Consider the following 55,515-nt stretch of genomic DNA (forward strand, 5'->3'; position numbering starts at 1 on the left):
TCAACGAGGCCTTCGCCGCCGTCGTGCTGTCCTGGGCCACGGTGCTCGGACCCGACATGGACAAGGTCAACGTCAACGGCGGTGCCATCGCGCTCGGCCACCCGGTCGGGGCCACCGGCTGCCGGTTGATCACCACCGCCCTGCACGAGCTGGAGCGGCGGGACGCGTCCACGGCGCTGCTCACCGCCTGCGCCGGCGGTGCGATGGCCACGGGGACCATCATCGAGCGGATCTGAGCCGCTCACCTCGGCGGAGGCGACGTTGAGTTCCGGGTTCCGGTCCGTTGAGTTCCGGGTTCCGGTCCGTCGAGATCGTCGTTCTGACCGCCGCGGTGCTCAGGTCCCGTAGACAGGCTCGGGAGCAGCGCCCTCCGCGATGAGCGCGTCGACGACCTCGCCGAGCTCGAAGGCCTCCCAGCGCCGACCCGCATCGCGCGTCGCACCGTGTCGCCAGGAGTCCTCGAGGGTCAGCTTGCCGCCGTCGATCTCGAACACCCGACCGGTGACGTGGCCGGCCGCCTCCGACGCGAGCCAGGCCACGATCGGGGAGTTGTCCTCCGGCACGGCCATGTCGGAGGTGTCGAAGGCGCCCTCGGTCATCCGGGTCCGGGCGACTGGCGCGATCGCGTTCACAGTCACGCCGACGCGGCCGAGCTCGGCGGCCGCGACCAGGGTCATGGTCGCGATACCGCCCTTTGCTGCCGAATAGGCCACCTGGCCGATCGAGCCCTGCAGCCCGGCGCCCGAGGACGTGTTGATGACGCGGCCTGCACGCGGCCGACCGGCCTTGGACTCGGCACGCCAGTACGCCGCCGCGTGGCGGAGCGGCGCGAAGTGACCCTTCAGGTGCACCCGGATGACCGAGTCCCACTCGTCCTCAGTCGCGTTGACGAGCATCCGATCGCGGACGAACCCAGCGTTGTTGACCAGCACGTCGAGCGCGCCGTACGTCTCGATCGCCTGCCGCACCATCGCCTCGGCCTGTGCGAAGTCGGCCACGTCCGCGCCGTTGGCGACCGCCCGTCCGCCCGCCGCCTCGATCTCCGCGACGACCTCGTCGGCCGGCGAATCGCCCCTCTCCCCCGCAAGGGACACCCCATAGTCGTTGACGACGACCGCGGCGCCCTGCCGAGCCAGCTCCAACGCATGGGCACGGCCGATGCCGCGACCGGCGCCCGTCACGATCGCGACCCGGCCCTGCAACAGGCCGCGATCGGGGGGCCGATGTGCGGACGAACGAGGCATTTTCACTCCTGGTGATCGGGAAGGTACAACTCAACGGACGACAGGCCCCAAACCAACGGGCGCTAACACGGAACTCAACGGGCGTCCAGCGCGGTCAGGAAGGCGGGGCGCTCGCCGCCGCCGTGGCACTCGATACAGGCACCGGAGACGTAGGAGGCCAGGGAGGAGGCGAGGAACACCGCGACCCCGCCGACCTCCTCGGGCTCCGCCAGCCTCCCGAGCGGGATCGTCCGGTCGATGGCGGCGATGCCTTCCTCGCCGCCGTAGTGCAGGTCGGTCTGCTCGGTGCGGACCAGACCGACGTCGATCGCGTTCACCCGGACCCGCGGCGCCCACTCCACCGCGAGGGTGCGGGTGAGCGAGTCGAGGCCGGCCTTTGCCGCCCCGTAGGACGCCGTTCCCGGCGACGGCCGCAGCGCCGACACCGAGGACACGTTCACGATGGCTCCGCCGCCGTCCTGGCGCTGCATCACCGCGTTGGCTGCCTGCATCAGCGTCAGCGGTGCGAGCAGGTTGAGGCCGGTGACCTTGCTGTGGAAGTTGGCCGAGGCATCGGCGGCCAGGGCGTACGGCGCGCCGCCGGCGTTGTTGACCAGCACGTCGAGAGCACCGTGGTCAGCCACGATCCGTGCGACCAGGTCCGAGACGGCAACAGGGTCACGGACGTCGCACTCGTGGTGCGCGACGCCGACCGGATCGGCCGCCGAGCGCGCGCAGGTCACCACGGTGGCGCCGGCGTCGACGAACCGCCGGCTGATGCCCAGGCCGACACCGCGGGTGCCGCCGGTCACCAGCACCACCCGGTTGCCGAGGTCGAGGTCGAGAGTCACCCTGCTACCCTACCAAGCACTTGCTTGGTCGCATCACAGGCTCGACCCGGACATCGAGGAGCACCATGGGCATCACCTCCGAGCTGCACAGCGACGGCGTCTGCGTCGTCACCTGCGACTACCCACCGGTCAATGCGCTGCCGGTGCAGGGCTGGTTCGACCTCGCCGCGGCGCTGGACGATGCCGGCGCGGACCGGTCCACACACGTCGTGGTGCTGCGTGCCGAGGGCAAGGGCTTCAACGCCGGGGTCGACATCAAGGAGATGCAGACGACCGACGGCTTCGACGCGCTCGTCGGCGCCAACAAGGGCTGCTTCGCCGCTTTCAGGGCGGTCTACGAGTGCCCGGTGCCGGTCATCGCCGCGGTGCATGGGTTCTGCCTCGGCGGCGGGGTCGGCCTGGTCGGCAACGCCGACGTCGTCGTGGCCAGTGAGGACGCGTACTTCGGCGTGCCCGAGGTCAAGCAGGGCGCGCTGGGCGCCGCGACGCACCTGGCACGGCTGGTGCCGCAGCACCTCATGCGCACCTTGTACTTCACCGCACGCACCATCAGCGCCGCCGACCTGGTCGCGCATGGCTCGGTCTACGAGGTGGTTCCCCGCGACGATCTCGACGCCGCTGCGTTGCGGCTCGCCGGAGAGATCGCCGAGAAGGACACCCGAGTGATCCGCGCCGCCAAGGAGGCCCTGAACGGCATCGACCCGGTCGACGTCAACAAGAGCTACCGGTTCGAGCAGGGCTTCACCATGGAGCTCAACCTTCTCGGGGTCAGCGACGAGCTGCGGGACACCTTCGCAGGCACCAAGAAGGCAGAACAGCACGACGCGGGGACGGAGAAGAGCAAGCGATGAGCATGCCCAGCAAGGTGATGGCGTGCGAGGACGTCGTCGCCCGGATCGAGAGCGGAATGACCGTCGGCATCGGGGGCTGGGGCTCGCGACGCAAGCCGATGGCGCTGGTACGCGCGATTCTGCGCAGCGACCTGACCGACCTCACTCTCGTCTCCTACGCCGGCCCCGACGCTGGCCTGCTCCTCCAGGCAGGGAAGGTGCGCGAGCTCGTCTACGCGTTCGCCACCCTCGACTCGGTGCCGCTCGAGCCGCTGTTCTCACGGGCCCGCCAGGAGGCGACCGCGCGGTTCCGCGAGTGGGACGAGGGCATGTTCGCCACCGGCCTGCGGGCCGCGGCGCAGCGAGTGCCGTTCCTGCCGATGCGGGCGGGACTCGGCTCCGCCGTACCGGAGAACGACCCCACCCTGCGCACCGTCACCAGCCCGTACGCCGGCCCCGACGGCGGCGCCGAGGAGCTGCTCGCGGTGCCCGCACTCGAGCTCGATGTCGCCCTGGTCCACATGAACCGGGCCGACCAGTTCGGCAACGCCCAGTACCTCGGGCCGGACCCTTACTTCGACGATCTCTTCTGCATGGCCGCGCGCGAGGCGTACGTCTCGGCCGAGCAGGTCGTCGACACCGCCGGGCTGACGGTCGACGCGCCGCTGCAGAGCGTGATCCTCAACCGGACGATGGTGAGCGGCGTCGTCGAGACGCCGAATGGGGCGCACTTCACCACGTGCACGCCGACCTACGAGCGTGACGAGGTGTTCCAGCGCGCCTACGCCGCGGCGGCGAAGGACGCCTCGGCATGGACGGAGTTCGAGGAGCGGTTCCTGTCTGGCAGCGAGGACGACTACCAAGCCGCGGTGAAGGCGTTCCACGAGGAGGAGGACCAGTGAGCGAGGTCACCCGGGCGGAGTACTGCGCCATCGCGATCGCCGACTGCTTCGCCGATGACGGCGAGATCATGGGCAGTCCGATGGGCCTGCTGCCCACCTTGGGTGCTCGGCTGGCGAAGAACACCTCCAATCCGTTGCTGCTGCTGACCGACGGCGAGGCCCGGATCATCAGGGGCACTCCCCCGCTCGGCCAGAGCAACGACGTGGTCGAGGGCTGGATGCCGTTCCGGCTGGTGCTCGAGGCCGTGGTGCCCCACGGCAAGCGGCACGTGATGATGGGCGCCACCCAGGTCGACCGCGAAGGCAACCAGAACATCTCCGCGATCGGTCCCTGGGCGCAGCCGAAGCGGCAGCTGCTCGGTGTCCGCGGCGCGCCGGGCAACACGGTAAACAACAGGACCTCCTACTGGGTGCCCCGGCACTCCGCTCGGGTCTTCGTCGAGCAGGTCGACATCGTCTCCGGAGTCGGGCGGCGCCGGGCCGAGGCGGCAGGGCCCGCGGCGACCAGGTTCCACGACGTCCATCGCGTGGTCAGCAATCTCGGAGTCTTCGACTTCGACACCCCTGACCACACCATGCAGATCCTCAGCGTGCACCCGGGCGTCACCATCGAGGACGTGCAGGCGGCCAGCGGCTTCGAGATCGGCGTGCCCGCCGCCGGCGTACCGGAGACGAGGACGCCGAGTGAGACCGAGCTGATGCTGATCCGCGAGGTGCTCGATCCGCGGGGGCTCCGCGACAAGGAGGTGCCGGCACCATGATCGATCAGCTGCTGCGCACCGCCTTGACCGAGCTGACCGGCGTCCGCCACCCCGTCGTACAGACCGGGATGGGATGGGTCGCCGGTCCGCGGCTCGTCTCGGGGACCGCCAACGCGGGCGGCCTCGGCATCCTGGCCAGCGCGACGATGACCTACGACGAGCTCGAGCGCGCGATCGCCGAGGTCAAGAGCCGCACCGATCAGCCCTTCGGGGTGAACCTGCGCGCGGACGCGGGTGATGCCGCGTCCCGCTGCGATCTGCTGATCGAGTACGGCGTGAAGGTGGCGAGCTTCGCGCTCGCGCCGAAGCCCGAGCTGATCGCCCGGCTCAAGGAGCACGGCATCGTGGTGATCCCCAGCATCGGCGCCGCCAAGCACGCGACGAAGGTGGCGGCGTGGGGAGCCGACGCGGTGATGATCCAGGGAGGCGAGGGCGGCGGCCACACCGGGAACGTCCCGACCACGCTGCTGCTGCCGACGGTGCTGGACGCCCTCGACGCCAGCGGGCACGGTGACGTCCCGGTGATCGCTGCGGGTGGCTTCTTCGACGGCCGCGGCCTCGCCGCCGCCCTGGCGTACGGCGCTGCCGGCGTCGGGATGGGCACCCGCTTCCTGCTCACCCGCGACTCGACCGTGCCGGACGCCGTCAAGCAGCGCTACCTCGCCGCCGGGCTCAACGACACCGTGGTCACCTCGAAGGTCGACGGGATGCCGCACCGGATGCTGCGCACCGAGCTGGTCGAGTCGGTCGAGGAGACCAGCGCCGTCAAGCGCTGGGCGCCGACCGCGCGACGGACCCTGGCCTTCAAGCGGATGAGTGGAATAGGCTGGCGCCAGCTCGTCGCAGACGGACGGGCCATGAAGCACGGATCAGACCGGTCCTGGGCGCAGATGGTGCTCGCCGCGAACACGCCGATGATGCTCCGGGCCGGTCTCGTCGAGGGCGACACCGGTGCCGGCGTCCTCGCCAGCGGGCAGGTCGTCGGGGTGATCGACGACCTGCCCAGCTGCGAGGAGCTGATCGACCGCGTGGTCACCCGGGCGGCCGGAGAGCTGCGCAGGCTGCGGGGCCACCTGGTCTGACGGGGCCGCCAGCGTCCGCGTCCGCTACTTCTGCGCGGCGGTGGCGCACTTCTCCAACTGCGGGAGGACGGCGGTGGCAGCCTTCTGGTCGGCGCTGCTCGCCTTGTAGTCCTTGTTGCCCTTGACGATCGCGCGCAGCGCGGTGTCGGAGATCTTGGAGTCGTGCAGCGCCTTGGCGATGCAGTCGGCAGCGGCCTTGGTCAGCTGGCTGGCCTGGGATCCGAGCACGCTGTTGTCACCGGTGCTGCGGATCGACTTGCTCAGGTCGGCGGTCGACGGCCGGCTGCTGCCGCTGCCGCCACCGCATGCCGCGGTGGTGAGAAGTGCCGCTGCGGCCACTGCTGCGCCGAGTCGGGCTCGCGTCGTGCCCATGGTGTCCCCTGTCCAGTCGTGGTTCGCCCGAGTCAGCCCCCGGACGGGTCCGGCTGGCAAACCTACCCTGCCTCACCGAGGGTCGGCGAGCAGGGACGTGAACGCCAGCTCCGCGGCGCCGAGCAGCGCGGAGTCGTGCCCGAGTCCAGGGGTGACCAGGTCCACCTCACGATGGGCAGTGCCGAAGGTGTAGCGGTCGACGTGCGCACGGACCTCCTCGCCGGCGAGGTCGAGCAATTCGCCCACCGAGCCGCCCAGCACCACGCATGACGGGTTCAGGGTGTTGAGCAGGTTCGCGAGCGTGCGGCCCAACGGCTCCGCCGCCGCCTGTACGACGTCCGCCGCGGGCATGAGACCGGCCCTCGCGTCGGCGAAGAGGCTCGCGATCGCTCCCTCCGCCGGTAGGTCCTCGCGACCCGCCCTGGCCAGCAACGCGGCGTCGCCGATGAACGTCTCGACGCACCCACGCTGGCCGCAGTGGCAGGGCGGACCGGCCGGGTCCAGCACGTTGTGCCCGATCTCACCGGCGTGACCGTCGCGTCCGCGCAGCGGCACCCCTCCGGCGATGATGCCCGCGCCGACGCCGATCCGGCCCAGCAGGAACACCACGTCGTCGCAGCCACGGGCACTGCCCCGCTGGTGCTCGGCGTACACCGACAGATCGGCGTCGTTGCCGACCGCAACCGGCACCTCTGGCACCGACGCGGCGAGCAGGTCGCCCAGGGCGACCTCCCGCCAGCCGAGGTTCGGTGCCACACCGATGCGGCCGGTCCGCTGGTCGACCGTGCCCGGCACGCTCACGCCGATGCCGCACGGACGGTCCTCGGTGTGGGCCATCTGGCGCAGCCGTCGCATCGCGGCGCTCACGTGGTTGACCAGCGCGGCCGGCGTCAGTCGACCGCGCTCGGTGTCGAACTCCTCGCGGGCCAGGATGTCACCACCCAGACCGACCGCGGCGACGGTCACCCGAGCGACCTCGATGTCCACGCCGACGGCGTACGGGCCGCCGCGACGGGGGCCCACCACGTGCGAGGGCCTGCCCACGCCCGCTCCACCCGTCGGGACGAGCTCCTCCACCAGGCCCAGCCGGGTCAGGTCGGAGACGAGAGCCCCGACCGTGGACCGGCTCAACCCCAGCCTCTGGGTCAGCTCGGCACGGGTCAGCGCGCCGTCGCGATGGATGTGGGTGAGCACCAGCGACAGGTTGTGCCGCCTGATCTCGTCCGGGCGGGCCGCGCCCGCCGCGCTCCGCACCATGGAACGTCAGCCACGGGCTGCTCGGCGTCGCGACAGCGCGTCGACGGCCGCAGCGATCAGAAGCACGGCGCCGGTGATCACCTGCTGCCACTGTGCGCCGAGGTTCGGCTTGAGGAGGAGCCCGTTCGGGATGATCACGATGACCAGAGCGCCGATGATCGCGTCCCTCGGACGGCCCCGACCACCGAAGAGGGAAGTGCCGCCGATGACGGCTGCGGCGACGGCGAACAGCAAGATGTTGCCCGAGCCAAGGTCGAGCGACGCCGAGGACTGCGAGGAGGCCAGGAAGATCCCGCCGAGCGCGCCGAAGGACGAGCAGAGCACAAACGCGGTCACCCGGGTGTGGTCGACATCGATGCCCGCGCGACGCGCGGCCTCCCTGTTGCCACCAGTGGCATAGAGATGGCGACCCCATTGGGTCTTGGTCAGCCCGATCGTGCAGGCGATCATCAGCACGATGCTGATCGACGCGGCCCAGGGGATCCCCTCGATCACCTTGTAGGCGTTGGTGTTCCGGTTCTCGTTGGCGAGCGCCGTGAGGACGACGCCAAGCGCGATGACGATCCCCCCACGGACGAGCACCAGACCGAGGGTCTCCGAGGCGAGCCCCGCTCGCTGCGCGCGGATCGACCGCATCAGCGTGTAGGCGAGATAGCCGAGCGTGATCACAAGGGTGAAGACCCACCCCGCCGCCGGGCTCATGTTGCTGTTGGCCAAGCCGTACCAGAGGTCGTAACGCGTGACGCCGATCGGCTGAGAGTTGAGCGCGAACAGGATCACTCCCTGCCAGGCGAGGAAGAGGGCGAGGGTGACGACGAAACTGGGGATGCCGACCTTCGCGACCATGTAGCCGGTGAAGACGCCGACAGCGGCGCCCATCGCCACCGCAGCGACCAGTGCGAGGAGCACGTGCTGGTCGAGGTTCGTCAGGACGATGATCAGTCCGATGACCACCACTGCTGCACCGCTCCAGGCCCGCATCCACAGCGCGAGGGCAACTGCCGCGGCCATGCCGGCCACCAGCGCCCAGAACAGCACCCCCGGCAGGGCGCCGTGCAGGTCACCGCTGAAGACCGCGCGAGCCGCGAAGGCGGCGCACATGCCGCCCGCCGTGCCTGCCGACAGGTCGATCTCACCGAGCAGCAGCACGAAGACCAGGCCGAGGGCGATGATCGCGATGTAGGCACCCTGGCCGGGCAGGTTGCCGATGTTGAATCGGGTCAGGAACTGGCCGCTCACCTGGTCGAAGATGACGACGAGGACGATCAGCCCGAGGATGGCGGGCAGCGCTCCGGGCTCGCCTGAGCGCAACCGCCCGATGTAGGACATCACCGCGCCGCGGAGCCCGAGCCGCTCGATGTCGAGCGAGAAGCTGCTCGGCCGATCCCCGGTCGGCTTGGTCGGGGCGGTGGGCTCAGGGGTGACCGTGTTCTCCGGCATCGCAGGCTCCCTCAGATGTTCGCGTTGGTGGTGGCCGGCGCAAGGCCGATGCTGCCGCTGCGCCCGGAGGTGATCAGCTCGACCACCTGCGTCGTCGTCGTGTCCTTCGCCCTTACTTCTGCCGCGACCCGACCGAGATAGAGCACGGCGATTCGGTCGGCGACCTCGATGACGTCGTTCATGTTGTGCGAAATGAGCACCACGCCGCGCCCCTGGTCAGCGAGCCGCCGCACCAGGTCGAGGACCTGTCGGGTCTGCGCGACACCGAGCGCCGCGGTCGGCTCGTCGAGGAAGACCACCTTGCTGTCCCAGAGGACTGCCTTGGCGATCGCCACGGTCTGGCGCTGCCCGCCTGAGAGGCTGGAGACCCGTTGGCGTACCGACGAGACGGTGCGCACGGACAGTCCGGCCAGCGTCTGTCGCGCCTTCCTCTCCATCTCGCCGTCCGCGAGGAAGCCCAGTCGCCGGATCTCACGGCCGAGGAACATGTTCTGGGTGATGTCCAAGTTGTCGGCCAGCGCGAGGTCCTGGTAGACGAACTCGATGCCGAGCGCGGTCGCGACCCGCGGGTCATCGATGTGAACGGGCTGGCCCTCGAATCGGACCTCGCCGCTATCGATGCCGTTGATGCCGGCGATGCACTTCACCAGCGTCGACTTGCCGGCACCGTTGTCACCGACCAGGGCGGTGACCTCGCCGGGGTAGACCCGGAAGTCGACGTCGTGCAGGACGTGCACAGGTCCGAAGCTCTTGTTGAGGCCGGTGATCTCGAGGATCGGATCGGTCACGGGTTCACCTCTGGAGAGTGTCAGGTGCCTTCGTCCTGCCGGCCGGCGCTGTGAGCGCCGGCCGGCAGGACGATCGACGGATCAGGACAGGCCGAGCTTGCTGCAGGCGGACGTGATCCCCTTGCAGATCTCGGCGGTGGTGAGCGCGCCCGCCTTGACGACGTCGTTGACGTTCGCCTGGGTGATCACCTGGGCCGGAAGAAGCAGTGCCTGGATCTTGTGGCTCGGCTTCTGCGGGTCGTTGAAGTTGGTCAGCGTCATGCCCGCCTTCGACGGGTCCTTGCCCTGGATCAGCGCGATCGCGAGCTGAGCGGCCGCCTGAGCCTCGAGCTTGACGTTCTTGAACACCGTCATCGACTGCTGGCCGGTGACGATGTTCTGCAGGCCCTCGACGCCGGAGTCCTGTCCGGTCACCGCGACGTGCCCAGCGAGCCCGTTCTTCTTCAGGACGCCGATCACCGCGTTGGCGATGTCGTCGTTGGCGGCGAGTACCCCGTCGACCTTCCCACCCGCGGCGGTGAGCGCTTGGTTGAACGCAGGGGCCGCGTTGCTGACGTTCCAGCCCTTGACCACGGACTCGGAGACGATCTTGAGCTTGCCCTGCTGCTGCAGCGGGTCGAGCACCTCGTGGGCGCCCTTCTTGAACAGCACGGCGTTGTTGTCCACGTCGGTGCCACCGTCCATCATGATGATGTTCGGGTCCTTGACCCCCTGCGCGTCGAGGCAGTCCACGAGGGTCTGCGCCTGCAGCTTGCCGACATCCTCGTTGTCGAACGAGACGTAATAGCCGGCGCTGCCGCCGAGGTTCACCCGGTCGTAGTCGATGACCTTCACACCGGCAGCAGCGGCCTTCTGCTCGACACCGGCACCGGACGGAGCGTCGATCGAGTCGATCATCAGGACCTTGACGCCCTCGCCGATCATGTTCTGCGCGATCGATGCGAACTTGTTCTTGTCGCCCTGGGCATTCTGAATGTCAGCGGTGATCCCGGCCCCGGTGAGAGCCTTCTGCAGCAGGGGCTTGTCGTAGAGGGTGTACCGCGTCGATGACGTGGTGTCGGGAAGGATCACCCCGACCTTCCCCTTGGCCTTGCCGAGGTTGGTCGCGGCGGGCAGCTTCGCTCCGCTCGTCGGCGGGTTGGAGAGGCTGCACGCAGCACTCACCGACTTCGCGGGTCCCGAGCTGCTGCTGTTGCTGCTGTTGGAATTGGTGTTGCTGGACCCACACGCGGTGAGCGTGAACGTCGCGGCGACCGCGACCGAGGCCAGCGTTGCTGTGGTCTTGCGCATGCCCTTTGCGCCTTCCGGTTCCGGTGCGCCCGCGTGACCGGGCTCACGTGTATGTTCTGGGCGCGAACATATACACCCGAGGCACCTCGGCGCCAGAGCCGCAATGAATTCGTTACCGGATCAGAGCCGTTCGATGATGGTCACGTTCGCCTGCCCGCCGCCCTCGCACATGGTCTGCAGGCCGAACCGCCCGCCGGTCCGCTCGAGCTCGTGCAGCAGGGTGGTCATCAGCCGGGCTCCGGTCGCACCGATCGGGTGACCGAGCGCGATCGCTCCCCCGTTCACGTTCACCCGCTCCATGTCCACGCCGGTCTCCTTCGCCCAGGCGAGTACGACCGATGCGAACGCCTCGTTGCACTCGAAGAGGTCGATGTCGTCGATCGACAGGCCGGTCCGCTCCAGGGCGTGCCGCGTCGCGCGGATCGGCCCGGTCAGCATCCACACCGGGTCGTCGCCCCGCACGCTCAGGTGATGGATCCGGGCCCGGGGCGTGAGCCCGTGATCCTTCACCGCCTGCCCGCCGGCGATCAGCAGCGCGCTGGCCCCGTCACAGATCTGCGATGCCACCGCTGCGGTGATCCGGCCGCCCGGCACCAGCGGCTCCAGGGCGGCCATCTTCGCGAGCGAGGTGTCGCGAGGACACTGGTCGGTCGTGAAGGTCCCGTCAGCCACGGGTACGGCGGCGATCTCGCGCTCGAACCGCCCCTCGGCGATCGCCTGCCTGGCCCGCTCGTGCGAGCGCAGCGCGAGCTCCTCCATCTCCTCGCGGCTGATCTCCCACTTCTCGGCGATCATCTCGGCTGAGCGGAACTGGCTGACCTCCTGGTCGCCGTACCGCTTGTTCCAGCCCGGCGACTCGGCGAACGGCGTGGAGAAGCCGTACTGCTGGCCGACCAGCATGGCGGCCGAGATCGGGATCGCGGACATGTTCTGCAGCCCGCCGGCGACCACGAGGTCCTGGGTCCCGGACATCACGGCCTGAGCGGCGAAGTGGACCGCCTGCTGGGCCGAGCCGCACTGCCGGTCGATGGTCACCCCGGGGACGTGGTCGGGCAGACCGGCCACCAGCCACGCCGTGCGCGCGACGTCACCGGCCTGGGAGCCGATCGTGTCGCAGCACCCCATCACCACGTCGTCGACCGCACCCGGGTCGATGCCGGTGCGCTCGACCAGGGCGGAGAGGACGTGGGCACCGAGGTCGGCCGAGTGGGTCGACGCGAGTGCGCCGCCACGCTTGCCGACCGGCGTTCGGACCGCCTCGATGATGTAGGCCTCAGGCATGGGCTATTCCCTCCAGCAGGATGGACAAGTACTGGTCGGCGACCTGCGCCGCCGAGAGGGCACCGCCGGGGCGGTACCAGTTCACCGCCACCCACACGGTGTCGCGCACGAACCGGTAGACCAGGTCGACGTCGAGGTCCTCGCGGAGCTCGCCCACGGCGACCGCGTCACGCAGCAACGTCGTCCAGAGCTCCTGGAACCGGGCGTTGCGCTCGGTCAGGTAGGCGAACCGCTCGAACCCAGCCAGGTAGGCGGCGTCGTTCTGGAAGATCGCCACCTCGCTGTGGTGCTGGTCGATCGCGCCGAAGGACGCCCGCACGACCGCCTCGAGCTTGCCAAGCGGGGTCCGGTCGCTGGCGACGATCGCGTCGTACTCGTCGAACAACTGCTGCTGGAAGGTGTCGAGAAGCTCGTCGACCATCGACTCCTTGGAGTCGAAGTGGTGGTAGAGGCTGCCGGACTGGATGCCCGCCTCGTCGGCGATGTCGCGGACGGTGGTGTTGCGGAAGCCGCGCTCGGCGAAGAGCCGCCCGGCGATCGCGAGCAGCTCGTCGCGGCGGCTCTCCGCGGTGTGCTCAGGCATGCTGGCTGCTCACGGAGATCACCTCGCCGGTGAGGTACGACGAGTACTCGCTCGCCAGGAACACCATCACGTTGGCCACCTCCCACGGCTCGGCCGCCCGGCCGAAGGCCTCGCGCTGCTTGAGCTCGTGGAGCAGCTCGTCGGAGGTCACCTTCGCGAGGAACGGGTGCATCGCCAGGCTCGGCGAGACGGCGTTGACCCGGATCCCGTGAGCAGCGACGTCGAGGGCGGCACACCGGGTCAGCGCCATCACACCCGCCTTGGCGGCCGCGTAGTGGGCCTGGCCCTCCTGGGCCCGCCAGCCGATGACCGAGGCGTTGTTGACGATCACGCCGCGCTTGCCTGCCTCGATCATCTTGCGCGACGCCGCTCGAATGCAGCGGAAGGTGCCTGTCAGCGTGATGTCGATGACCTTCGACCACTGCTCGTCGGTCATCTCGAGCACGCTGGCGGTGCCGCCGAGGCCGGCGTTGTTGATCATCACGTCGACGCCGCCGAGCTCGTCCGCGGCGTCGAGGAGTACCTGCACCTGGGCCTCGTCGGTGACGTCGCAGACCAGGCTGCGCACCCGGTCGGCGCCGAACTCGGCGCCGAGGCTCTGCTCGGCTTCGGCAAGCCGACGCTCGTGGGTGTCGCCGATCACGACGCCGCGGGCTCCCTCCTCCAGCACCCGGCGCGCCACCGCGGCGCCGATCCCTGCGCCCGCGGCCGCGGTGACCACCACGGTCCTGTCCTTGAGCAGGCCGTGCGCCGGCGGATACTCCGGCGTCGGCTGCTCGGGTCGGATCGCTGTCATGAGGCCCCCTTGGGCTCGCCGCGGACTTCTCTGGGAAGGCCGAGCACGCGCTCGGCCAGGATGTTGCGCTGGATCTCGTCGGACCCGCCGTAGATCGTGTCGGCACGGCTGAACAGATACAGCCGCTGCCACTCGTCGAGGCCGCCGTCGGCGGGGTCGCCGGTGGCGAACAGGCCGTCGCTCCCCCGGACAGCCATGACCAGCTCGCCGAGCGTGCGGTGCCAGCTCGCCCAGAGCAGCTTCGCGATGCTCGTCGACCCCAACCGGGCTTGCGTCGCTGCGTCGAGGCTCAGAGTGCGCAGCGCGTTGAGCCGGATCACCTCGAGCTCGGCGGACGCCCTCGCCAACCGGTCCCGCAGGACGGGGTCGTCGATGGTGCCGTTCCCTCGGGCGAGCGCGATCACCGCGTCGAGCTCGCGACGGAAACCGGTCTGCTGGCCGATCGTGGAGACCCCCCGCTCGAACCCCAGGGTTGCCATGGCGACCTTCCAACCGTCACCGGGTCTGCCGACGACGAGGTCGGCGGCGGTGCGGGCGCCGGTGAAGAACACCTCGTTGAACTCGGACGTCGCGGTCAACTGGACGATCGGACGAACCTCGACCCCGGGCTGGTCCATCGGCACCAGGAGGTAGGACAGCCCGTGGTGGCGGCGGGCGCTGCCGTCTCCGCCTGCCGGCTCGGTGCGTGCGACCACGAAGCACCAGTCCGCCACATGCGCCAGCGACGTCCAGACCTTCTGTCCGTCGATCACCCACTCGTCCTGCTGCCCCGAGGGACCGGTCTCGAGCCGGGCCCGAGTCTGCACGTTCGCCAGGTCCGAGCCCGCGTTCGGCTCGGAGTAGCCCTGGCACCACAGCTCCTCGACCGCGGCGATCCTGGGCAGGAACCGCTGCTGCTGGGCAGGCGTGCCGAACGCGATCAGGGTCGGGCCGAGGAGCTCCTCGCCGAGGTGGTTGACCCGGGCCGGCGCGTTCGCACGGGCGTACTCCTCGTGGAAGATCACCTGCCAGAACAGCGGCAGGCCACGGCCACCGTGCTCCACCGGCCACCCGAGACAGGTCCATCCATGGGCGGCGAGGTGCCGGTCCCAGGCGAGCCGTTCCTCGTGGGCCTCGTGCTCCCGGCCAGGGCCACCGAGGCCGCGCAGCGCGGCGAACTCACCGGCGAGGTTGTCCTCGAGCCAGGTGCGCACCTCGGTGCGGAAGGCCTCGTCCGCAGCGCTATAGGTCAGGTCCACGAGTGCTACCCTACCAAGCACTTGCTTGGTTCACCCGCCCCGGTATCGATCGCCCCAGGAGGAGAAGCGTGTCCGACACCATCCCCGACGCGCTACGCGCCGCCGCCGCGGCGTACGGCGACCGCCCGGCGTACGTCGACGGCGACCGCACCCTCACCCACGCACAGCTGCACGCGCTGGTCCGGAGGACTGCGGCTGGCTATCTGGCCGCAGGAGTGAAGACGGGCGACCGGATCCTGGTGTGGGCGCCGAACAGCCTCGACTGGGCGGTCGCCGCGCTGGCCATCTCGTACGCCGGCGGCACGCTGGTCCCCGCCAACAGCCGCTACACCGCCCACGAGGTCGCGACCCTGATCGAGCGCACCTCGGCCCGGCTGGTGCTGGTCGCCGACGGCTTCCTCGGCGGCACCCAGATCGCCGACCTACGGGGCGCGTCGCCGCTGGAGTCGGTCGCCGAGGTCCTCGACATCGCGGCGCTCGACGAGCTACGCAGCCGCGGGGACGCGGTCGACCCCGCCGCCGTCGAAGCGCGCGCCGACGCCGTCTCCCCCGACGACGTCGCCGACATCATGTTCACCTCCGGCACGACCGGACAGCCCAAGGGCGCCATGACCGCGCACCGACAGACCCTCGGGGTGGCGCGGGTGTGGGGGCGGCTCGGCGGGATCACCGCCGAGGATCAATACCTGGTGATCGCACCGTTCTTCCACACCTTCGGCTACAAGGTCGGCATCCTCGTCGGGCTGCTCACCGGCTGCACCCTGCACCCGGCCCCGACCTACGACCCGGTCGGGATGATGCAGCTGATCCAGGACGCCCGGATCACCGTGCTGCCGGGTGCCCCCGCGATCTATCAAGGGCTGCTCGACTCGCCCGAGCGTGGCCGTTTCGACCTGTCATCGCTGCGGCTGGCCGTCACCGGTGCGACGATGGTGCCGGTGGTGCTGATCGAGCGGATGCGCGCGGACGCCCCTGCGGGCCTGGCGATCGACCAGGTCGTCACCGCCTTCGGCCAGACCGAGGCCGTGGTGGTCACGATGTGCCGCAAGGAGGACACCGCCGAGACCGTGGCGCACACCTGCGGATCTCCCGTCCCGGGAATGGAGATCCGGCTGGGTGAGCAGGACGAGCTGCTGGTGCGCGGCGACTACGTGATGCTCGGCTACCTCGATGACCCCGAGGCGACCGCTGCCGCCATCGACGAGGACGGTTGGCTGCACACCGGCGACGTCGCCACGATCGACCGTGCCGGCAACCTGACCATCACCGACCGGCTCAAGGACATGTACATCTCGGGCGGCTTCAACGTCTACCCCGCCGAGGTCGAGCAGCAGCTCCTCCGCCACGACCGGATCGCCGACGCCGCAGTCATCGGCGTCCCGGACGACCGGATGGGCGAGGTCGGCAAGGCCTTCGTCGTACGCCGCGACCCCGCGCTCACCGCCGACGAGGTGATCGCCTTCGCAAGCGAGAGGCTGGCCAAGTTCAAGGTGCCGCGACAGGTGGAGTTCCGCGATGCCCTCCCCCGCAACCTGTCCGGCAAGGTGCAGAAGGTGGATCTGTCGTGAGCCCGCAGCGTGACGAGCTCCCCAACCTGGAGCTCACCGAGGACGACATCGCCTTCCGCGACGAGGCGCGCGCCTGGCTTGCCGCGAACGTGCCGGCCGAGCCGCTCCCGTCGATGGACACCGCGGACGGCTTCCGCGCCCACCAGGAATGGGAGGCCAGGCTCGCCGCAGCACGCTGGTCGGTCGTCTCCTGGCCGCAGGAGTACGGCGGCCGCGGCGCCTCGATGGTGCAGTGGGTCCTCTTCGAGGAGGAGTACTACCGGGCGGGTGCCCCCGGCAGGGTCTCCCAGAACGGGATCTTCCTGCTGTCCCCGACGATCTACGAGTTCGGCACCAAGGAGCAGCAGGACCGCTGGCTCCCGTCGATGGCGACCGGCGAGGTGATCTGGGCCCAGGCCTGGTCGGAGCCGGAGAGTGGCTCGGACCTCGCCTCGCTGCGGTCGACCGCCACCCGCGACGACAGCCGGGGCGGCTGGGTGCTCAACGGGCAGAAGACCTGGTCGTCTCGTGCGTCGTACGCCCATCGCGGGTTCGGGCTGTTCCGCAGCGACCCCGACTCCACCCGGCACCACGGGCTGACCTACCTGACCTTCCCGCTGGACGCCGATGGACTCCTGGTGCGGCCGATCGCGCAGCTGGACGGAGAGGCCGGCTTCGCCGAGCTGTTCTTCGACGACGTCTTCGTGCCCGACGCCGACGTGCTGGGCGAGCCCGGCCAGGGTTGGGCGGTCGCGATGAGCACGACCGGCAGCGAGCGTGGCCTGTCGCTGCGCTCACCGGGGCGGTTCTGCGCCGCCGCGGACCGACTGACGGCGCTGTGGCGCTCTCACGGTGCCCCGACCGCCTTCCGCGACCGGGTGGTCGACGCCTGGCTGGGCGCCGAGGCCTACCGCCTCTACACCTGGGGCACCGTGACCGGCCTCGTCACGGGCCGCAGCATCGGCTTCGCCAGCTCGGCGAACAAGGTGTTCTGGTCCGAGCTCGACGTGGCGCTGCACGAGACCGCGCTGGACCTGCAGGGGCCAGAGGGCGAACGCTTCTCGCCCTGGACCGACGGCTACCTGTTCTCGCTGTCCGGCCCGATCTATGCGGGCACCAACGAGATCCAGCGCAACATCGTGGCCGAGCGGATCCTCGGTCTGCCCAGGGAGCCGAGGGGGGCCGGCGCGTGAGGTTCGAGCTGACCGACGAGCAGCGCGGGTTCGCCGCCTCGCTCACTGACCTGATGCGGTCCGCCGACGCGGTCGGGGCGGCTCGGGCCTGGGCGGCAGGAGACAAGGATCCTGGCACCCGACTCTGGAGTCGGCTCGCCGAGCAGGGCGTCACCGCGTTGGTGCTCCCCGAGGACCAGGGCGGCCTGGGTGGCACGCTCGTCGACCTCGTCGTCGCCTTCGAGGTGCTCGGCCACGGGCTGGCGGTCGGCCCGTGGATCGAGTCCGCGGCGCTGCTCCCGCATGCGGACGGAGCGATGATCACCGCCGCCGTACCCCCGCTCGCGCCGTACGCCGTCGACGCCGACGTGGCCACCTTGGCCAGCGGCACCGCGGGCCAGACCCTCGCCTCGATCGACACCACCCGCACGCTGGTGGCGGTCGCCGGCCCCGACGAGATCCCCGCCGACGCCGTCGACCGCGCCGTGCTCGCCGCCTCGGCCGAACTGCTCGGCGCCGGTGAGCGGCTGCTGTCCGACACCGTCGCCTACGTCAAGCAGCGCCGTCAGTTCGGCCGGGAGATCGGCTCCTACCAGGCGGTCAAGCACCAGCTCGCCGACGTCCGGATCGCGCTCGACTTCGCCCGCCCGCTGGTGCTCGGCGCCGCTCTGGGCGACGTACCGGTCTCGGCGGCGAAGGTGATGGCCGGCGATGCGGCCCGTCGCTCCGCGCGTACGGCGCTCCAGCTGCACGGAGCGATCGGCTACACCCGTGAGCTCGACCTCGGGCTCTGGATCAACCGGGTTCGTGCGCTGGTCGGCGCCTGGGGATCCGCCGACCACCACCGCGGCGTGCTCGCCGAGCTGCTGCGGGAGGCCTGATGCACTTCGCTCGCAGCGACGAGCAGCAGGAGCTCGCCACGATCGTGCGCAGCCTGCTCACCAAGCGTGCTGACAGCGCGGCAGTCCGCGCGGCCGCGGAGTCCGACGCCGGGTACGACGTCGCCCTGTGGCAGGCGCTGTGCGAGCAGGTCGGCGTCGCGGCTCTGCCGGTGCCCGAGGAGTACGACGGCGTAGGCGCCTCACTTGTCGAGACCGCGATCGTCCTGGAGGAGCTGGGCCGCAGCCTTGCTCCGCACCCACTACTGAGCAGCGCGGTGTCCGTCGCGCGGCTGCTCCTGGAGGGCACCGACGACGAGCGCGCGGAGCGGCTTCCCCGGATCGCGGCGGGCGAGGTCCCGTCCCTCACCCTGGGCACTGTGGTCCTCGAGCCCGCCGAACGCTCTCCCGCGATGGATCCCGCGCTGCGGATCGGGGTCGCCGATCCGGCAGCGGACCCGACCGTCGAGATTGCGGCCGTGGCAGCCGCGCTGGTGTCGGCCGAACAGGTCGGCGTGATGCAGCGCGGGCTGGACATGACCGTTGGCTACGCCGGCGAGCGGGTGCAGTTCGGCCGCCCGATCGGGTCGTTCCAGGCGATCAAGCACCGACTGGCCGACCTCCTCGTGCTGCTCGAGGCGTCCCGGTCGGCCAGCTGGGCGGCGACGTACGCCGCGGCGGCGTACCTCGGTAGGCCCGACGCCGACCATCGCGCGGTGCTCCTGGAGCGGGCCGCGGTGGCGCGCTCCTATTGCACCGATGCGCTGGACCGGGTCGCCTCGGAGACGATCCAGCTGCACGGCGGGATCGCGATCACCTGGGAGCACGACGCCCATCTGGTCTTCAAGCGTGCGCACTCTCTGGCGCACCTGCTCGAACCGGCACACGTGGCGCGGGCGAGGCTGCTCGGCTGAACCGGTACGACCGGTTCCGAGCCGCGCCGTTTCCGGTATTCGGACGGCCGCCGAAACCTAGGCTCTCCGAGAGGAGAGGGACGAGGGATGGCGAACCTGGTGGAGCTGGCGCGCGCGTGCGCCACGAGCACGACGGTCGATCAGCTCACGACTGCGTCGACCGGGCTGCTCGAGGAGTTGGCGACGGCTCAGCGCGTCGCCGTGCTCGCGCCCGCCATCGCACCCCGGATCGGGGGCGACGGCCTGGCGGCGTGCACCGTTCCGACCGCGTGGAGCGCGGCCGGCATCACCGTCGCCCGCGGCCGAGAGCTCCCCGGTGATGCCGGGACCCTGGTCATCGGCTGGGCCGGCGCCGCCCCCGAGGTCTCCCCCGACCTCGGCGTCGCGCTGAGCCTGCTCGACAGCGCCATCGCGCGGATCAACGCCGAGGCGCGGCTGACCGATCTCGCATCGCGCGTCGACAATGCCCAGCACTTGGCAGACATGGGCGACTATGACTGGCACATCCCCAGCGACACGAACCTGTGGTCGGACCAGCTCTACCGGATCTACGGCTACGAGCCGCACGCATTCGACCCGAACTACGAGGCGTTCTTGTCCCATATCCACCCCGAGGACCGGGAGCGGATCACCGCGATCCACCAGCACGCCTACGCCACGGGCGAGCCCTACCAGATGATCGAGCGCATCGTCCGGCCCGACGGGACCATCCGGCATCTCTCCTCGAACGGCGAGGTGATCATGGGGCCGGACGGCACTCCTATCCGGATGCGGGGAACGTGCGTCGACATCACCGACCGGGTCCTCGTCCAGCAGGAGCGCGAGCATCTCGCCGCACGGTTCCGGGCACTGGTCGAGTCCGCGCCGGACGCGATCTTGGTGCTCGACCGCGCGGGCCGGGTGGTGCACTCGAACGGTCGCGCCACCGAGCTGCTCGGGGGGGACCCCACCGGTGAGGCGATCGAGCGGCTGGTCCCCGACGGCGTCGGTCACGAGGAGCTCGGCGCCCCCGGAACCGGTGTCGACGGACGGCCGCTCGTCCTCGACCTGCACTCCGCGGTGCTCAGCGACGTCGACGACCCGGGACTGGTCGCGGTGTTCCTCCGGGACGCCACCCCGCGACGAGACGGTGAGGCGCTCGCTGCGCGGCTGCGCGAGTCCCAGATCCGTCGGCGACAGGCGCTGGAGATCAACGACAACGTGGTGCAGGGCCTGGTCGCCGCGTCGTACGCCCTGGAGCAGCGGGCCCTCGGCGACACCGGTGCCCACCTGACTCACACCCTCGACGCGGCCCGCCGGATGATGGACGACCTCCTGGAGCCGCTCGAGGGTGCCGACCTGCGCCCCGGAGACCTGGTGCGCACCGAGCCGACCGTCGCCGCCGATGTGCCGGCCCCGGCAGAGTCTCGCGGGACCGGTACGTCGTGCCGCGTGCTCGTCGTGGACGACTCCGCCGACCTGCGCAACCTGCTCCGCCTGAAGCTGTCCGCGCAGGCGCGCTACGACGTGGTCGGGGAGGCCGTCGACGGCATCGACGCGATCGCGAAGACTGCCGAGCTGCAGCCCGACCTGGTGCTCCTCGACATGGCGATGCCGCGGATGGACGGCCTGGAGGCACTCCCGCAGATCCGGACCAGCGCACCCTCGGCACATGTCGTCGTGCTCTCCGGCTTCAACGAGAGCACCCTGGCCGCCCAGGCGATGAGCGCCGGCGCGGACCGCTACGTGGTCAAGGGCGGCAGCATGCGCGCGCTGATCGACGTGCTCGACGACGTCACAACCGGGTCGGGTCGGGCCGCTCCCGCCGGCTAGGCGACGATCTTGCGCGGGCGACCGCGACCTCGCTTGGTCGCCACCACGACGCCGTCGACGAAGATCTGGCCGCCCCAGACCCCGTGGGGCTCGGCCCGCGCGATGGCACCCGCGAGGCACATCTCCCGCACCGGGCAGCCGGCACAGAGCCGTTTGGCCTGCTCGAGCACGGTCGGCTGCTCGGCGAAGTACAGCTCCGCATGACGGTGGCACGGCAAGTCGCTCAACTGTTCCCCCTCGTCCGTGGTGATGCCCCTCAGGCTCGTCCTCTGAGGTAGTCGGGCACATCGGGAGATATCCCTAGATGTGCCCCAGATGTGCCCCGAGGAGCACCCCGAGACGGTGCCTGGGGACGGCTACACCGCAAAGCTCTCCGCCGCCTCCTCCACCGACTCCGGCGCTGTCGGCAACACCGTGTCGCGCAGCGGGACCTGCTTGACGAACCAGGCCAGGACCACACCCGCGACGCTGATCAGCGCGGCCCACCAGAAGATCTCGTGGGTGCCGGCGACGACCGCATGCTGCACGACCGACCGGACCTGCTCGGGCAGCGACTCGACGACCTTCGGCGTGAGCGTGCTGGTGTTGCCCACCGAATGTGCCTGACCGCCGCCGAGCCCGGAGAGGTGGGTGAGCAGCTCGTGGGCGTAGATCGCACCCAGGATGGAGACTCCCAGGGAGCCGCCGAGGTTCCGGGTGAAGGTGGCCGTGCCGGTGGCCGCGCCGAGATCCCGGATGGCGACGCTGTTCTGCGCTATCAGGTTGGTCGTCTGCATCAGGCAGCCCATGCCGGCGCCGAGCAGCACCATGTAGAACGCCGTTGTGGACTTGGAGGTGTCGACGGTCATGGTCGAGAACAGCCACATCCCGCTGGTCAGCAGGATCGTCCCGACGATCGGGAAGGCCTTGTAATGGCCGGTGCGGCTCATCACCTGGCCGCCACCGAGCGAGAACACCATCGCGGACAGCATCATCGGCATCAGCAGCAGGCCGCTGTTGGTGGCCGAGGCGCCCTGGACCAGCTGCTGGAACTGCGGAAGGAAGGTGATGCCGCCGAACATCGCGAATCCGGCGACGAAGCCCAGCGCCGTCGAGAGCGAGAAGTTCATGCTGCCGAAGAGCCGCAGCGGGATGATCGGCTCCGCGGCACGGTGCTCGATCGCGAGGAACGCCACCACCCCGACCGCGGCGACGACACCCAAGGTGACGACCTGCCACGAGCCCCAGGGGTACTGCGTGCCGCCCCAGGTGATCATCAGCACGAGCGCGGTCAGCCAGACGACGAGAACGGCCGAGCCCGACCAGTCGATCTCGACCTTGCCCTCCGCCTTGACCTCGGCGGTGAGGTGCAGTGTCGACCAGACCACGAACAGCGCGAGGATGCCGAGCGGCAGGTTCACATAGAACGCCCATCGCCAGGACGCATTGTCGGTGATCCAGCCGCCGATGAGCGGTCCCGCGATCATGGCGGCAGGCATCACGGCCATCATCACGCCGATGTACTTCCCGCGCTCCCGCGGCGAGACGAGCATCCCGATCACCGACATGATGCCCACCATCAGGCCCCCGGCCCCGACACCCTGGAAGGCCCGGAACAGCACCAGCTCGGTCATGCTCTGACTCATCCCGCACAAGGCCGACCCGACCAGGAACAGCACGATCGAGGCCATGAAGGCGTGCTTGTGGCCGAAGAGATCGCCGAGCTTGCCCCAGATGGGGGTGGAGACCGTCGAGGCAAGGATGTAGCCGGTGACCACCCAGGACAGGTGGGCCAGGCCACCGAGGTCGCCCACGATGGTCGGCAAGGCCGGGGCCACGATCATGTTGTCGAGCTGGGCGAGCAGCATCGCCACCACCAGGCCGCTCATCGCCGTCAGGATCTGGCGGGGGGTGAGCTTGCCGGCGGCGGCGGGAGGTTGCGTCATGCAAGCAAGCGTACTGACCGACCGGTAAGTCAGGCAACTTGATATCCTCGAGGCGTGACGCAGCCCACCGAGCCGAGCCCCGACATCAGTCCCGAGACGAGTCCCGAGCCGACCAGCGGGACCGCCCCCGGCTCGACGAGCGACGCCGGACCCGGCCAGCACCGCACCCACGACGCCATTCTCGAGGCGGCGCTGCGGCTGTTCGCCGAGAAGGGGTACGACGCCACGTCGATGCGCGAGATCGCCGAGGCGCTCGGGATCTCCAAGCCCGCGCTCTACTACCACTTCGACAGCAAGGAGGACATCGTCCGGGCGATCCTCCAGGACATGGTCGTCCAGCTCGACGACGTGGTTGCGTGGGCCCGTGAGCAGCCCCGCTCCCCCGACCTGGCGCGGGTGATCGTCGAGCGGTGGGCCGACGTCGTCCAGCGGCACGGGTCGCGGATGTTCCGCTTCATGATGGGCAGCCACCACGTCGTGCGCGAGGTGCAGGGCGACAAGCACGCCCTGATGCCGCACCTCAACGAGCTGGCCTCGATCATCGCCGCCGACGACGCCTCACCCGAGCGGGTACTGCGGGCCAGGCTCGCCCTGATGTCGGTCAACGTGGCGGGCGTGGTCGGACTCGACATCGACGGCCCCGACGAGGAGATCCTGGCCGCCGCACGCCGGATCGCGGTGGACCTGCTGCCTGGGCCCTGAGACGCACCGATGGTTGCGGGCTGTCAACACCAGCGGCAGCGAGGCCGGTGAAGGCCGGTGTCGCGACCGTGGGGCACGCGGCGGATGTGACGCGGTTGCTCAGATCTGCGCGGCCGACGGCATGGCGCGGACTACTGGGCATCGAGTCTGCTGGCGGATTCGCCTTGTGGGTAAGGAGATTCGGCTCGATCGATAGTGTCGGTGGTCGCGTCTAGAGTCGTCTCATGGTCTCGGGGAGCAGCGTTCGCGGCGATGTGTCGGTCGCGGCTGCGGTGCTGGCCTCGGTGCGCGAACATCGTCGGGCTGCGGATGCCGCCGAGGCCGCGGTGCTGGCCGATGTGCTGGCCTGGTGTGATCTGCAGGTGACCGAGGACCCGGACCTGGCGGCGACCTGGGGACACAGCCCGGTGCACCTGGGAGGGCCGGGCTGTCCGTGGGTCGGTGAGTTCACCATCACCGAGCTTGCGGCCGGGTTGGGGATGTCGTTGACCGCGGCCCGGTCGCTGGTCGCCGATGTGTTGGAGCTGGCGTTCCGGCTGCCCAGGTTGTGGGCGCGGGTGCAGGCCGGGCAGGTCGCGGCCTGGCGGGCCCGCCGGGTCGCCGAGCAGACCCAGCCGCTGAGCGTCGCGGCCGCGGGGTTCGTGGATGCCCAGGTGGCACCGTTCGCCTCCCGGATGGGTGTTGCGGCGGTGGACCGGCTGGTCGCCGAGGCGGTGGGCCGGTTCATGCCCGACCTGGCCGCCGAGCAGCGGCAGCTGGCGGCGGATGGTCGCCGGTTCGACATCGACCACCAGCAGGTCTCCTTCGCCGGCACCAGCCGGGTCGAGGCCGAGCTGGACCTGGCCGACGCCCTGGACCTGGACGCCGCGATCACCGAGCTCGCCGCACAGCTCAAAGGCCTGGGCAGCGACCTGGGCCTGGATCAGCGTCGGGCGCTGGCGGCCGGGGAGCTGGCCCGCCGCCAGCTCGCCCTCGACCTCGACACCACCACGGTCGCGGAGCCCACCGAGGCTCGGCCCGCTGTCCGGGCCGCTCGGGGGCGCGGCCGCCGGGACCTGACCCTGTACGCGCACCTGTCCGCCGCCGCGATCCACCCCACCCCGGCCTCGACCGCAAGCACGGACGGCACCTGCGCAGACGCGATGGTCAGGCTGGAGGGACACCGCGATCCGGTGATCACCCTGGACACGCTGCGGGACTGGCTGAAGATCCCCGGAGATGTCCGGGTGAGCATCCGCCCGGTGATCGACCTGAACGCCGACCTGACCAGCACCGGCCGGTTCGCCACCAACAACCAACGCGAACAGGTCATCCTGCGCGACCACACCTGCGCCGCACCCCACTGCAGCCGGCCGGCCCGACGACTCGACCTGGACCACATCGGACCCTGGGACGACCACGGCCCACCCGACCAGACCAGCTCGAAGAACCTCGCCGCCCTGTGCCGACACCACCACCGAGCCAAGACACTGACCGGCTGGACCTACCAGCAGCTACTCCCCGGCGTGTTCCTCTGGAAGACCCCACACGGGCTGCGCCACCTCACCTGCGCCGGCCACACCATCGACCTGAGCTGAAGACAGAGCCGCGTTGGGTGGTTGCCGAACGCGTAGAGTGCCCCCATGCGGGGGCCTGCGGTACGGCGGTGGCGCGCCGCCGTGCGTCACCGGCCGCTGCAGGCGCTCTCCCTGTTCCTGCTCGCAGCGCTGGTGGCCGCGTCAGCGACCTTCGCACCGCTCTACGTCCGGGCCGTCGGACAGGTGATCGTCGACCTCGACCTGGCTCACAACCCCTCGCAGACCACCGGGCTGCAGGTGAGCTCACACGCGGGTGCGGCCCCGGGCGCGTTCTCTCCCTTCGCCTCGAGGCCGCCGCTTTCCCCGGCCCAGCTGATCGCGCTGGTCCCGAGAGCAGTGCGCGCGGACTTCGAAGCTCCGGTCATCGACCAGGAAGCATTCACCACCGTGTTCCCCGACGTCCAGCTCGGCCTGGAGGGCACGCTGATCTCCCGTTCCGACATCTGTGCGCACCTGACCATGGTCGAGGGGCGCTGCCCGCGCGCCCAGGACGAGATCGCGATCAGCGAGTACGACCGCCGTCACCGTGGCCTGCACGTGGGCCGCACGACCAAGATCGCGACCCTACCCCCGCCCGAACTCGACGCTCAGCACAAGGTAATCAACCCGCACTCCGAGCCCCAGGGCATCCAGCTGCGCGTGGTCGGCGTCTATCACCAGGTGCCGGGACCGTACTGGTTCGGCCGAATCCTCACCGGCAAGTCCGGCATCATCGCCGACCAGCACACGTTGCACGACGACTGGGTGACGATCCCCGGGACGATCACCAACGTGCGTCGGAGCCGGCCGATGCTGCCGAACCGTCGCAGCCAGGCGCTGTTCCCGATCGATCCAGCCGCCACCGGACTCGACCAGTTCCGCGCCCTCGGACCGCAGCTGCGCCAGCTCGACCGCGCCATCCTGAAACGCTCGGACGCCGGCCAGATCGACACCTACAGCGGCCTGCCCGACCTGGTGAAGGACCTCAACCACCAGCTGCGCCAGGCCCAGGTCACCGTGCCGCTGCTGATGCTCCAGCTCGGGCTGCTGTGCCTGTTCGTGCTGTGGCTGGTGCTCGGCGCTGCCACCGAGCAGCGCCGACCCGAGGTCGCCCTGGCCCTGCTCCGCGGGCGTGGCCGGTCGGGCGCGCGCCGGATGCTGCTGGCCGAGCTGTTGCCGGTGACGCTCGCCGGCGTCGGTCTCGGCACCGGTCTCGCGCTGTTCCTCGCGTGGGTGTGCCGCACCTGGACGCTGCCCGGCTCGGCTCCGTTCGAGGTGACCCGCGAGTTCTGGCTCGCCCTGGTCGCCGCGGTGGTCGCGATCGTGGTGACCACCGTCGTCGCGGTCGTCGGCACCAGCCGGGAGCCCGTCGAGACCCTGCTTCGCCGGGTCTCGCGCCGCAGCCAGGGCTGGCGCCTCGGTGCGCTGCAGACCCTGCTCATCGCCGTCGCCGGCACCGGAGCGGTCGCGTTCGTGGTCGGCGCGCTGGACGGGTCGGCCGCGCTCGCCGGCCCGGCCCTGCTCGCCCTCACGGTCGGCCTGCTGCTCTCCCACCTGACGGTGCCGGTCGCGGCCCGCATCGGCGGCTGGGCGGTGGGCCGGGGACGGATCCGTAGCGGGCTGAGCATCCTGAGCGCGGCCCGGCTGCCGATGACCCGGCGTACGGTCGCGGTCGTCACCGTGGCCACCGCGCTGCTGGTCTTCTCCGCCGACGCGATCGCCGTCGGCGCGCGCAACCGGCAGCTCGCAGCCGAGCAGTACGTCGGAGCGCCGCGGGTGCTCACCGTCAACGGCAACGACCTCCCGGCCGCGCGAGCGGCCGTGGACCAGGTCGATCCCTCGGGCCACAGCGTGACGCCGGTCGTCACGGTCAGGTCACCCGGCGAGGGCGCTCCCACGACACTCGCTGTGGTGCCCGACCAGTTCCGCCGGATCGCGATGCTCGACGTGCCCCATCCGCTGCCGTGGCAGCGGATCGAGCCGCCTGCCGCCAAGCCGGTGCGGATCACCGGCGGGCAGGTCACCGTGCCGGTCGACCTCAGCGGAGCCTCCGGCAAGGTCGGGACGCTCTCGGTCACTCTCTCGCTGGTGTACGCCGACCACAGCAACGGGGTGGCCACGCTGGGCGACCTGGACCCGAAGTCGCTGGCACGCGGACGCTTCACCGCAGCCGTCTCGTGTCGACAAGGCTGTCTGGTCTCCGGGATCGGGCTCAGCGGGCTGCCGGGGGCCCGCGCCCTCGGCACCCTCACGCTGGGCAGGATGACCGTCGCCGGGGGCACGTCGGTGCCGCTGGGGCCACCGGACAACTGGAGCGGCGTCGACGGTTCGGCCGGGCGGATGACGCCGCACTCCGCCGCCGGCGGCGGCCTGCGCATCGACTTCGACACCGAGGGCTCGGAGTCGGTCACCATGCCGCAGCGCTGGTTCCCCACCCGGGTCCCGGCCATCGTCGTGGGCTCCCTTCCACCGACCAGCCACGGCAACGCGTTCGCGCTCACCGGGCTGGACGGCCAGGATCGCGACGCCCTCCGGGTCGCCAGCGCGGCACGCGCACCGTCCGCGCCGCCACACACCGCGGTGGTGAACCTCGACGTCGTCCAACGAGGCAGTGACATCGACATCGACGACAAGATCCAGGTGTGGCTCGGACGCGACGACCCGGCGCTGGTCCATCGCGTCGAATCGGCGCTCGCGGACCACCAGGTGTCGGTGCAGACCAGCGCGTCGGTGACCGACCAGCGCCAGCACTACGACCGGACCGCCGCCGCCTGGGGTCTCGAGCTGGCGGTGATCACCGGAGCGCTCGCCCTGCTGATCGCACTGCTGGTGCTCGTCGTGCTCGCGGTCGCGGGCTGGCGGCTGCGGGCCCGCGACCTCGCCGCGCTGCGGATGAGCGGCCTGCGCGCGGCCGCGGTGCGCACCGTGGCCGCCAGCGAGCAGCTGGTGCCGGTGCTGCTGGCCGTCATCGTCGGCACGGTCTGCGGCCTCGTCGGTGCGGACCTGGCGATGGGCTCGGTCCCGCTGTTCTCCGAGCCTCCGGAGGTGTCGACGCTCGACCTGGCGCTGTCGTGGCCTGCGGTGGCCGTTGCCGCGCTCGCCGGCCTGGTCGTGCTCGCGGTCGGTGGAGCCCTCGCGGGACGGGCGATCGCGGCCCGCGCCGACCTGCAGCGCCTGCGAGGTGCGCCGTGACAGGCCTCGCGATCTCGACCCAGCGCCTGGTGCACATCTATCGCACCGAGGGCCACGACGTCGCGGCCCTGTCCGGCGTCGACCTCGACGTGGCCGCCGGCGAGGTCGTGGGCCTCCTCGGACCGTCGGGAGCCGGCAAGTCGACCCTGCTGAGCCTGCTCGGCGGTCTCTTCCGGCCCAGCGCGGGCAAGATCTTCGTGGGCGCCGACGAGCTCTCCTCGGTCTCCGCGAGCCGGCTCGACGAGCTCCGCGCGGCCCACGTCGCGCTGATGTTGCAGGGAGCCGGGCGCAACCTGCTGCCCTACCTCACTGCTCGCGACAACGTCGCCTTCGCCCAGGACGGGGCCCGGCGAGCCGGTGTCGCCGTACCCGGGGTCGGAGAGGTCCTCGGCCACGTGGGTCTCGACGCCGAGGCCGATCTGCCGCTGGAGCAGCTCACCCCGGGCCACCAGCAGCTCGCCGCGCTCGCGGTGTGCGTCGCGACCGCGCCCGGTGTGCTCCTCGCCGACGAGCCCACCAGCCAGCTCGACCACGAGGCGGCCGACCGGGTCCTGGCGACCATCGGCAGGATCAACCGCGAACTCGGCACCACGGTGGTGCTGGTCACCCACAACCCCGACGTCGCCGCGCGGCTGCCGCGCACGGTCACGATCCGCGACGGCAAGATCGGTGGCGAGGGACGCAGCGGCGAGGAGTACGCCGTGGTGTCCGCGGACGGGTTCCTGCCGCTGCCGGCCCACGCCCTGGCCGACCTGCCACCCGGGACCCTGCTGCGGTTCCACAAGGAGCGCGACGTCTACCAGCTGCTCGTGGAGCAGGCCGGGAACGAGCAGGACCGGAACGAGGAGGATCGGTGAACGGGCCGGTGAACGGGCCAGCGGGCGGTGTGCTCCGCGCCGACGGGCTCGAGGTCCGCTACGGCGACCTGGTGGCGGTGGCGGCACTCGACCTAGTCGTCGCTCCGGGCCAGTTCTTGGCCGTCACCGGGCCCTCGGGCGCCGGGAAGTCGTCACTGCTGTGGGCGCTCGGCGGAGCCCTTCGACCGAGCGCCGGCGGGGTGCGCCTCGCGGACCAGCCGGTCACGGACCGGGCCACTGCCGCTGAGCACGGACTGGTGCTGGTGCCCCAGGGCAACGGGCTGGCGACGTCCCTGACCGCGACCGAGAACGTGCTGGTGCCGCTGCTGGTCCACGGGACCGCACCGGCGGACGCAGCCCGGCGTACTGCCGAGGCGCTGGCGCTGGTCGGACTGGAAGACTCCGGCGGTCACCTCGTCGAGGAGCTGTCCGGAGGCCAGCAGCAGCGCGTCGCACTGGCCCGGGCGTTCGCAGCACGGGCACGGGTGCTGCTCGCGGACGAGCCCACCAGCGACCTCGACGCCGGCAACCGGGTTAAGATGGTCACCGCGCTGCGCGCCGAGGCCGAGCGCGGGTCGATCGTGGTGATGTCCACCCACGACCCCGAGGCCGCTGCCGAGTGCGACGGCGAACTCGCGCTCGACGAGGGGCAGGCGCAGTGGGTACGCCGACTCGACCGGGTGCCGACGGATCGTGCCCCGGGTCATGGTGCCCCGGGTCATGGTGCGCTGGGTCATACCGACGCCTAGCGGGGCGCTGCTAGCGTCCGGCCCATGCGCACAGCCAAGGACTTCTTCGCCCCGCTCGCCGTCGGAGCCCCGGCTCCGCTCCGGGAGATCCCCGCCCGGCCCAGCCGCGCCATCCACTTCTTCGACCCCGGCAACCCGAAGATGGCGGCCAAGGTGCCCGACATGGTCGGCACCGTCGACGTACTGCTCGGCAACCTGGAGGACGCGGTCAAGGCCGAGAACAAGGAGATCGCGCGCGAGGGACTGGTCAGGATCGGCCAGGAGGTCGACTTCGGCCCCACGCAGTTCTGGACCCGGATCAACTCCCTCGACAGCCCGTGGGTGCTCGACGACCTGACCACCCTGGTGCCGGCGATCGGTGACAAGCTCGACGTGATCATGGTCCCCAAGGTGCAAGGCGCCGAGGACATCCACTACGTCGACCGGATCCTCGCCCAGCTGGAGGCCCGCGCGGGACTCGAGAAGCCACTGCTGATCCACGCGATCCTGGAGACCGCCCGGGGCGTGGCCAACATCGAGGAGATCTGCGGCGCGTCGCCCCGGATGCAGGGGCTGTCCCTGGGCCCGGCCGACCTGGCGGCCGACCGGCGGATGAAGACCACCCGGGTCGGCGGCCCGCACCCCGGCTACCTGGTCCGCCAGGACGCCCCGCGCACCGAGGATGGCTTCGCCTACGACGCGGAGCGGACGACGTACCAGCAGGACCTCTACCACTACACGATCGCCCGGATGGTCGACGCCTGCGCGATGCACGGCATCTACCCGTACTGGGGACCCTTCGGCGATATCAAGGACACCGTCGCGTGCGAGGACCAGTTCCGCAACGCGTTCCTGCTCGGCTGCGTCGGCGCCTGGTCGCTGCACCCGGCGCAGATCAAGATCGCCAACAAGGTCTTCTCCCCCAGCGTCGAGGACGTCACCCACGCCCGCCGGGTGATCGCGGCGATGGGCGACGGCACCGGCGCCGTGATGATCGACGGCAAGATGGAGGACGACGCGTCGGTCAAGCAGTGCCAGGTGATGGTGCAGCTGGCCGAGGAGCTCGCCGCCATCGACCCCGAGCTGAAGAAGCAGTACGACGCCATCCAGATCGACGCCTGAGGACCCGATGACCGACTTCACCCCGCTGCGCTCCGTCCTCTACATGCCGTCCTCCAACGCCAAGGCGCTGGAGAAGGCCAAGACCCTTCCGATCGACGGCGTCATCTTCGACCTCGAGGACGCCGTCGCCCCGGACGCCAAGCCGGCCGCCCGCGAGGCCGCCGCCGCTGCGGCCGCCTCGGGTGAGTACGGCCAGCGCACGCTGACCATCCGGGTCAACGGCATCGGCACCGCCTGGCACGACGACGACCTGACCGCTGCCGCGCAGGCCGGGCCGGACGGCGTCGTGGTGCCCAAGGTGAACACGGCCGACGAGGTGCGCGCACTGGTGGACGCGCTCGAGAGGGCCGGCGCCCCGGACCACACCCGACTGTGGGCCATGGTCGAGACACCCGAGGCGATCTTCAACGTCCGCGAGATCGCGGCCGCGTCCGACCGGCTCGCCGTGCTGGTGATGGGCACCAATGACCTGGTCAAGGAGCTCTACGCCGAGCACGTGCCCGGCCGCGCTCCCCTGCTGACCTCGTTGTCCCTGGCCGTCCTGGCCGCTCGCGCCGCCGGGGTGGCGATCCTCGACGGCGTGCACAACAACGTCAAGGACGCCGACGGCTTCCTCGCCGAGTGCCAGCAGGGCCGGGAGATGGGCTTCGACGGCAAGACACTGATCCACCCGGGCCAGGTCGAGGCCGCCAACCGGGCCTTCGCGCCCTCGGAGCAGGCCGTCGAGGAGGCGCGCGGCATCATCCAGGCCTGGGAGCACGGCCAGGGCTCCGGCGTGGTCACCTACAACGGCAGGATGATCGAGAACCTCCATGTCGAGACCGCGCAACGCACCCTCACGCTGCACGACGCGATCACGGCGCTGGGCTGATCCAGTGCGACGGGCTGCGATCGCTGCCGGTGCGCTGGCGCTGGCCTGGGGGCTCAGCGGCTGTGCCGGATCCACACCGACCGGATCGGTGGAGACCCCGATCACCCCGTCGGCCTCGGTGAGCACGCCGACCCCCAGCCCCACGCCCTCGGCGTCGGCCTCGGTGAGCCCCTCACCCGCCGTCACGCCGTCGTCCACACCCACGGCGCCTTCGCCGACTGCGTCCACCTCGGCGACGGCGTCGGGCGAGATCAACCTGAGCGGCAAGCATCTGGCCGGGGTGCTCAGCCCGTCCGGCGGCATCGCCTGCCTGTTCACCGACCTGCCTCGACCCGCGGTCCGCTGCGACGTCCAGGGGGCGCACTGGCAGGGCATCCCGCCCCGCCCCAAGCGCTGCGAGGGCGGGTACGGCGACTCCGTCGAGCTCGGCGCGGACAAGCCGTCGCTGCAGTGCCACAGCGACACCGTGTTCGGTGCGCCGGACCAGCCCACACTGGCGTACGGCGCGACGGCCGTCTACCACCGGCTGCGCTGCGAGTCCGCGCGTACCGGCATCACCTGCCGGAACGCGGCCGGCCACGGGTTCAGCGTGTCGCGAGAGGCCGTCGGGCTGTTCTGACCGCCGCTCGGTCAGCCCGCCCGCACGAGCAGTTGGCGGTGGTACTCGCGGACGAGATGCCGTCCCACCAGTGCGGGATCGCCGTCGAGCACCCGCTGCCGAGCCAGCCGGACGATCTGCCAGCCCGCGGCCGTGAGCGCCGCGCCGCCCGGTCCTGGCTCGTCGAGGACCACCGCGAACAGCTGGTCGGGTGCCGCCAGGGCGAGCCGCACCGGGCCGGCTCCCCGGTCCGCCTCGAGCCCGGGCACCGGGGTCGGCAGCCCGGCCTCGAGCCAGTACAGCCGTAGGGCGCTCTCCGCCGGGTTCGCCGACCGGCCATCGGCGATCGCGACGAGCCGGCGCAGCTGGCGCTGCCCGGCGAGGCGAGCCTGGCGCGGAAGCTCGCAGACCAGTTCGGTGTGGGTGCACGCGCCGTGCCGCAGCACCTCATCGAGCACCGCCAACGCCCGGCCCGGGGGCAGGATCCGAGCAAGGTCGCAGGCGGTGCGCAACGGGGTGGTGACCCAGACCCCCGCGACCCTCGCCGTGTCGCACGCGGACAGCGACCTTCGGGCTGCGAACGGCCCGACCCGGTGCCGGCGGCCGACCACATCGAGTGTGCCCGGCACGGCACCGATCGTGGCCAGACCGTGCAGCCACGCCGCAGTCCGATCGACCGCCACGCAATCGGGGCCCACCAGCAGGGCCAGCGCCTGACCGCGCAGGACCACGGTGTCCTGCAGGTGCGCACCGACGTACACCCCGCGCAGCATCCGGCGCAGCACCCCGTGCCGGAGCATCCGCTCGAGGCCAGCACGTCGTACGCCGACGGCCTCGGCCATCGACCGCGTGAACGGTCCGTCGAGCAGCGGTGCCGGCAGGTCGAGCGTCAGGAAGTCAGCCATCCTCCGGGTCTACCCGACGGGCGCTCGCCTCGGACCTCAATCCACAGGCCGGATCTCCGGACTCGCCAGCGTGGCCCGGATCGCAGGCGCCATCATCGCGACCACGTCGTCCAGGGGCAGCGAGGACACCGGCTCGACCTCGAGGACGTAGCGCATCATCGCCAGCCCGATCAGTTGGGAGGCAACCAGCTCCATGCGCGTCGCCGAGGTCTGTAGGCCCGAGACCCGCGCGACCGGGCTGAGCACCGTGCGGTTCAGCATCGTGTAGAAGCGACCGCCCGCGCCGCCGCCCGCGTCCTGGCCCGAGACCGACCCCCTGACCAACCGGAGCACCGTGGACCTGGTCCGCGGGCTCTCGCACAACCTCAGGAAGCGGCGCAGCAGCCGCTCGGCGAAGTCGTTCGACGCGTCGGCCCCGTCGGTCGGCTCGGGTACGGCGGCGGCACCATCGGCCGCCCCGACCACCCACGGCGCATCGGGCCACATGGAGGTCAGCGTAGTGAGAGAGCGTCGTGCTACTCGGCCGGACCGTCCTGCGGGCGCGAGTAGCTGCCCCGGAAGAACAGCAGGGGGTGCGGTGCCTCGGTGGTGGCGAGGTCCTGCACCTGGCCGACGACGATGAAGTGATCGCCCGCCTCGTGCACGGTCTGGATGGTGCAGTCGACGTACCCGAGCGTGCCTTCCAGCAGCGGCGAGCCGGTCGCCGAGGACGGGGTCCAGCTCACCGAGGCGAACTTGTCGACGCCCTTGGCGGCCATCAGGTTCGAGACCTGCGCCTGGTCGTGCGCGAGCAGGTTCACACAGAACTTCCCGGACCGCTGGATCCGGGGCCAGGCCCTGGACGTCTTGGCCGGGCAGAACAGCACCAACGGAGGGGTGAGGGACACGCTGGAGAACGACTGGCAGGTCATCCCGACCGGTTCTCCGTCGCTCATCGACGTGACCACCGTGACGCCGGTGGCGAACCGACCGAGCACGTCGCGGAACCGGCGGGCCGCGGCGACGGCCTCGGGGTCGTCGGACGGGACCGGGGTGTCCTCCCCAGGGCGCAGTTCGAAGTCGAAGTCGCCCAGCCAGGACTCGATCAGGGCCTGGCTAGGCCAGTGCGCGGCCGCGTCCGGATCCATCCCCTCGGGCACCTCGGTCATACGGGCCATTGTGCCGATCAGCCTCCGGCACCGAAGTTGTGCCCCCAGTAGGAGACGGCGGTCGACTCCCGTGCCACCCACCGGGCGTCGTCCACGGTGAGCCCCTCACAGCCGAACTCGACATCGAAGCCGCCGGGCGACCTGACGTAGAACGACACCATCTCGTCGTTCATATGCCGGCCGAGGGTGGCCGACAGCGGGGCCTTGTGCCTCCGCACCCGCTCCAGCGCCCGGCCGACGTCGTCGAGCTTCTCCACCTCGAGCATGACGTGCACGCATCTGCTCGGGTTGGCCATCGGGAGGAAGGCCAGGCTGTGGTGCCGTGGGTTGACCCCGAGGAAGCGCAACCAGACTTTCGAGCCCGGCTCCTTGCCGACGAACTCGCCCGGCATGCTCATCGAGTCGCGCAGCCGGAAGCCGAGCACCTCGGTGTAGAAGCGCAGCGCCTCCACGTCATCGGTGACCGGCAGCACGATGTGGCCCATCCCCTGCTCGCCGGTGACGAAGCGGGCGCCGTACGGCGTGACCAGCGGCCGGGACTCGTAGCTGATCCCGTGGAAGAGCTCGAACACGTTGTCCCACGGGTCGCTGAACCTCACCAGCTCCTGGACCCGGCGGTCCGCGAGCTCGGCAGCGGTGCCCTCATCGAACGCGACCCCCGCCTTCTGCAGGTGCTCCCGGGCGTCCTGCAGCGCCCGGTGGTCGGCCAGCTCCCACCCCGTGGCGGCGAGCTGGTCGACGTCCGCCCGGACCACCACGAGTCGTGCCGAGACCTGGTCGATCCGGTAGTAGAGGTGCTCGGGGTCCGGCCCGCGCGCCGCTGCCAGGCCGAGCACCTTCTCGGCGAACGTCCGCCATTGGTCCAGGTCGGTGCTCGCGACCCGGATGTAGCCCATGGACTTCACGTCGATCGTCATGATCTGCTCCCGACCTCGTTGCCGCGCTCCACATGCCGGCCCAGGAACGCCGTGCAGACCTCGAGGAACTCGTCGGCTGCCTCGATCTGCGCCCAGTGGCCACAGTTGCCGAAGACGTGCAGCTGGGCCCTGGGGATCAGCTTCAACGCGACCATCGCGCCATCGAGGGGGTTGACCCGGTCCTCACGCCCCCAGGTGAGCAGGGTGTGCTTGCGCAGCCGGTGCGCCTCGCGCCAGAGCATGCCGTCCTCGGCAGTGGCGGGGTTCCAGAAGCTCATCCCCATCGACCGCATCGCCTCCTGCGCGCCGGGGGCGGTGGCGTCGGCGAACCGCTCCTCGACGAGCTCATCGGTGACAAGGTCCTTGTTGACCACCATCGTGGAGATGAAGGCGCGCAGCTTCTCCCTGGTCGGGTCCGCGCCGAAGTCCATCAACCGCTGGACGCCCTCGGTCGGGTCGGCGTGGAAGAGGTTCAGCGACAGACCCCCGGGGCCCATCAGGACCAGGCGCCCGACCCGATCGGGATGGGTCAGCGCCAGCCGCATCGCCGTACCGCCTCCCAGGCTGTTGCCCAGCAGGTGCACCCTCTCGAGGCCGACCTGGTCGAGCAGGGCGACGACGTACTCGGCCGAGAAGCGGTAGTAGTTGCCCTGCACGGCCGGCTTGTCGGAGCCTCCGAACCCGGGCTGGTCGACCATCACGGTGTGCATCCGCTCGGCGAACCCGGGAAGCGCGGGCCCGAAGTTCGACCAGGACGAGGCGCCCGGCCCTCCGCCGTGCAGCATCACCAGCGGCAGCCCGGCACCCGAGCCTGTCCCGGCCTCGTAGTAGGCGAGCGTGATCTCTCCGTGCTCGGTCTTGACCGTCGCGGCGCGCTGGACATCCTCCTTGCGCATCAGTACATACCCGGCTCGATCTTGTGCCCGAACTCGAGGTCGCCGTACATCTTCAGCGCGCGCTCGGGGTCGTTGGCGGCATGCACCCGACCGGCGTGGGCGTCGCGCCAGGCGCGCTGGAGATAGGTGCCCTCGGCCAGCGCCCGACCGCCCGAGGCCTCGAACAGCTCATCGATCGCATCGATCGCGCGCTGGGTGCCGATGACCTGGTCCCGGCGCACCCGCAGCCTCAGCGAGAGCGGGATCTGCTCCCCCTTGGCGACCAGGGCCTGCTCCTCCCTCAGGTTGTTCATCAGCAGTGCCCAGGCTGCGTCGATCTCCGAGCCGGCCCGCGCGATCCGGACCGCGGCGAAGGGGTCCGACGACGCCTTCTCGCCGAGGTACGCCGCACGGACCCGCTTCTGCTGCATCTCCACGTGCTCGCGGTAGGCGCCGGTCGCCATCCCGATGATCGGGCTGGTGATCGTGCTCGTGAACAGGCTGTGGAACGGCAGTCGATAGAGCTCAGAATCGTTGACGGCCTGGCCCGGGCCGAAGCAGCGCCCGGTGTCGCTCATCGACAGCGTGAACGCGTCGGGGACGAAGGTGTCGCTCACGACGATGTCGTTCGAGCCGGTCCCGCGCAGACCCACGACGTTCCAGACGTCGACGATCTCGTACTGCGCGCGCGGCACCAGGAAGGTCTTGAAGTCCACGACGCTGCCCTCGCCGTTGAACACCAGCCCGCCCAGGAGCACCCAGGTCGCGTGGGCCGAGCCCGAGGAGAACGACCACTTGCCGGACAGCCGGTAGCCACCGTCGGCGACCACGGCCTTGCCGGTGGGCGCGTACGACGAGCTCAGCCGGGTGGTCGGGTCCGTTCCCCAGACCGCCTGTTGGGCCTCGTCGTCGAAGAGCGCCACCTGCCACGGGTGCACGCCGAGGACGCTGGAGATCCACCCGGTGGAGCCGTCCGCCGAGGCGATCTCGCGGACCGCGGTGAAGAAGTCGACGGGGTCGGCCTCGAGCCCGCCGTACCGCTGCGGCTGCAGCATCCGGAAGAAGCCGGTCTCCTCCAGTGCCTTGACCGACGACTCGGGAACCTGACGCAGGTTCTCGGCCTCGTCCGCACGGTCCCGGAACATGGGCAACAGGTCCCGCACACCGTCGAGGACTTCCTGGGTCATCGGCTTCTCCTTCTCGTTGGTCTCCCCACCCGTCAATACTAGAACACGTTCTCGTTTTGGTCGAGAAGGCGCGAGGGTCCGGGACTTTTCCCAGGTTCAGAACCCAGGAGTCACCTTCACCCAGGAGAGTCGGTGTGTGAAGGACGACCTTGCTGGGTGAAGTACGGCGGACCAGCGCGCTCACCGGCCCCCCGACAGCGGACCCTCCTACGATCGGTTCATGCAGAGAATCGCCGACGCCTCCGCCAGCGCCGCGGAGAGCGCTCGCCGTCCCCACGTCATCGTCCTGGCCGGTGCCACCGGCGACCTGGCCCGACGAAAGCTGCTGCCGGGGCTCTTCCGCCTGGAGCAGGCCGGTCTCACCGACCGCTGCCGGATGGTCGGCACATCGTTGGAGGACCTCGATGACCAGCAGTTCGCCGACTTCGCCCGAAAGGCCTGCGAGGAGTTCGTCGACGGGCCGCTCGACGAAGCCACCTGGCAGCGATTCGCCGCCAGCATCAACTACGTCGCTCAGGGGCGCGGCCCCGCGGCCCTGGCCGAGGCGGTGCGCGCGGCCCAGGGACGGTTGTCCACGGAGGGGACCGAGGTCGGGCTGCTGCACTACCTGAGCGTCCCCCCGGCGGCGGCGCTGGCCGTCGTACGCACCCTCCACGATGCCGACCTCGTCAGTGGCGCCCGAATCGTCATGGAGAAGCCGTTCGGCACCGACCTCGACTCGGCCGTCGAGCTGAACCGGCGACTGCACGAGGTCTTCGACGAGGACCAGATCTTCCGGATCGACCACTTCCTGGGCAAAGAGGCCGCCCAGAACATCCTCGCGTTCCGTTTCGCCAACGGGCTGTTCGAACCGATCTGGAACCGGCAGTTCATCGACCATGTCCAGATCGATGTGCCCGAGGTCCTCGACGTCGCGGACCGAGCGCGCTTCTACGAGGGCACCGGGGCCTACAAGGACATGGTGGTCACCCATCTGTTCCAAGTCCTCGCGTTCATGGCCATGGAGCCGCCGACCTCGCTCGCGCCGGACCCGATCGGGCTGGAGAAGCTCAAGGTCTTCCGCTCGCTGCGCCCGATCGATCCGGCGAACGTCGTCCGCGGCCAGTACGCCGGGTACCGCGACCTGCCCGACGTGGCCGAGGACTCCGAGGTCGAGACGTTCGTCGCTCTGAAGGTCGAGATCGACAACTGGCGTTGGGCTGGGGTGCCGTTCTACCTGCGCACCGGCAAGCAACTGGCCGAGGGCGCCCGGATCATCTCGATCGCGTTCAAGGAGCCGCCCCGCAGCATGTTCCCAGCCGGCTCCGGCATCGGCACCCAAGGCCCCGACCACCTGACCTTCGACCTGGCCGACCAGTCCCGGATGTCCCTCTCGTTCTACGGCAAGAAGCCCGGCCCGGGGATGAAGCTGGACAAGCTGTCGATGCAGTTCGCCATGCACGACACCCGCGATGCCGAGCTCGCACTGGAGGCCTACGAGCGGCTGATCCTCGACGCGATGAAGGGCGACCACACCCTGTTCACCGCCGCCGAGGGGATCGAGCAGCTCTGGGACCTCTCCCGGCCGCTGCTTGCCGACCCGCCGCCGGTCCGCATCTACCCGGCCGGGTCCTGGGGCCCGAACGCGATCCACCAGCTGATCGCGCCGAACGCCTGGCGGCTGCCCTTCGAGCGCAGCTGGCGCCGGCCGAACCGGACCGCGGAGTGAGCGACCCGCTGGTCGAGAGACTCCGAGCCGGCGGCTGCGTCTTCGCCGAGGACGAGGCCCGGCTGCTCCGGGCCGCCGCGTCCGGCGACGAGCTGGACGCGCTGGTGCAACGCCGCCTCGCCGGCGAGCCCCTCGAGCACCTCCTGGGGTACGTCGACTTCTTCGACCGGCGCTACCGGCTGAGCCCGGGCGTCTTCATCCCGCGTCAGCGCAGCCGGCTCCTGGTCAGCACGGCAGCCGGCATCGGCGGCTCCACCGTCCTCGACCTTTGCTGCGGCTGCGGCGCGATCGGCCTCGCCGTACGCGACCGGCTGGACCCGGCCACCGAGCTGGTGGCCGCCGACCTCGACCCGGACGCCGTCGAGTGCGCCCGCCTCAACGGTGTCACGGAGGCCTTCATCGGGGACCTGTTCGACCCGGTCCCGCTGGCCCTGCGTGGGAGGGTGGACCTGCTGCTGGCGAACACGCCGTACGTTCCGAGTGCCGCAGTCGCCGACATGCCGGCCGAGTCCCGCGACCACGAGCCGCGCATCGCCGTCGACGGCGGACCGGACGGCATGGACGTGCAGAGGCGGGTGCTGGCCGAGGCGCCGTACTGGCTCTCCGACGGTGGGCACCTGCTCACCGAGACCAGCCACGGTCAGGCCGACACGCTGGCCGGGCTGGCGAGAGCCGTGGGTCTCGATGCGTGGGTGGTCCGCGACGACGAGCTCGGCGCGACGGTGCTGGTGGCGCGGCGTCGAGAATGATGCCGGTGGCCGGGCCGCGTGTGATGGGCTGATCTCGGCTCGCGAGCATCACCGATCTGCTTCCCGCAGATCCGCCGACAGCAGCACGCCCTGTGCGACCCGCCCTCCGCGGCGCACAGTGGAGCGCATGACAGTCACCACGCCCTCGCGCACACCCATCGACGACGAGCTCACCCAACGGCTGATGGCACAACGGATCCTGGTGCTGGGCAGCGTCCTCGAGGAGGGCGACGGGAACCGCATCTGCACCCAGCTGCTGCTGCTCTCAGCCGAGGACCCGCGCCGCGACATCAGTCTCTGGATCAACTCCCCCGGTGGCTCGGTCCCGGCCATGCTCGCCATCCACGACGTGATGCGCCTGGTCCCCAACGACGTCAGCACGCTCGCGATGGGGCTCGCGTGCAGCGCCGGACAGTTCCTGCTCTCCGCCGGTACGCCGGGCAAGCGCTACGCACTCCCCCACGCCCGGATCCTGCTCCACCAAGGGTCGGCGGGCTTCAGCGGCACCGCGATGGACATCGAGATCCAGGCGGACGACCTGCGGCACACCCGCGACGTGGTGCTCGGCCTCATCGCCGACCACACCGGCCAGCCGCTCGACGTGATCGAGCGCGACTCCCGGCGAGACCGCTGGTTCACCGCTGAGCAGGCCCGGGACTACGGCTTCGTGGACCGGGTCATCGAGTCGCTGGACGACATCGCACCGACGCCGACGCGCCCCGTCGGCCTGGGCGGTGCGGCACGATGAGCAGCTACCCCATTCCCTACGTCACCACCCGGACGCCGCGGGGAGAGCGCACCGTCGACCTGTTCAGCCGACTGCTGGAGGATCGGATCGTCTACCTCGGCACCGAGCTCGACGACGGGGTGGCGAATGTGCTGATCGGCCAGCTGCTGCACCTGGAGTCGGAGAGCCCCGACCTGCCGATCAGCCTCTACGTGAACTCGCCGGGCGGATCGATCTCCGCGATGCTCGCCGTCTACGACGCGATGCAGTTCGTCCGCGCTCCGGTCGAGACCACCTGCGTGGGCCAGGCCGCGTGGACCGCCGCGGTCCTCCTCGCCGGCGGCGCGCCCGGGCGCCGAACGATCCTGCCCCACGGCCGGGTGGTGCTGCATCAGCCTGCTGCCCAGGGCCGCGGCACGATCCCGGACCTGATCCTCGAGGCCGAGGAGGTGGCGCGGGTGCGCACCTTGCTCGAGGAGGTGCTCGCCCGGCACACCGGCCGCACGCCCGCGCAGGTCCGTGCCGACACCGAGCGCGACCTCGTGCTCACCGCCGACGCCGCGGTGGACTACGGCTTGGTCGACCAGGTGCTCGCGCCGCGGGACCTCACGCCGCCAGGCAGAGTGGACCCGTCGGCCGTGACGCGGCACCGCTCCGGGGAGCCGCGCTGATGTCCCGGCTGAGCCCGCGCACGGAGGTGCCCAGGGCGCCGGTGATCGCGGACAGGATCTCCGAGGAGGGGTCCTTGAGCCCGCGCTCGACCTCCGAGAGGTACTGCGTCGAGACGCCGGCTCGTCCTGCGACGTCGACCAGCCGCTCCCCGCGCCCGAGCCGCCGCTCCCGGAGGCGGTCGCCGACGAGCTCGCGCCACAGCGGCTCGGCCTCCGGCACGGCCGGTTCGGAACGTTCGAACGGGAGCAGGTCGCCCATGGGGGCCACGGTACGCCGTACCCCGTACCGGGACGCGCCCGTTCCGCCGAGAGCAGAACGGGAGAACACGACTTGAGCAGATCTTGAGCAAACGCTGACCGGCACCGAACCGGCAGCCAAGGTTGGTGTCGCAGGCTGTCGTTCGTGAGCAGCGAGACCACCCATCGGAAGGACTCGGCGTACGTGCTCCGCGACCTCGCCGGGCGCGACTCCGAGGTGCCCGCTGACGACTTCCTCTCCGGGATCGAGAACCCTCCGACCCATCGGCCGATGATCGGCTGCATCATCCCGGCGTACAACGAGGCCGACAGCATCGCCTCGGTCCTCGACTCGCTGCTGATGCAGACCCGGCCGCCGGACGTCATCCACGTCGTGGTCAACAACAGCTCCGACGAGACCGTCGAGGTCGCCGGCCACTATGCGGGGCTGCACAGCCGGTGGAACCACGGCCAGGAGGAGTTCACCGAGATCTTCGTCCACGACATCGGCGAGAACCCCGACAAGAAGGTCGGTGCGCTCAACTACGGCTTCGCCATGGTCGAGAGCTACGACTACCTGCTCGGCGTGGACGGCGACACGACGGCCGATCCGCACGCGATCAAGTGGCTGGTCGACGAGATGGAGAGCGATGACCGGATCGGCGGCATCTCGGCGATCTACTCCATCGACGACACCGCGGTCCGAGGACCGATCTCGGCGTTTCTGATCGCCGGGCAGCGCGCCCAGTTCTCGGCGTTCAACATGCAGAACCTGCTCCGCGGGCGCAACATGGCCGTCCTCGGCGGCCAGTTCTCGATCTTCTCCACCGCGGCGCTTCGCCGCGTGATGGAGGAGTCACACCAGCGCAGCCCCTGGGTGCGCGACAGCGAGGTCGAGGACTCGCTGCTGTCGCTGCAGATCAAGAGCGCGGGCTACCTCACCAAGATCAGCGCGCACGCCCGGGCCAACGTCGGCGGCATGCAGACGGTGCGCTCGCTGGACGCGCAGCAGGTCAAGTGGAACTACGGCGCGATCGAGCTGATGTGGCCCGGTCAGCGGGGCGACACCAAGGGGCAGCCGCTCCACCCGAACCTGCGACTGCGCTGGTTCGAGCACCTCTCGATGCTCACCAACCTGTTCACCCGGATCACCTTCGCGGTGCTGCTCTCCGCCTCGCTGACCATCCATGCGTATGTCTTCTACTGGTGGTGGCTGGCACCCACAGTGGTCGCGACGCTGCTGAACGGCCGGGTGGCGCACTCGATGCGGAACGCGAACCTCAAGGACTACCTGTTCGCGCTGAGCTTCGTCGGCGCGGAGGTCTACATGTGGATCCGGCTGGGCCACTTCGTGCGGGCGTGGACCAAGTTCGCCTCCCGTTCGCAGACCGACAACTGGGCGGCTCAGGCCCGAGCCGAGCGCGGTGCGGGGCACGGGTACCTCATCCCGGTCTTCGGGCTGCTCGTGCTGTTCGGCGGGCTGTTCGAGGTGTGGACGCGGCTGCCCATCGGGATCCAGTCCGACAGTCTCGCGGTGGGGTGGCCGATCCTGGGCATCGTCACCGCCGTCCAGACCGCCTTCATGACCCTGAAGGTGCTCCGTCCCTACCGTGGATACAAGGTGTGATTCCGGTGATGAAGCGACCCCCCCTGCTCGCGACCGCAGTCGTTGCCGTCGTCACCTCGCTCGGGGTGCTCAGCGGCTGCTCCCTGCCCGGGACCACCCCGGTGGGGTCCGCCGGCGCCACGCACAAGGTGGTCGACCCCGAGCGGGCCTTCCCGTCCGAGTTCACCGCGGACGGAACCTTCCAGTCCCACATCAACATCGGCAACGTCGACTTCGTCTACACCCTCTGGCCGACCAAGGCCACGCCGCGCACCCATGAGTGGTTCGCCCGGGGCCGCAAGCACTTCTCGCTGTCCCTGACCGCCTACGACCTCGACCGCGGCCTCCGGGACAAGTTCGCCACCAAGCGGATGGTCTACCTGCAGGACATCAGCGTGACCTCATCGACCCGGCGCCCCCATGGTCGCTCCCAGTCGCCGTACCACCTCGACACCCAGGCCTGGCGGGTCACCTTCGACCCCGAGCCTGTGCGGACCGTGCACGGCATGCTGATCACCTCCCCCAAGGGTGCCTTCGACCTGCGCAACCAGACCATCCACCCCGTCGCGGTCGGCACCGTGGGCATGGTGCTGACCTTCCGTGCCACCGTGATGATCGAGCGTTCACCGGGCTCGGCCGCCTACACGCGGCGAGTGGTGCGCCAACGGGTGCCAATCACGATCTTCCCGGGCAAGCAACGGACCCGGTCCGCGCCGATCCCCATCGACGCGAACTGAGCGCGTCCGGTCGGCTCAGACGCTGGTCAGCCGGTAACCGACGCCGCGGACGGTCTCGATCCACCGCGGCGTCGAGCTGTCGTCACCGATCTTGCGGCGCAGGTTGGCCATGTGCACCTCGATCGCGCGCTTGTCGGCATCGGTGACGTAGTAGTGCGTCACGTAGGACTCGCCGCGCAGGCTCAGCACCAGATCGGCCTTGCTGCGCACGCGTCGACCGGACCGGAGCAGAGCGGCCAACAGCTCGAACTCACTCGGCGTCAGCTCCACCACGGCACCATCGACGTGCACGATGTGGGCCTCGACGTCCATCTCGATCCCGTCGTGCCGCAGCGGAGCGACCTCCTCGTGCACGTCCGGATGCGTCGCGGGCTGCGTCCCCGGCTCTCCCGGCGCCTCGACGGTGCGGACGACGGGCGGCGAGGACTGCTGCGCTGGCACGTGCTGGACCGGCGGCTGAGCAGGGGCCGGGGCCTGGGTCGGCGCAGGGACCGGATCAGCGGCCACGACCGGCTCGGCGCCGTACCCGTAGCGACGCACGAAGCTCTCCACCCGCGCGCGCAGCTCGCGCGGACGGAACGGCTTGACCAGGTAGTCGTCCGCACCGGCCCCGAGGCCCTGGACGACATCGATCTCGTCATCGAGCGCGGTGAGCATGATGATGTACGTCGTGCTGATCTCGCGGATCAGCTGCGCCGCGGTGAACCCGTCCATCCCGGGCATGCTGACGTCCAGGGTGGTCAGCATGGGCTGGTGGTGCCGGACGGCCTCGACGGCGTCCTTGCCGTTGGACACGCTGACGGTCTCGAACCCACATTGGATCAGGACGCGCTCGACCAGGCTCCTGATGTCGGGCTCGTCGTCGACGATGACGGCGACACGTCTGCTCTCGGACACCGGGCGATCGTAACGGTCATCCTCGCGCGAGACCTGCGCTTTGAGGACCTGCAGGGCGGCGTCCATCACCAGCCTGCATTCCGGGCCAGTGCCAGCGCGCGCTTCGTCCACCAGGTGCCCGCGGGCGGCCCACCGTTGCAGGTGCCGTCGCTCTCGCCCGGCGGCTTCACCCAGAGGTCGGCGTCCAGGCCGCTGCGACCGTGAGCCGCGTGCGGCACGACACCGAGCGCCCGTCCGGTGGGGTTGCACCACTGGCCGTTGCTGCCGGCACCCGCACGCCCGCTGTCGACCACGTAGTGGCCTCCCACGATCCCCCTGATCGTCCGGGCGTACCGAGTCTCGTTGCGGACCCGGTCGTATCCTGCGACGTTCACCGAGAACCCGCGTGCGTGGCCGAGACCCGCCCGACGGAGCAGCCCGGCCATGGTCCTGGCGGGCAGCCAGTTCGCGTGACCGGCATCCAGGTAGACCGGGGTCCGCGTCGCGGCGAAGGCCTCCACCGCGTGGGACAGCAGCCGCTCACGCTGCCCGACCAGGTGGCAGCCGGGCGCGGTGGCCAGGGCGTCGGGCTCAAGGACCACGGCCGCGCCTCCCCCACGCGTTGCGGCGGCGATCTCGGCGACCCAGGCGCGGTACGCCGCCGGGGTGAGCCCGCCGGCCGACTCCCCAGCGGCGCAGTCCCGTGCGGGAATGCCGTACACGACCAGCAGGACGACCTTGCCCGCCTTCGCGGCGTCCGTGACGAGCCTGGTCACCCGCGGCCCGACGGCACCCGGAGGATCGGCCTCGGGAGTGAGCCAGACTCCGGTCGGCACCGCCGCCAGCCGGGCGAGCCGACGGTGCCGGGCCCCGGTCGAGGAGCCGACGGCGGCCGTAGCTGCGGAATCCGGCACGACGAGCAGCCGGTGGCCCCGGAACGGGTTGCCGCGATGCAGGGTCGTCGCGGACATCAGCCGGGCCGAGCCGGGCTCGGGAACGGGTGCCGGTGTCGGTGTCGGTGTCGGTGTCGGTGTCGGTGTCGGTGTCGGGGTGGCCTTGCACTGGGCCGGCATCCCGGCCGTGACCCGGTGGGGCAACCTGATCTGGCCCAGCGCGGTGTCCCGACCGGTCACCACCCTGAACGGCCCCGCGGTGGCGCGGGTGTACTCGCAGTAGGCCTTGGCCTGCATCCAGCCGCCCGACGACGGGTCCGGGTTCACCACGGCCGTCATCCCCGGTTGGCTGGTCAGCTGGCCGCCGAGCCGGAACCGGCCGTCCTTCGCGGTGGTGGCCCCACCGACCTGGTGACCGTTGCGGTCGTAGAGCACGACCTGTGCCTTGGCCAGCGGGTACGACCGGTCCAGCCCGTCGACCACGGTCCCGCTCACGGTGGCGCCGTGGCGGGTGAATCGGAAACTGCCGAAGGCGACGCCGCCGGCCCGCACCCGTGCCCCGTGCACCGGTCCTCTCGCGCCCAGGAAGTCACCGGCGCCGTCAGCGATCAGCCGGTAGTGACCTGGGAAGAGTGCCGGGAACGTCACCGAGCCGTGGGCGGACCGCGCGCTCCAGAACTGTCCGGTGCGCTTGCTCACCACGGTCACGCTGGTCGGCTTGCGGAGCGGCTCGCGGCCGCCGTACAGGTCGATCAGCATCCGGCCGGCGCGCACCTTCAGGTTGATCGACGTGTTCACGATGTGCTTGCGGGAGAGGTGGGGCACCCACAGGCTCTTGCCGACCCAGCTGCGCCGGTGGTCGTAGGTGAAGACGGAGTAGCTGCCGTCGGGGAGTCCACCGATCGCGAACTGGCCCTTGCCGTTGGCCACCGTCTGGAAGGACTGCCCGTCGGTGCGGGCGGCGATCAGCTTGGCGTGTCCCCCCGGAGTGCCGTGGGTCCGGACCGTCCCGGTGATCGCCGCCCCACGGTGCATCCGCACGTTGCGCACCGTGGTGTGCCCCGCCCGGACCACGACCCGCGCGTCGGCGGGGGCGAACCGGGTGATGTCGTAGGTGGGGCGGCGATCCACGAACTGCAGCCGGTAGCGACCGGGAGGGAGTCGCAACGAGTACAGCCCGTAGGCACGGCGAGAGCCGAGATACTCCCAACGGTCGGTGAACCACATCATCCGGACGCGCGGACTACTGACCTTGCCGCTGAGGATCGCGCCACGGACGACGCCGGTCGGGTGCTGCATGACCGTCGCCGAGGCCGAGACGTGCCCGAGGGCGCCCACGACCGCGCCGGTGGCGAGCAGCACACCGACGAGCAGGACGCGGGAGAGCCTCGAGAGCACACCCGGAGCCTAGGAAGGCTCTCGGCTGCTCCGGCTCAAGAGACGCTCAGGATTGGGTCAAGATTCCGAGCCCGGCTGATACTTCATCAGCACGCAGAATTCGTTCCCCTCCGGGTCGGCGAGCACCGCCCAGCCCCGGTCCGGCTCGCGCCGGTCGTCGTACATCGTGGCGCCGAGGCCGAGGATCCGCTCGACCTCCTCGTCACGACTGCGGTCGGTGGGCCGCAGGCAGATGTGCATGCGGTTCTTCACCGTCTTGGACTCGGGGACTCTCAGGAAGAGGAGGTAGCGGTCGTCGGGGCCGACCAGGCCGCACTCCTCGTCGTCGGGCTTCATCTCCCAGCTGTCGTCGACCCGGAAGTCCTCCAGGACCTGTGCCCACCACATCGTCTGGGCGTACGGGTCGTGGGCGTCGATGCAGAAGTTGGATGCGCGAGATGCCATGTGCCCACCGTGGCAGGCAGCCTGACGGGGCGCCAGTCGGTTTTCCCCTGACCCGGGGGGTGAGCCAGCCCGGTCAGCTCCCTTGCTCCGCCTTCAGCTGCAGGGCGATGTCGATGAGCTGGTCCTCCTGGCCACCGATCAGCTTGCGCTGGCCGGCGATCTCGAGGATCTTCGCGCCGGACACGCCGTACCGCTCCGCTGCGTTGCCCGCGTGCTTGAGGAAGCTGGAGTAGACCCCGGCGTAGCCCATCATCATCGTCATCCGGTTGAGCTGGCACTCCTCGGGCATCGCCGGGAGTACGACGTCCTCGGAGGCGTCGATGATCTTCAAGAAGTCGACGCCGGTCCGCCAGCCGAGCTTGTCGCACACGCCCACGAAGCAGTCCAGCGGAGTGTTCCCGGCACCGGCGCCGAAGCGGCGGACCGAGCCGTCGATCTGGGTGGCGCCGGCGCGGACCGCGAGCACGCTGTTGGCCATGCCGAGGTCGAGGTTCTCGTGACCGTGGAAGCCCACCGTCGCCTGGTCGCCGATCTCGGCCACGACCGCGGCGACCCGATCGGTCACGCCCTCCATCACCAGGCCGCCCGCGGAGTCGACCACGTAGACGCACTCGCAGCCGGAGTCGACCATGATCCGCGCCTGCTTGGCGAGCACCTCGGGGGGTTGGGAGTGACTCATCATCAAGAAGCCCACGGTCTCCAGGCCGCGCTCGCGGGCCAGCCGGAAGTGCTGCTCGGAGACGTCGGCCTCGGTGCAGTGCGTGGCGATCCGGCAGATCTGGCCGCCGTTGTCCTGGGCCGCCAGAATGTCGTCCTTGGTGCCGACCCCGGGCAGCATCAGGAAGGCGATCTTGGCCCGCTTGGCCGTGTCGGCGGCGATCTTGATCAGCTCCTGCTCGGGGGTCCGGCTGAAGCCGTAGTTGAAGCTCGAGCCGCCCAGCCCGTCGCCGTGGGTCACCTCGAGCACGGGTACGCCGGCATCGTCGAGCGCGGCGATGATCGAGCGCACCTCCTCGGCGGTGAACTGGTGACGCTTGTGGTGGGAGCCGTCGCGCAGGCAGGTGTCGGTCAGCCGGATGTCGAGGTCGCTGCTCGGGTCGGTGTCCCGCCAGGTGCGGGTCAGCACGTTGAGGTCGGGGTTGCCGGTCACGTTGCTCATGCCTGTGCTCCGATCTGCTGACGGGCCATGCCTTCGCCGGCGCGGGTCGCGGCCGCGGTCATGATGTCCAGGTTCCCGGAGTACGGCGGCAGGAAGTCGCCGGCGCCCTCCACCTCGAGGAAGATGCTGACCTTGGTCGCCCCGCGGGTGGCCGACGACGGGTCGTCGTACTGCGGCTCCTGCAGCAGGCGGTACCCCGGCACGTACTGCTGGACGGCCTCGACCATGGCGTGGACGGACCGGGTGATCGCGTCGCGGTCGGCGTCGGCTCCGACCGCACAGAAGATCGTGTCGCGCATGATCATCGGCGGCTCGGCCGGGTTGAGGATGATGATCGCCTTGCCGACCTCGGCGCCGCCGATGGTCTCCACCCCGCGTGAGGTGGTGCGGGTGAACTCGTCGATGTTCTGGCGGGTGCCGGGGCCGGCGCTCAGGGAGGCCACGCTGGCCACGATCTCGGCGTACGACACCGGCGTCGCGCGGGCCACGGCCGCCACCATCGGGATGGTGGCCTGGCCACCGCAGGTGATCATGTTGACGTTGGCGGCGCCGGCGTGCTCGTCGCCGTTGACGGCCGGGATGCAGGCCGGACCGACGGCGGCGGGGGTGAGGTCCACGGCCCGGATGCCGGCCTCGCGGTAGCGCGGGGCGTACTCGCGGTGCACGTAGGCACTGGTCGCCTCGAAGATGAGGTCGGGCAGCTCGTCCTGCTTCAGCAGCCAGTCCACACCCTCGGCCGAGGCGACCAGACCGCTCTGCTCGGCGCGAGCCAGCCCGGGCGACTCCGGGTCGACCCCGATCATCCAGCGCGGCTCGATCACCTCCGAGCGCAGCAGCTTGTACATCAGGTCGGTACCGATGTTCCCCGGCCCGACGATGGCAGCCGTCTTCTTCATCTCACTCCTCGAACTCGACACTCAGGGGTGCGAAGCCACTGACCGACGCCGTCACCCGGTCACCGGGCGAGAACGGCACGAACGGCCCGAGCGCACCGGACAGGATCAGGTGACCCGCCCGGAGCGGGTCCCCGAACCGCTGCGCCTGGATGGCCAGCCAGCGCAAGGCCTCCAGGGGGTCGCCCAAGCACGCGGCGCCGTTGCCGCTGGAGCGGACCTCGCCGTTGATGGACAGCTCCATGTCGACGTCGCGGGGCTCCAAGGCCTCGAGCCTGCGACCGTCCGAGCCGATCACGAACAGCCCGCTGGAGGCGTTGTCGGCGACGGTGTCGGTGAAGCCGATGTCCCAGTCGGCGATCCGCGAGTCCACGATCTCCAGCGCCGGCAGCGCAACCTCGACGGCGTCGCGCACCCCCTCGAGGGTGATCTCGTCCTCGTCGATGTCCCGGGCCAGCCGGAAGGCGACCTCCGCCTCGACCCGGGGCTGGACCAGCGTGTGCATGGAGATGGGGTGGGCGGTGCTGACGTCCATGTCGTCGAGCAGGTAGCCGAAGTCGGGTTGGTCGACGCCGAGCTGGCGCTGGACGGCCTCGGAGGTCGCGCCGATCTTGCGGCCGACGATCCTGGCGCCTCCCTCGAGGCGCAGCCGCACCAGCCCCTGCTGCACGGCGTAGGCCGCATCGAGATCCTCGGTGCCGATGAGATCGCGGACGGCGGCGCACGGGACTCGGGTGTGCTGGGCCCGGGCGAGCCGGTCGACGGCCTCGGCGATGGCCTGGGTCGTGGTCACACCGGACATAGTAGAACCTGTTACAGTTTTGCGCCATGAACCCCTCCGCGGAGCCCGCCCCGAGCGACAGCTACGACGTCGTCGTCGTGGGCGCGGGCGGCGCCGGAATGAGCGCCGCACTCGCCGCTGCCCACCACGGTCTGAGCACGGTCCTGGTCGAGAAGAGCGAGTATTTCGGCGGCTCGACCGCGCGCTCCGGCGGCGGGGTGTGGATCCCGGGGAACTATGCCCTTGCCGAGGCCGGCCAGGTCGACCCCGGTGACCGCGAGCGGGCCGGCGAGTACCTCGACGCCATCGTCGGCGACATCGTGCCCAAGCTGCGCCGTGACACCTACCTGGACCGCGGCCCCGAGCTGATGGACTTCCTCCGCGAACACACCCCGGTCCGGTTCACCTGGGTGCCGGAGTACGCCGACTACCTGCCCGAGCTGCCGGGCGGACGTCCCCGCGGGCGCAGCGTGGAGCCCGTGCCCATGGACGCCCGGTTCCTCGGCGACGAGCTCGAGCGGCTGCACCCGCCGTACACGAAGGCGCCGGCGAACCTCATCGTCACCCAGGCAGACTTCCGCCGGATCAGCCTCGGGATGCGCACCCTGCGCGGTCCGCTGACCATGGTCAAGGTGCTGCTCAAGCGGTTCTACGCACTGGCGACCGGCAAGAGGATGGTCGCCATGGGCAATGCCATCGCGGTCGGCCTGCGCAAGGGGCTCGTCGACGCCGGCGTCCCGGTGGAGTACGGCGCCGCACTGGTCGACCTGCTCGTGGAGGACGGCCGGGTGGCCGGCATCGTGGTCGAACAGGGAGGAGCCCGTCGCGAGATCCGCGCTCACCGCGCGGTGATCCTCGGCTCGGGCGGGTTCGAGCACAACCAGGAGCTCCGGGAGAAGTTCCTCCCGCACCCGACCTCCGCGGAGTGGAGCACGGGCGCTCGCTCCAACACCGGAGCGGGGCTGCTCGCGGGGACCGCGGTGGGCGCCGCGACCGACCTGCTCGACGACGCGTGGTGGGGGCCGACGATCCCCTTGCCGGGTCGAGCCTGGTTCTGCCTTGCGGAGCGGAACCTGCCGGGCTCGCTGATGGTCAACTCGGCGGGCCGACGGTTCATGAACGAGGCGCTCCCCTACGTCGAGGCCACCCACGCGATCTACGAGGGCGAGTCGACCGGCGTCGCGCACGTTCCGTCGTACCTCGTCTTCGACCAGACCTACCGCAACCGCTACCTCTTCGCCGGCGTCCCGGGCCGTCAGCCGCTGCCCGGCCGCTGGTACAAGGAGGGTGTCGTGGTCCGGGCGGACACTCTCACCGGGCTCGCCGAGAGGCTCAGGCTCCCCGAGGGCGCCCTCGAGGCAGAGGTCGAGCGGTTCAACGGCTTCGCCCGCACCGGCGTCGACGAGGACTTCCACCGCGGGGAGTCGGCGTACGACAAGTACTACTCCGACCCGACGGTGAAGCCGAACCCCTCGCTCGCCCCGCTCCGGGTCGGACCGTTCTACGCCGTCACGATCGTGCCCGGCGACCTGGGCACCAAGGGCGGCCTGGTCACCGACGAGAGGGCTCGGGTGCTGCGCGAGGACGGCTCCGCGATTCCCGGTCTGTACGCCGCCGGCAACGTCTCCTCCGCGGTGATGGGACACACCTACCCGGGACCCGGCGGCACCATCGGCCCCGCGCTCGTCTTCGGCTATCTGGCCGCCCTCGACGCGGCCGCGAGCGCGCAACCAGCAAGGGAGGCGTCCTGATGCCCATCGACCCCGAGGTCGCCATCGGCGCGGAGCTGGGAACCCGCACCTTCACCTGGGCCGAACCCGACGTGCAGCTCTACCAGCTCGCGATCGGGGCGCGCGACCTGCGCCACACGCTGGAGACCGCGGGCCTGCAGGTGCTGCCCAGCTTCGGCGTCGTCGCACCCACCATCCACGAGACCGCCCCACCGCCGCTCGACCTGCCCGGGTGCGCCATCGACCTGGCCCAGGTCGTGCATGGCTCCCAGGAGATCCAGGTGGCAGCGCCGTTGCCGACCAGCGGCTCAGCGACCCTCTCCACGCGGATCAGCGACGTCTGGGACAAGGGGAAGGCCGCGGTGATCTGGCAGGAGGGCACGGCCGTCGATCCTGCCGGTCGCGAGCTGTGGACGGTGCGCTCGTCGATCTTCGTGCGCGGCGAGGGCGGGTGGGGCGGCAGCCGCGGCGAGTCCACGGCGGTGCGTGTCCCCGACCGTGACCCCGATGCGAAGACGTCGTACGACGTGCTGCCACAACAGGCGCTCCTCTACCGGCTGTGCGGCGACCGCAACCCGCTGCACGCCGATCCCGAGTTCGCGGCGGCTGCCGGCTTCCCGGCGCCGATCCTGCACGGACTGTGCACCTACGGGATCGTGCTGCGCGAGGTCACCGAGACCCTCCTGGATGGGGACGCGACCCGGGTGCGCGGCTTCCGGGCGCGGTTCGCCGGCGTCGTCCTTCCCGGCGAGACCGTCCACGTCCGCGCCTGGGAGGTCGGCCGCGAGATCGTCGTGACCGCCACCGTCAGCGGCGCCGACCACCAGGAGCGCCCGGCCCTCGCCGACTGCGTGCTGACCACCTGAGGCGGGTGCCGCGGGACGGATCAGCCGGGCGCCAGCACGAGGCCGCTGGTGGGCACCCCCGTGCCCGCGGTGACGAGAACGTGCTCGACATCGGGGACCTGGTTCACCGCGGTGCCGCGGACCTGGCGGACTGCCTCCGCAATGCCGTTCATGCCGTGGATGTAGGCCTCGCCGAGCTGGCCGCCGTGGGTATTGATCGGGAGCCGTCCACCGAGCTCGATCGCCCCGCCGGCGATGAAGTCCCGGGCCTCGCCGGGGGCGCAGAACCCGAGCTCCTCCAGCTGCATCAGCACGTACGGCGTGAAGTGGTCGTAGAGCACCGCCGTCTGCACGTCGGCCGGACCGATCCCGGACTGTGCCCAGAGCTGCCGACCCACCACGCCCATCTCCGGGACTCCGATGTCGTCGCGGTAGTAGGACGTCATCACGAACTGGTCGGGGGCGCTGCCCTGTGCGGCCGCGGCGATCAGGGCAGGGCGTTGCCGCAGGTCCCGGGCCCGTTCGGAGGTGGTCACCACCAGGGCCACCGCGCCGTCGCTCTCCTGGCAGCAGTCGAGCAGGCGGAGCGGGTCGGCGATCATCCGGGACGCCTGGTGGTCGGCCAGCGTGATCGGCCTTCCCACGAAGAACGCGTTCGGGTTCGTCGCGGCGTGCTTGCGATCGGCGACCGCGACCCGGCCGAAGTCCTCGGAGGTGGCGCCGTACCGGTCCATGTACCAGCGCGCCTGCATCGCCACCGTCGCGGCCGGGGTGGACAGCCCGTAGGGATAGGTCCACGCGTTGTCCAGCCCGTTGCTGTTCACCTGCGCGGCGGCCCACGATGCCACCTGCCCGAACCGCTGCCCGGATCGCTCGTTGAAGCCGCGGTAGCAGACCACGACCTCCGCGACTCCGGTCGCCACCGCCATCGCCGCCTGCTGGACGGTGGCACAGGCGGCACCGCCGCCGTAGTTGATCCGACTGAAGAAGGTCAGGTCGCCCATCCCGAGCTCGCGGGCTACGGCGATCTCCGCACTGTTGTCCATCGTGAACGTGACCAGCCCGTCGACGTCTGACGGAGCAAGGCCGCAGTCCGCCAGCGCGGCCAACGTCGCCTCGCAGGACAACTGCAGCTCCGAGCGCCCGGACTCCTTGGAGAAGTCGGTGGCACCGATGCCGGCGATCGACGCCCTGCCCGACAGGCCGCTCACCGGGCCACCGTCACGGTCGCGTCGACGTGATTGCCCAGCGAGACGGCGCCGACCACGTCGACGGTCAGTGTGCCGTCGGGAGCCTCGTCGGCGTTGTCGACGACCGTGCCGGAGAAGCTCAACGTGTCATAGGGGTACGCCGGCGCGCCCAGCCGCAGTGCGCAGGAGGTGATCCGGAAGTCCGGCCCGACCGCCTCGCGGGCCCACTCGCCGACGTAGCGCTGCACGAGTCCGGTCGTGGTCAGGATGTTCAGGAAGATGTCCTTCGAGCCGTGCCCCTGCGCGAGGTCGCGGTCGTGATGGACGTCCTGGAAGTCGCGGGTCGCGATCGCAGTGGAGACCACCAGGGTGGGCGTGATCGGCAGCTCCCAGGTCGGCAGCGTCGCTCCGGTGCTGATGCTCATCGGGGTGCGACCTCCCACTGGGCGAGGGTGAGGTCGTCGTCGATGCGCTCGAACGCGACTCGGACCGGGTCGCCGATCGCGATCGACTCGGGCGCGCCACGGACCTCGCCGATCATCCGTACGCCCTCCTCCAGGTCGACCAGGGCGAGAGTCACCGGCAGCTGCTTGCCGGGCAGCCTGGGCGCGTGGTGCACCAGGAACGAGAACACCGTGCCGCGGCCGCTGGCGACCACGTGGCTGCGGTCGGAGGCATGGCAACGCGGGCACATCGGGCCCGGAGGATGGCGCAGCGCTCCGCAGGCCCCGCACTTCTGGATCCGCAGCTCGCCGACGGCGGTGCCCTTCCAGAAGAACTCGGTGTCGCGGTTCATCTGCGGGCGGACCAGCTGGGTGCGGTCGACCGCGGCCGCCCGGGTGCCCGGCTTGAACTTGAGCACCCGGAACAGCATCGTCGCGACGACCTCGTCACCCACCCGCCAGGTGTTCTGCGTGGTGATGAAGTAGCCCTCGCCGACGCCGGTCCGCTTGGGCCCGACGACCGAGTCGAGCCGGGCACTCAAGGTGACCTGCTCGCCGACCCGGAGCGGACGCAGGTACGTCTGCTCACAGTTCGTGCCCAGCACCGAGGTGTAGCCGGCCTCGTCGAAGACCCGCATCGTCGCGTGCAGCGGGCTCGCGGCCCGTCGTCGGTGGTCGAGCCCGTCCATGGTCCACACCTGGGCCATCCCGGGCGGGGCCTCGCCGGCGGTGTAGCGCGGATCGGCCTCGCCGATCGCCTCCAGCCAGTTGTTGATCATCGGCTGGTTCACCGGGTCCCGGCCAGGCTTGGGCTCGGAGTCACCCAGC

The 55,515-nt window shown here is 70.6% G+C and carries 55 protein-coding genes (2 of these 55 only partly in view); 26 read left to right on the forward strand and 29 right to left on the reverse strand.

The genetic code is table 11. The annotated features are described in order from the left end of the window. Nucleotides 1-236, forward strand: partial view of a steroid 3-ketoacyl-CoA thiolase gene (locus tag Q9R13_RS03290; RefSeq protein WP_310963638.1) — the 3' end only. Its footprint begins 931 nt before the window's first position; 236 of the gene's 1,167 nt are visible here — the last part of the coding sequence; its start codon lies beyond the left edge, outside the window; the stop codon is at nucleotides 234-236. 99 nt (nucleotides 237-335) lie between these two features. Here the strand turns inward: Q9R13_RS03290 and Q9R13_RS03295 are convergent, their stop codons facing one another. Both Q9R13_RS03295 and Q9R13_RS03300 read right to left on the reverse strand, forming a co-directional pair. Next, entirely contained in the window at nucleotides 336-1,244 is a 909-nt protein-coding gene (locus Q9R13_RS03295) for an SDR family oxidoreductase (protein ID WP_310963639.1), read from the reverse strand. Between the two features lie 74 nt (nucleotides 1,245-1,318). Further along, nucleotides 1,319-2,074, reverse strand: coding sequence for an SDR family oxidoreductase (locus tag Q9R13_RS03300; protein WP_310963640.1), 756 nt, complete (start codon nucleotides 2,072-2,074; stop codon nucleotides 1,319-1,321). Nucleotides 2,075-2,139: 65 nt separating this feature from the next. Here Q9R13_RS03300 and Q9R13_RS03305 point away from each other — a divergent pair, with 65 nt between their 5' ends. Genes Q9R13_RS03305 through Q9R13_RS03320 form a run of 4 tightly spaced genes read left to right on the forward strand, consistent with a single transcriptional unit; the run spans nucleotide 2,140 to nucleotide 5,649 of the window. Further along, nucleotides 2,140-2,925: an enoyl-CoA hydratase family protein gene (locus tag Q9R13_RS03305; RefSeq protein ID WP_310963641.1), complete on the forward strand. Its 786-nt coding sequence runs from the start codon at nucleotides 2,140-2,142 to the stop codon at nucleotides 2,923-2,925. Further along, nucleotides 2,922-3,806, forward strand: a complete 885-nt coding sequence (locus Q9R13_RS03310; protein WP_310963642.1) for a CoA transferase subunit A — start codon at nucleotides 2,922-2,924, stop codon at nucleotides 3,804-3,806. The genes Q9R13_RS03305 and Q9R13_RS03310 overlap by 4 nt, the downstream gene beginning before the upstream one ends. Beyond that, a complete protein-coding gene (locus Q9R13_RS03315) occupies nucleotides 3,803-4,567 on the forward strand; it encodes a CoA-transferase subunit beta (protein ID WP_310963643.1) in 765 nt (254 codons plus the stop codon). Before Q9R13_RS03310 ends, Q9R13_RS03315 begins: the two co-directional genes overlap by 4 nt. After that, entirely contained in the window at nucleotides 4,564-5,649 is a 1,086-nt protein-coding gene (locus tag Q9R13_RS03320) for an NAD(P)H-dependent flavin oxidoreductase (RefSeq protein ID WP_310963644.1), read from the forward strand. Before Q9R13_RS03315 ends, Q9R13_RS03320 begins: the two co-directional genes overlap by 4 nt. Before the next feature lie 24 nt (nucleotides 5,650-5,673). Here Q9R13_RS03320 and Q9R13_RS03325 read toward each other — a convergent pair whose 3' ends face one another. The 9 genes from Q9R13_RS03325 to Q9R13_RS03365 form a co-directional block, all read right to left on the reverse strand. Beyond that, entirely contained in the window at nucleotides 5,674-6,021 is a 348-nt protein-coding gene (locus tag Q9R13_RS03325) for a hypothetical protein (RefSeq protein ID WP_310963646.1), read from the reverse strand. Between the two features lie 72 nt (nucleotides 6,022-6,093). After that, nucleotides 6,094-7,278 carry an ROK family transcriptional regulator gene (locus Q9R13_RS03330; RefSeq protein ID WP_310963647.1) on the reverse strand — a complete coding sequence of 395 codons (1,185 nt, stop codon included), beginning with the start codon at nucleotides 7,276-7,278 and terminating at the stop codon, nucleotides 6,094-6,096. Between the two features lie 6 nt (nucleotides 7,279-7,284). After that, entirely contained in the window at nucleotides 7,285-8,718 is a 1,434-nt protein-coding gene (locus Q9R13_RS03335; RefSeq protein ID WP_310963648.1) for a sugar ABC transporter permease, read from the reverse strand. A gap of 11 nt (nucleotides 8,719-8,729) precedes the next feature. After that, nucleotides 8,730-9,506 (reverse strand): ATP-binding cassette domain-containing protein, encoded by a 777-nt coding sequence (locus Q9R13_RS03340; protein WP_310963649.1) that lies wholly within the window; start codon nucleotides 9,504-9,506, stop codon nucleotides 8,730-8,732. Nucleotides 9,507-9,587: 81 nt separating this feature from the next. Further along, nucleotides 9,588-10,796, reverse strand: a complete 1,209-nt coding sequence (locus Q9R13_RS03345) for a sugar ABC transporter substrate-binding protein (RefSeq protein ID WP_310963650.1) — start codon at nucleotides 10,794-10,796, stop codon at nucleotides 9,588-9,590. A gap of 120 nt (nucleotides 10,797-10,916) precedes the next feature. Next, nucleotides 10,917-12,077: an acetyl-CoA C-acetyltransferase gene (locus tag Q9R13_RS03350; RefSeq protein ID WP_310963651.1), complete on the reverse strand. Its 1,161-nt coding sequence runs from the start codon at nucleotides 12,075-12,077 to the stop codon at nucleotides 10,917-10,919. After that, nucleotides 12,070-12,660, reverse strand: coding sequence for a TetR/AcrR family transcriptional regulator (locus Q9R13_RS03355; RefSeq protein ID WP_310963652.1), 591 nt, complete (start codon nucleotides 12,658-12,660; stop codon nucleotides 12,070-12,072). The genes Q9R13_RS03350 and Q9R13_RS03355 overlap by 8 nt, the downstream gene beginning before the upstream one ends. Next, nucleotides 12,653-13,456, reverse strand: coding sequence for an SDR family oxidoreductase (locus tag Q9R13_RS03360; RefSeq protein WP_310963653.1), 804 nt, complete (start codon nucleotides 13,454-13,456; stop codon nucleotides 12,653-12,655). The genes Q9R13_RS03355 and Q9R13_RS03360 overlap by 8 nt, the downstream gene beginning before the upstream one ends. Then, nucleotides 13,453-14,694: an acyl-CoA dehydrogenase family protein gene (locus tag Q9R13_RS03365; RefSeq protein WP_310963654.1), complete on the reverse strand. Its 1,242-nt coding sequence runs from the start codon at nucleotides 14,692-14,694 to the stop codon at nucleotides 13,453-13,455. The genes Q9R13_RS03360 and Q9R13_RS03365 overlap by 4 nt, the downstream gene beginning before the upstream one ends. A gap of 68 nt (nucleotides 14,695-14,762) precedes the next feature. On the opposite strand from Q9R13_RS03365, the gene Q9R13_RS03370 reads away from it, so the two are divergent. From Q9R13_RS03370 to Q9R13_RS03390, 5 genes are all read left to right on the forward strand, one after another. Next, nucleotides 14,763-16,262 carry a FadD3 family acyl-CoA ligase gene (locus Q9R13_RS03370; protein ID WP_310963655.1) on the forward strand — a complete coding sequence of 500 codons (1,500 nt, stop codon included), beginning with the start codon at nucleotides 14,763-14,765 and terminating at the stop codon, nucleotides 16,260-16,262. Further along, entirely contained in the window at nucleotides 16,259-17,434 is a 1,176-nt protein-coding gene (locus tag Q9R13_RS03375; protein ID WP_310963656.1) for an acyl-CoA dehydrogenase family protein, read from the forward strand. Before Q9R13_RS03370 ends, Q9R13_RS03375 begins: the two co-directional genes overlap by 4 nt. Continuing rightward, a complete protein-coding gene (locus tag Q9R13_RS03380; RefSeq protein ID WP_310963657.1) occupies nucleotides 17,431-18,294 on the forward strand; it encodes an acyl-CoA dehydrogenase in 864 nt (287 codons plus the stop codon). Before Q9R13_RS03375 ends, Q9R13_RS03380 begins: the two co-directional genes overlap by 4 nt. Then, nucleotides 18,294-19,205, forward strand: a complete 912-nt coding sequence (locus tag Q9R13_RS03385; protein WP_310963658.1) for an acyl-CoA dehydrogenase family protein — start codon at nucleotides 18,294-18,296, stop codon at nucleotides 19,203-19,205. The genes Q9R13_RS03380 and Q9R13_RS03385 overlap by 1 nt, the downstream gene beginning before the upstream one ends. Before the next feature lie 87 nt (nucleotides 19,206-19,292). Then, nucleotides 19,293-21,017, forward strand: a complete 1,725-nt coding sequence (locus Q9R13_RS03390; protein ID WP_310963659.1) for a response regulator — start codon at nucleotides 19,293-19,295, stop codon at nucleotides 21,015-21,017. Here the strand turns inward: Q9R13_RS03390 and Q9R13_RS03395 are convergent. Both Q9R13_RS03395 and Q9R13_RS03400 read right to left on the reverse strand, forming a co-directional pair. After that, nucleotides 21,014-21,244, reverse strand: a complete 231-nt coding sequence (locus tag Q9R13_RS03395; RefSeq protein ID WP_310963660.1) for a WhiB family transcriptional regulator — start codon at nucleotides 21,242-21,244, stop codon at nucleotides 21,014-21,016. The two genes, Q9R13_RS03390 and Q9R13_RS03395, sit on opposite strands and share 4 nt — an antisense overlap. Nucleotides 21,245-21,373: 129 nt before the next feature. Beyond that, a complete protein-coding gene (locus tag Q9R13_RS03400; RefSeq protein WP_310963661.1) occupies nucleotides 21,374-22,942 on the reverse strand; it encodes an MDR family MFS transporter in 1,569 nt (522 codons plus the stop codon). 54 nt (nucleotides 22,943-22,996) lie between these two features. On the opposite strand from Q9R13_RS03400, the gene Q9R13_RS03405 reads away from it, so the two are divergent. The 8 genes from Q9R13_RS03405 to Q9R13_RS03440 all read left to right on the forward strand — a co-directional run bounded on the left by Q9R13_RS03405 (nucleotide 22,997) and on the right by Q9R13_RS03440 (nucleotide 32,589). Further along, complete coding sequence (locus tag Q9R13_RS03405; protein ID WP_310963662.1) at nucleotides 22,997-23,644, forward strand: TetR/AcrR family transcriptional regulator; 648 nt, start codon at nucleotides 22,997-22,999, stop codon at nucleotides 23,642-23,644. A gap of 224 nt (nucleotides 23,645-23,868) precedes the next feature. After that, nucleotides 23,869-25,221: an HNH endonuclease signature motif containing protein gene (locus Q9R13_RS03410; RefSeq protein WP_310963663.1), complete on the forward strand. Its 1,353-nt coding sequence runs from the start codon at nucleotides 23,869-23,871 to the stop codon at nucleotides 25,219-25,221. A gap of 45 nt (nucleotides 25,222-25,266) precedes the next feature. Next, a complete protein-coding gene (locus Q9R13_RS03415; protein ID WP_310963664.1) occupies nucleotides 25,267-28,392 on the forward strand; it encodes an FtsX-like permease family protein in 3,126 nt (1,041 codons plus the stop codon). Then, a complete protein-coding gene (locus tag Q9R13_RS03420; RefSeq protein ID WP_310963665.1) occupies nucleotides 28,389-29,249 on the forward strand; it encodes an ABC transporter ATP-binding protein in 861 nt (286 codons plus the stop codon). The genes Q9R13_RS03415 and Q9R13_RS03420 overlap by 4 nt, the downstream gene beginning before the upstream one ends. After that, on the forward strand, nucleotides 29,246-29,998 hold the full coding sequence (locus Q9R13_RS03425; protein ID WP_310963666.1) for an ATP-binding cassette domain-containing protein: 753 nt from the start codon (nucleotides 29,246-29,248) through the stop codon (nucleotides 29,996-29,998). The genes Q9R13_RS03420 and Q9R13_RS03425 overlap by 4 nt, the downstream gene beginning before the upstream one ends. A gap of 24 nt (nucleotides 29,999-30,022) precedes the next feature. After that, nucleotides 30,023-31,099 (forward strand): HpcH/HpaI aldolase/citrate lyase family protein, encoded by a 1,077-nt coding sequence (locus Q9R13_RS03430; protein WP_310963667.1) that lies wholly within the window; start codon nucleotides 30,023-30,025, stop codon nucleotides 31,097-31,099. A gap of 7 nt (nucleotides 31,100-31,106) precedes the next feature. Beyond that, on the forward strand, nucleotides 31,107-31,970 hold the full coding sequence (locus tag Q9R13_RS03435; RefSeq protein WP_310963668.1) for an HpcH/HpaI aldolase/citrate lyase family protein: 864 nt from the start codon (nucleotides 31,107-31,109) through the stop codon (nucleotides 31,968-31,970). Nucleotides 31,971-31,974: 4 nt separating this feature from the next. Then, nucleotides 31,975-32,589 carry a DUF6636 domain-containing protein gene (locus tag Q9R13_RS03440; RefSeq protein ID WP_310963669.1) on the forward strand — a complete coding sequence of 205 codons (615 nt, stop codon included), beginning with the start codon at nucleotides 31,975-31,977 and terminating at the stop codon, nucleotides 32,587-32,589. Between the two features lie 11 nt (nucleotides 32,590-32,600). Here Q9R13_RS03440 and Q9R13_RS03445 read toward each other — a convergent pair whose 3' ends face one another. From Q9R13_RS03445 to hsaA, 6 genes are read right to left on the reverse strand one after another with little or no spacing between them, the layout of a single operon-like run. Further along, nucleotides 32,601-33,473, reverse strand: a complete 873-nt coding sequence (locus Q9R13_RS03445; protein ID WP_310963671.1) for a type IV toxin-antitoxin system AbiEi family antitoxin domain-containing protein — start codon at nucleotides 33,471-33,473, stop codon at nucleotides 32,601-32,603. 36 nt (nucleotides 33,474-33,509) lie between these two features. Next, complete coding sequence (locus Q9R13_RS03450; protein ID WP_310963672.1) at nucleotides 33,510-33,959, reverse strand: TetR/AcrR family transcriptional regulator; 450 nt, start codon at nucleotides 33,957-33,959, stop codon at nucleotides 33,510-33,512. A gap of 29 nt (nucleotides 33,960-33,988) precedes the next feature. Beyond that, nucleotides 33,989-34,621, reverse strand: coding sequence for a flavin reductase family protein (locus tag Q9R13_RS03455; RefSeq protein WP_310963673.1), 633 nt, complete (start codon nucleotides 34,619-34,621; stop codon nucleotides 33,989-33,991). 17 nt (nucleotides 34,622-34,638) lie between these two features. Beyond that, nucleotides 34,639-35,538 carry an iron-dependent extradiol dioxygenase HsaC gene (gene hsaC, locus Q9R13_RS03460; protein WP_310963674.1) on the reverse strand — a complete coding sequence of 300 codons (900 nt, stop codon included), beginning with the start codon at nucleotides 35,536-35,538 and terminating at the stop codon, nucleotides 34,639-34,641. Further along, nucleotides 35,535-36,434: a 4,5:9,10-diseco-3-hydroxy-5,9,17-trioxoandrosta-1(10),2-diene-4-oate hydrolase gene (gene hsaD, locus Q9R13_RS03465; protein ID WP_310963675.1), complete on the reverse strand. Its 900-nt coding sequence runs from the start codon at nucleotides 36,432-36,434 to the stop codon at nucleotides 35,535-35,537. Before hsaD ends, hsaC begins: the two co-directional genes overlap by 4 nt. After that, entirely contained in the window at nucleotides 36,434-37,600 is a 1,167-nt protein-coding gene (gene hsaA, locus Q9R13_RS03470; protein ID WP_310963676.1) for a 3-hydroxy-9,10-secoandrosta-1,3,5(10)-triene-9,17-dione monooxygenase oxygenase subunit, read from the reverse strand. Before hsaA ends, hsaD begins: the two co-directional genes overlap by 1 nt. 220 nt (nucleotides 37,601-37,820) lie before the next feature. Between hsaA and zwf the strand changes: the two genes are divergently transcribed. From zwf to Q9R13_RS03490, 4 genes are all read left to right on the forward strand, one after another. Continuing rightward, nucleotides 37,821-39,308, forward strand: coding sequence for a glucose-6-phosphate dehydrogenase (zwf, locus tag Q9R13_RS03475; RefSeq protein WP_310963677.1), 1,488 nt, complete (start codon nucleotides 37,821-37,823; stop codon nucleotides 39,306-39,308). Then, nucleotides 39,305-40,057 carry a putative protein N(5)-glutamine methyltransferase gene (locus Q9R13_RS03480; protein ID WP_310963678.1) on the forward strand — a complete coding sequence of 251 codons (753 nt, stop codon included), beginning with the start codon at nucleotides 39,305-39,307 and terminating at the stop codon, nucleotides 40,055-40,057. The genes zwf and Q9R13_RS03480 overlap by 4 nt, the downstream gene beginning before the upstream one ends. A 127-nt stretch (nucleotides 40,058-40,184) precedes the next feature. Beyond that, nucleotides 40,185-40,805, forward strand: coding sequence for a ClpP family protease (locus Q9R13_RS03485; RefSeq protein WP_310963679.1), 621 nt, complete (start codon nucleotides 40,185-40,187; stop codon nucleotides 40,803-40,805). Continuing rightward, nucleotides 40,802-41,455 carry a ClpP family protease gene (locus tag Q9R13_RS03490; RefSeq protein WP_310963680.1) on the forward strand — a complete coding sequence of 218 codons (654 nt, stop codon included), beginning with the start codon at nucleotides 40,802-40,804 and terminating at the stop codon, nucleotides 41,453-41,455. The genes Q9R13_RS03485 and Q9R13_RS03490 overlap by 4 nt, the downstream gene beginning before the upstream one ends. Here Q9R13_RS03490 and Q9R13_RS03495 read toward each other — a convergent pair. Then, nucleotides 41,391-41,714 carry a helix-turn-helix domain-containing protein gene (locus tag Q9R13_RS03495; RefSeq protein WP_310963681.1) on the reverse strand — a complete coding sequence of 108 codons (324 nt, stop codon included), beginning with the start codon at nucleotides 41,712-41,714 and terminating at the stop codon, nucleotides 41,391-41,393. The genes Q9R13_RS03490 and Q9R13_RS03495 overlap by 65 nt on opposite strands. A gap of 144 nt (nucleotides 41,715-41,858) precedes the next feature. On the opposite strand from Q9R13_RS03495, the gene Q9R13_RS03500 reads away from it, so the two are divergent. Together Q9R13_RS03500 and Q9R13_RS03505 are read left to right on the forward strand one after the other, a co-directional pair. Further along, nucleotides 41,859-43,319, forward strand: coding sequence for a glycosyltransferase family 2 protein (locus tag Q9R13_RS03500; RefSeq protein ID WP_310963682.1), 1,461 nt, complete (start codon nucleotides 41,859-41,861; stop codon nucleotides 43,317-43,319). 8 nt (nucleotides 43,320-43,327) lie between these two features. Continuing rightward, complete coding sequence (locus Q9R13_RS03505) at nucleotides 43,328-44,035, forward strand: hypothetical protein (protein WP_310963683.1); 708 nt, start codon at nucleotides 43,328-43,330, stop codon at nucleotides 44,033-44,035. Nucleotides 44,036-44,050: 15 nt separating this feature from the next. Here the strand turns inward: Q9R13_RS03505 and Q9R13_RS03510 are convergent, their stop codons facing one another. The 6 genes from Q9R13_RS03510 to Q9R13_RS03535 form a co-directional block, all read right to left on the reverse strand. Next, the gene (locus tag Q9R13_RS03510; RefSeq protein WP_310963684.1) at nucleotides 44,051-44,932 is read right to left on the reverse strand and encodes a response regulator transcription factor; all 882 of its coding nucleotides are present in this window, start codon (nucleotides 44,930-44,932) and stop codon (nucleotides 44,051-44,053) included. Nucleotides 44,933-44,997: 65 nt separating this feature from the next. Beyond that, nucleotides 44,998-47,202 (reverse strand): glycoside hydrolase family 6 protein, encoded by a 2,205-nt coding sequence (locus Q9R13_RS03515; RefSeq protein WP_310963685.1) that lies wholly within the window; start codon nucleotides 47,200-47,202, stop codon nucleotides 44,998-45,000. Between the two features lie 57 nt (nucleotides 47,203-47,259). Beyond that, nucleotides 47,260-47,646 carry a VOC family protein gene (locus tag Q9R13_RS03520; RefSeq protein ID WP_310963686.1) on the reverse strand — a complete coding sequence of 129 codons (387 nt, stop codon included), beginning with the start codon at nucleotides 47,644-47,646 and terminating at the stop codon, nucleotides 47,260-47,262. A 73-nt stretch (nucleotides 47,647-47,719) separates the two neighbouring features. Beyond that, nucleotides 47,720-48,805 (reverse strand): 4-hydroxy-2-oxovalerate aldolase, encoded by a 1,086-nt coding sequence (gene dmpG, locus Q9R13_RS03525; RefSeq protein ID WP_310963687.1) that lies wholly within the window; start codon nucleotides 48,803-48,805, stop codon nucleotides 47,720-47,722. Further along, entirely contained in the window at nucleotides 48,802-49,701 is a 900-nt protein-coding gene (locus Q9R13_RS03530) for an acetaldehyde dehydrogenase (acetylating) (protein WP_310963688.1), read from the reverse strand. The genes dmpG and Q9R13_RS03530 overlap by 4 nt, the downstream gene beginning before the upstream one ends. Before the next feature lies 1 nt (nucleotide 49,702). Then, a complete protein-coding gene (locus Q9R13_RS03535) occupies nucleotides 49,703-50,500 on the reverse strand; it encodes a 2-keto-4-pentenoate hydratase (RefSeq protein ID WP_397218923.1) in 798 nt (265 codons plus the stop codon). A gap of 26 nt (nucleotides 50,501-50,526) precedes the next feature. On the opposite strand from Q9R13_RS03535, the gene kstD reads away from it, so the two are divergent. Both kstD and Q9R13_RS03545 read left to right on the forward strand, forming a co-directional pair. Next, nucleotides 50,527-52,230: a 3-oxosteroid 1-dehydrogenase gene (gene kstD / locus Q9R13_RS03540; RefSeq protein ID WP_310963690.1), complete on the forward strand. Its 1,704-nt coding sequence runs from the start codon at nucleotides 50,527-50,529 to the stop codon at nucleotides 52,228-52,230. Then, a complete protein-coding gene (locus Q9R13_RS03545; RefSeq protein ID WP_310963692.1) occupies nucleotides 52,230-53,075 on the forward strand; it encodes a MaoC/PaaZ C-terminal domain-containing protein in 846 nt (281 codons plus the stop codon). Before kstD ends, Q9R13_RS03545 begins: the two co-directional genes overlap by 1 nt. Nucleotides 53,076-53,095: 20 nt before the next feature. Here Q9R13_RS03545 and Q9R13_RS03550 read toward each other — a convergent pair whose 3' ends face one another. The 3 genes in view from Q9R13_RS03550 to Q9R13_RS03560 are tightly spaced (each overlapping or abutting the next) and all read right to left on the reverse strand, a layout consistent with a single transcriptional unit that may run on beyond the window. Next, on the reverse strand, nucleotides 53,096-54,265 hold the full coding sequence (locus Q9R13_RS03550) for a lipid-transfer protein (RefSeq protein WP_310963693.1): 1,170 nt from the start codon (nucleotides 54,263-54,265) through the stop codon (nucleotides 53,096-53,098). Next, nucleotides 54,262-54,669 carry a hotdog family protein gene (locus tag Q9R13_RS03555; protein ID WP_310963694.1) on the reverse strand — a complete coding sequence of 136 codons (408 nt, stop codon included), beginning with the start codon at nucleotides 54,667-54,669 and terminating at the stop codon, nucleotides 54,262-54,264. Before Q9R13_RS03555 ends, Q9R13_RS03550 begins: the two co-directional genes overlap by 4 nt. Continuing rightward, a protein-coding gene (locus tag Q9R13_RS03560) for a bifunctional MaoC family dehydratase N-terminal/OB-fold nucleic acid binding domain-containing protein (protein ID WP_310963695.1) crosses the window boundary here: on the reverse strand, nucleotides 54,666-55,515 show its 3' portion. 47 nt of this gene lie beyond the right edge of the window; the window shows 850 of its 897 coding nt (coding positions 48-897); its start codon lies beyond the right edge, outside the window; it ends in the stop codon at nucleotides 54,666-54,668. Before Q9R13_RS03560 ends, Q9R13_RS03555 begins: the two co-directional genes overlap by 4 nt.

The organism is Nocardioides marmorisolisilvae (assembly GCF_031656915.1).
GTDB lineage: Bacteria > Actinomycetota > Actinomycetes > Propionibacteriales > Nocardioidaceae > Marmoricola > Marmoricola terrisoli.

Excerpts from the sequence above, each read along its gene's own strand:
- Q9R13_RS03295 (WP_310963639.1), bottom strand. The coding sequence starts at position 1,244 with ATGCCTCGTTCGTCCGCACATCGGCCCCCCGATCGCGGCCTGTTGCAG.
- Q9R13_RS03305 (WP_310963641.1), top strand. The coding sequence starts at position 2,140 with ATGGGCATCACCTCCGAGCTGCACAGCGACGGCGTCTGCGTCGTCACC.
- Q9R13_RS03310 (WP_310963642.1), top strand. The coding sequence starts at position 2,922 with ATGAGCATGCCCAGCAAGGTGATGGCGTGCGAGGACGTCGTCGCCCGG.
- Q9R13_RS03320 (WP_310963644.1), top strand. The coding sequence starts at position 4,564 with ATGATCGATCAGCTGCTGCGCACCGCCTTGACCGAGCTGACCGGCGTC.
- Q9R13_RS03325 (WP_310963646.1), bottom strand. The coding sequence starts at position 6,021 with ATGGGCACGACGCGAGCCCGACTCGGCGCAGCAGTGGCCGCAGCGGCA.
- Q9R13_RS03330 (WP_310963647.1), bottom strand. The coding sequence starts at position 7,278 with ATGGTGCGGAGCGCGGCGGGCGCGGCCCGCCCGGACGAGATCAGGCGG.
- Q9R13_RS03335 (WP_310963648.1), bottom strand. The coding sequence starts at position 8,718 with ATGCCGGAGAACACGGTCACCCCTGAGCCCACCGCCCCGACCAAGCCG.
- Q9R13_RS03345 (WP_310963650.1), bottom strand. The coding sequence starts at position 10,796 with ATGCGCAAGACCACAGCAACGCTGGCCTCGGTCGCGGTCGCCGCGACG.
- Q9R13_RS03350 (WP_310963651.1), bottom strand. The coding sequence starts at position 12,077 with ATGCCTGAGGCCTACATCATCGAGGCGGTCCGAACGCCGGTCGGCAAG.
- Q9R13_RS03355 (WP_310963652.1), bottom strand. The coding sequence starts at position 12,660 with ATGCCTGAGCACACCGCGGAGAGCCGCCGCGACGAGCTGCTCGCGATC.
- Q9R13_RS03360 (WP_310963653.1), bottom strand. The coding sequence starts at position 13,456 with ATGACAGCGATCCGACCCGAGCAGCCGACGCCGGAGTATCCGCCGGCG.
- Q9R13_RS03385 (WP_310963658.1), top strand. The coding sequence starts at position 18,294 with ATGCACTTCGCTCGCAGCGACGAGCAGCAGGAGCTCGCCACGATCGTG.
- Q9R13_RS03390 (WP_310963659.1), top strand. The coding sequence starts at position 19,293 with ATGGCGAACCTGGTGGAGCTGGCGCGCGCGTGCGCCACGAGCACGACG.
- Q9R13_RS03400 (WP_310963661.1), bottom strand. The coding sequence starts at position 22,942 with ATGACGCAACCTCCCGCCGCCGCCGGCAAGCTCACCCCCCGCCAGATC.
- Q9R13_RS03410 (WP_310963663.1), top strand. The coding sequence starts at position 23,869 with ATGGTCTCGGGGAGCAGCGTTCGCGGCGATGTGTCGGTCGCGGCTGCG.
- Q9R13_RS03415 (WP_310963664.1), top strand. The coding sequence starts at position 25,267 with ATGCGGGGGCCTGCGGTACGGCGGTGGCGCGCCGCCGTGCGTCACCGG.
- Q9R13_RS03430 (WP_310963667.1), top strand. The coding sequence starts at position 30,023 with ATGCGCACAGCCAAGGACTTCTTCGCCCCGCTCGCCGTCGGAGCCCCG.
- Q9R13_RS03435 (WP_310963668.1), top strand. The coding sequence starts at position 31,107 with ATGACCGACTTCACCCCGCTGCGCTCCGTCCTCTACATGCCGTCCTCC.
- Q9R13_RS03445 (WP_310963671.1), bottom strand. The coding sequence starts at position 33,473 with ATGGCTGACTTCCTGACGCTCGACCTGCCGGCACCGCTGCTCGACGGA.
- Q9R13_RS03450 (WP_310963672.1), bottom strand. The coding sequence starts at position 33,959 with ATGTGGCCCGATGCGCCGTGGGTGGTCGGGGCGGCCGATGGTGCCGCC.
- Q9R13_RS03455 (WP_310963673.1), bottom strand. The coding sequence starts at position 34,621 with ATGACCGAGGTGCCCGAGGGGATGGATCCGGACGCGGCCGCGCACTGG.
- hsaC (WP_310963674.1), bottom strand. The coding sequence starts at position 35,538 with ATGACGATCGACGTGAAGTCCATGGGCTACATCCGGGTCGCGAGCACC.
- hsaD (WP_310963675.1), bottom strand. The coding sequence starts at position 36,434 with ATGCGCAAGGAGGATGTCCAGCGCGCCGCGACGGTCAAGACCGAGCAC.
- hsaA (WP_310963676.1), bottom strand. The coding sequence starts at position 37,600 with ATGACCCAGGAAGTCCTCGACGGTGTGCGGGACCTGTTGCCCATGTTC.
- zwf (WP_310963677.1), top strand. The coding sequence starts at position 37,821 with ATGCAGAGAATCGCCGACGCCTCCGCCAGCGCCGCGGAGAGCGCTCGC.
- Q9R13_RS03485 (WP_310963679.1), top strand. The coding sequence starts at position 40,185 with ATGACAGTCACCACGCCCTCGCGCACACCCATCGACGACGAGCTCACC.
- Q9R13_RS03490 (WP_310963680.1), top strand. The coding sequence starts at position 40,802 with ATGAGCAGCTACCCCATTCCCTACGTCACCACCCGGACGCCGCGGGGA.
- Q9R13_RS03495 (WP_310963681.1), bottom strand. The coding sequence starts at position 41,714 with ATGGGCGACCTGCTCCCGTTCGAACGTTCCGAACCGGCCGTGCCGGAG.
- Q9R13_RS03505 (WP_310963683.1), top strand. The coding sequence starts at position 43,328 with ATGAAGCGACCCCCCCTGCTCGCGACCGCAGTCGTTGCCGTCGTCACC.
- Q9R13_RS03520 (WP_310963686.1), bottom strand. The coding sequence starts at position 47,646 with ATGGCATCTCGCGCATCCAACTTCTGCATCGACGCCCACGACCCGTAC.
- dmpG (WP_310963687.1), bottom strand. The coding sequence starts at position 48,805 with ATGAGCAACGTGACCGGCAACCCCGACCTCAACGTGCTGACCCGCACC.
- Q9R13_RS03530 (WP_310963688.1), bottom strand. The coding sequence starts at position 49,701 with ATGAAGAAGACGGCTGCCATCGTCGGGCCGGGGAACATCGGTACCGAC.
- Q9R13_RS03535 (WP_397218923.1), bottom strand. The coding sequence starts at position 50,500 with ATGTCCGGTGTGACCACGACCCAGGCCATCGCCGAGGCCGTCGACCGG.
- kstD (WP_310963690.1), top strand. The coding sequence starts at position 50,527 with ATGAACCCCTCCGCGGAGCCCGCCCCGAGCGACAGCTACGACGTCGTC.
- Q9R13_RS03545 (WP_310963692.1), top strand. The coding sequence starts at position 52,230 with ATGCCCATCGACCCCGAGGTCGCCATCGGCGCGGAGCTGGGAACCCGC.
- Q9R13_RS03555 (WP_310963694.1), bottom strand. The coding sequence starts at position 54,669 with ATGAGCATCAGCACCGGAGCGACGCTGCCGACCTGGGAGCTGCCGATC.